The following is a 57,671-nucleotide window of genomic DNA, read 5'->3' as shown; positions in this document are numbered from 1 at the left end:
CTCATTCGGTCACGGCTCGTAGATGCGTCCCTTTTCGCCAAAGCGGCGGCGCACTGACGCGGGAGACGCGTTTAAAACAATAACCTGGAGCGGCTTTTCGTTTCAATGAAACTGGCGACGCTCCGAGGTTGCGGCGAAGGCTGCGGCAGGCGGCGCTTCGTCCTGGGCGATATGACAGTTTCAGGGATAAACGGCAATGGCGGGAGGCGCGCCCGAATGGCGCCTTCCCGCCTTCTGTCGCCAAGCGCGCTAAGGTTTATGGTCAGCGTCCCCGTGGGCAACTGGGCAGAGATTATTCCTCGTCATCCTGCGCCGCCTCGAGAATGCGCTCGGCGATCAGTCCGGCGTTTTCGCGGATCGCCTGCTCGATGCGCTGAGCCGCCTCTGGATGCTGCTTCAAATATGTCTTGGCGTTCTCGCGGCCCTGGCCGAGCCTCTGGCTGTCATAGGAGAACCAGGCGCCGGACTTCTCGACGACGCCGGCCTTGACGCCAAGATCGATCAATTCGCCCATCTTTGAGACGCCCTCGCCATACATGATGTCGAATTCGACCTGTTTGAACGGCGGCGCGACCTTGTTCTTGACCACTTTGACGCGGGTCTGGTTGCCGATCGTCTCGTCGCGCTCCTTGATCGCGCCGATGCGGCGGATGTCGAGCCGCACCGAGGCGTAGAATTTCAGCGCATTGCCGCCGGTCGTCGTCTCGGGCGAACCGTACATCACGCCAATCTTCATGCGGATCTGATTGATGAAGATGACGAGCGTGTTGGAGCGCGCGATCGAGGCGGTGAGCTTGCGCAGCGCCTGGCTCATCAGCCGCGCCTGCAGGCCCGGCTGCACCTCGCCCATTTCGCCTTCGATCTCGGCGCGCGGCGTCAGCGCCGCGACCGAATCGACGACGAGCACGTCGACGGCGCCGGAGCGCACCAGCGTGTCGGTGATTTCGAGCGCCTGCTCGCCGGTGTCGGGCTGAGAGATCAGCAATTCATCGAGATTGACGCCGAGCTTGCGGGCGTAGACCGGATCGAGCGCATGTTCGGCGTCGACGAAGGCGCAGACGCCGCCGGCTTTCTGCGCCTCGGCGATGACATGCAGCGTCAGGGTGGTCTTGCCGGACGATTCCGGCCCGTAGATTTCAACCACCCGGCCGCGCGGCAGGCCGCCGACGCCAAGGGCGATGTCGAGCCCGAGCGAGCCTGTGGAGATCGTCTCGATCTCGACGGCTTTCTGGTTCTTGCCGAGCCGCATGATCGAGCCCTTGCCAAACGCGCGCTCGATCTGGGAAAGCGCGGCGTCGAGCGCCTTGGTCTTGTCCACGGAAGTCCCTTCCACGAGGCGGAGGTTGGCTTGGCTCACGGCTGAAAATTCCTTCTGACATGGTTAGCTAGGCGCAGGCAACGGCGGCTGCGAGGGGCGCAGGGCCAAGCGCGCCAAGGCGAGAAGGGGGGACGGCGCGCTTGACCCTGAACTCCAGTGTGCACGATTTGTTCTTTTTGCCAAGTTCTTTTTTTGTTCGTCGGGGGGATATAGCTATCACTGACATCAGCCACACTTTAGGCACCCCCCGTCGTTTTCGATCGTCAGTTTGAGTCAGCCTCTCGGCACACGCTTGTCCGGCGAAACAAATTACATTTTGGGGGATGCAATAAGAGGCGTAGCTTTTTGATGGGCGGGTTTGCAGCGGAGTAGGCGCGTCTGCTTTTCACCGGTCTGCGAACGAACTGCCGACAGCAGGGAATGTCGGAGAAGCGCCAGACGGGACTGGACCAATTTCGCCCCTAGGATTCTATACGACCCTAAATACTATTCCGGATAAATTGGTTGTTCCGTGGTCGCGTCCACCGCCGTCCAATGCGCAGGCTGACCATCTTCGCCTACGGTGTAATCCCCGTCGTCGTCCTGACCAGCAACACCCAAAAACCTTGCTGCCTGCTGCGGTTTCAGCGTCCAAGCTCGAATGCGGCCGAGCCACTTCAATCTTCCCGCGTCGTCAAATTCATGTGCGGCATCTAGATAATCGATATCTATAGTCCTTTCAGTCCGGCCTTTGATCCGAACGTGGACGGCCTTGCGAAATTCAAGGTGATTATCGACAAACCAAGGAAGCAAGGCAATATTGTCACCATTGGCCCACATGCGAACTGACGGATAGAGGATGCCGGCGAACTGCACGTTTTGATCGGTAATGTAGCCCAAGTGCATTTCACCGATAGCCACGGTAAGTTTGTAGCGAAAGGATTCGTCACAAGTGACACTGTGCATGAAGTGTTCGCTGAACGCTTCCTTGATCTCACGATTCTCGTCCTTGGATAGGGCGACATTCACAACGTCTTGCGGCAATGTCGGCAAACTCACCGACGTTCCTGTGTCTTCCGGAGCTTTTGGCGGCCTCCATGTGGGAACAGGACGCTTTGCGCCGAGCCTCTTAAAGGCGAATTCCGTATAACCAATGTTGTTGACGAACATTTGCTCGGTCGTCTTCCAAAAGGTTAAGATCAGCTCGTCACCCGTCTTTAAGTTAGGAAGCTCGAAGAAAACGGATTCCTTGTGCATTGACGCATAAAAAACAGAGTCTCCCGCGCGGTTCAGCCGGCCGAGTTTCGCTAAGTGCTTGGGCGGGTATATAAGGTCCTTATGCGTGACACCGGCGGATTTGCTAAATTTGGAATCCAACATTCGCGCCCGATAAAGAAACGCGCCCGCATTGAATTTAGGCGACTTAATTTCGTACCCGATCATCAAGGGTCGCAATCTTTGTTTGATCTCATCAATCTCGAGGACGCGAAGATCGGCAACGATTTGATCAAACATTGATGGGTCAAATGGCATTGTCGCGCCTCGATCGGTATCGATGATGATCGTGAGAAGGTGCGCTGCATTCCTAGCGCGATATCTCGCATCATCGACAGGGTATTTCATTCAAGATTTCGCCCTTAAGAATTGCCGCTTCGTGTCAGATTTTGCACTGGAGTGGCGGCGAGGGGCTAATTTACTCCAACCAACGCCTTTGAATCACTCCGAAATGGCTTCGACTGCTCCTTCGAATCTCCGATCCACGGTGCCGGCTGGTCCCTTCGCGCCGTATCCCCACTTTGTGACGAACAGCGGATCAGACGATTTCGGAACAGGGTTCGCTGGCACTACGTTGACGCGGGTGGCGATCGGCATGGCCGCACCGAAGATGACCGCTTCCCCGCGAGCGAGGCCACTGATCTGGCGAGCGACGTTCGAGGCGACGCTCTCGGCCGCGGCAGATACCGCCCGCTGATCACTGTCATTACTAAGCCTGAACACCGCCCAGGTTCCGCATTGCGCCAAGACGGTCGGGGAAACCTCCGAAGGGCGCTGAGTGCTAATCATCATGGATACGCCGAACTTCCGCCCCTCCTTCGCTAGTCTTTCATACGCAAGCGCGTGTTGGCCTATCTCGGCGTCGCCAGGCAGCTGGCGTAGGTAATGGTGCGCCTCTTCGAGCGCTAACAGCGTCGGGTGGGTGGCTCCTGGTCCACGTCGGAAGAGAACGGCAGCATAGAGCTCCAACAGTGAGCCGAGCACGAAGGGCATCAAGTCTTGTGCTAGACGACTGAGGTCGATGACGTGCACGTGCCAATCGTTCGGTCCATGCGCTACAGGGCCGAATATCCTTTCGGTCAGCTCCAGCGACTCGCGTTTCATGGAGAGACTACCGCCCAAGGGCTCACCGCCGTTGACGTCGACCACGGAGCAGAAGTTTGCATCCTCAATCAACCCTCTGATTCGGTTCACCAGCGAGTGGATATGGCCGTAGCTGAAGGCGTTACGGCGGTAAGTAGTATTCCCACCCCGAGTTTCCGAGACGATCGAGTACCAGTCCGCAGCCAAGCACGCCAATCCTCGCATATGGGGCCAGCGGTCGGCCAACCTTGCCTGCTTGGTCCTGATCAGCTCCATCTGCCGATAGGCGATCTCGGCATCTCCCTGACGACAGTCGTCGAAGAAGACATTGTCGGAATGGCCAGCAACACGTGCCCCTCCCGCATCCGCTTCGATAAACCTCATGTGCTCAACCGCGAAGCGTAGCGATGGCATCTGAGTTTTCTCGCTTGGAAGAAGAAGGCGCGAAAGACCATGTCGACCGAGGGCATAGTACGGAATTTTTAGCGATTCCAACCCAGCCCTCTGTTCGTCGGCTGACGCGGGTCCAAGACGCGTCCACTTCAGACGCACGCCAGGAATGCTGAAGGCGGGGGCGTACTCGCCATTGACATCGAACACAACAATTCGCGCGTGCGGTGCCTTGACTAGTCGCTGAAGGATTGCCGCTAGGAAGTGGGTCTTACCTTGCCCTGTCGCTCCGAGGATAGCGAAATGCCGGGTTAGCAGGTCATTGACATTGGCCTGCACCGCGACGAGGGGATTGCGTGCGTCACTCCCAAGCTGAACGCGCTCGTTGGCAGGGCCCTGATCGCCGATGGTCGCGAGCATCTCCTCGTCCGAAAGCGGGAATACTGCGGCTCCTAGGACTGGAAGGTGCCAGTCTTGCGCTGTAAACGTGAGATTCGCGCGGTCGCGCCTAAGAAAGCCAATCACGCATCCGCGCAGTTGCCTCAGAGGTTCCGCAATCCGCCCCGTGACCGACGCGTCCGTCAGAATCGACTTCGGCTCTGCAAACGCGATGGACAAAATGCGCAACACGATAATGTCGGGACCACCTTGCACCCCCACTAAGTCGCCAGGTTGCCCTACGGTGGAAACGCCGTCCGGATGTCCCGCGATGTGCCCGCGGGCATTTTCACGCAGATTGACGAGCAGATTGGACCCGTCGATCTCCACCACATAGCCGATGGGTTGCCGACGAATCATGCCTCCGCCCCATCCTCGAGGGGAGCCTCGCTGGCCTGTGTTATCGTGCCCGTGGGTACAGCCACCGTTTGGTTAGCGGGGCCTCGGAGGAGACGTTCAAGATCCCGCGCGCGTTGAGCCGCGTCGTCAAGTAATGCCGGCTCTGGAAGATCTTTAGTCATCTGGCTAAAAAAGGCGCGAGCACCGAAGCCGCAAACAGTCACCTGCGGTAGTTGGCGCTTAATTAGTCGCGCCAACATCAAATTGGGTGTTAGCGTCTTCTGGGGCCTCGGAATTGTCGGAAACATTTCGAAGCGATCAAGCTCCGGAAGATAGATCACGATCTGAAGGGTCGGATTTTGAAGCGCCGAAAGGATAACCCGATTGATATGATCGTCGTTGAATGCGTACCCGCTAATGATCAGGCAGGTGTTTGGGCGCGACATGAATTCGGTAAGCCGGCGGACTATCTCGCCGTAAATGAATCCCGCCGTCTGCACGAACTTGGCTGCCCCAGGGAAGATCAACAGGCCGGGGCAGGTAACTCCGGCTTCTGCGTTGATGAACTTCTTAAAGTCCGCCCATTGTGCTCGAGAAGGGAGTTCAACAACAGAGCCGTCCTCCGACTCGATCCATGAAAGGGACCCATGCGCCTTGCCCAGGTAGACATTGTAGGTGCCGAAGCGCGCTTCACCACGCGCCTGCGTGTTACGTAGACCCAGGTCGAATGACGCAGGCGAAAATGCCCGCGAATGCAGGCCGGTGAAGCCATTTACCAGATGGAGGCCCAAGGCCTCTGCCGCCCATTCGATCGCAAGGTCATAATTGACCGTGTAAACCCACGGAGCCGCTTGGCCGGGCTGTCTGTTCGATACGAGCCGGGATAGTAGGCGCACATGATCCCCGATGGCCTCGTTGTCCGGGGCCGTGTCCGGGCGCTCCCAAAGGTCTGGCTGGAGTAGAGCTGCCTTCACGATGACACGCCGCAGGTTGGATCGATGTATGTCGAGGTCGGCTATGCCGTCGCGCTCGGCCCGGCTCCATTCGATCGACGCCAGATCGAGCGCATCCATTACCTGTTCAAGGTTTACAACCGCCTCTGCGCAGGCTTGGTTTTTTTTTATGAATTTGTGTTCTACCAGCCAAGCTATGGTTTCGGGGTAGACGTTGAGAAAATCGGCCCAAACTTCGGCGAGGGTCTTTCCACCGGCCGAGACGGAGGCTCCTGCACCAAGAAAAGCCCCTACGTTCTCCAGCCTAACCGTCAGCGCCAAGTGAGCCTTAAATTCTTCTTCGCTAAGCTCACGGCTACCTCGAACCGCAAAGAAATTCATCTAGCGACCAAATTCTTCATAAAGGTCAGCCCTCCAAGGGAGAAGTCAATCTACTATATTCCTCGCCTTACGCTAGCCGGCGTCGATCTGGTCTCCGGATATCCAGTGGAGTCGATTTGTTTAGTGTCTTTGCCTCAGCGTACGCGCTGGCTACTCGGTTTCGCACCTCTCAACGCGCAACTAGTCTACGTCCGGAACGGGTCATGAGCAGCCGTCGCTTCGATGGCTGCTTCGCGCCAGAAGCGGACGCCAAAGCGCCCTTGCCGAAGGCGGCGTGACCCGAATGGCACGAAGCGCTTCAAGGTCGCGAGCTTGAGGGACGAACCACAAGGAGAATGTGGCCGTACCGAGCCAAAACGCCGCGTTCGTCGTGTCGTCATCGGCTCTTGACATGTCGACCGGTCAATAGCAGCATCCTGAACGTTAACTCCAGCTCAGGAGTGAAAATCATGGCAAAAAAGATTGAATTTGGTGACTTGGCAATCGACGACATCCGCCAGATAAACAACTCGCTTCTTCAAGACTTAGTATCGGTGGCGCGCGCCTCTGACGTGGGCTTTGCTGACCTAAAAGCCAGCGATCATATTCAAGGTGGATGGAGTCGTGGGGGAGACCATATCCAAGGGGGGTGGAGTCGAGGGGCCCTTCAGAGAGAGCTTCCGACCATGGTTGACGTTCCCGGGTTGGAAACAAAACAAAAATAAGCAGCACTGACCCTCGATAATTCATGCACCGATCTGTGCCGCTTTGCCAAAGTGACACAGATCGGAACTGTTTTGCGACAACGTGCTTTTTTGATTTTGAACGGGCTGTCAGCGACCAAAGTATTGAACTAGGAGGACCGAGCATGGCTATTACGCATGCCATCGTTAAGGTCACGCAAGGGTGTAATATCGCTTGCAAATATTGCTATGTTGACCATTACGGCTTCGGGTCTAAGAAGCTGATCTTAATGGATATTGATGTGCTTGAATCTCTTTTCTCGAGAATATCTGAATATGTTCAATCACAAGAACTGTCACGATTCACGTTTTATTGGCATGGCGGGGAGCCTCTGTTACAACCACCCAGCTTCTACGAAAGCGTATATGAATTTCAACAGAAGTACCTGCCAAGCACGAAGGTTACGCATCTACTCCAAACGAACGGAGTCAGACTCACTCGACATTACGCCCGACTACTCAAGGACTTAGGGATAGTAACTTCTATTAGCCTGGATGGCCCACCAGAGGTCAACGACGCACTGAGAGTCGACCATGCCGGTCATCCGACGTCAGCTAAGGTAATCCAGGGTATCGAAGCGCTACGGTCAGAGGGACACCCGCTGCAGATACTCTGCGTTCTCGGACCAGCCGCTATGCGTCGCGGAGCTGAAATTTACCGCTATTTTCGTTCCATGGACACTGTGTGGATGGATTTCCTGCTACCCCATGCAAGCTTGCAGCATACCACAATTGATCTCGCTAGTATGCCCTCGCAGAGGGAGTTTGCCCAGTTCTTTATCGACGTTTACGACGAATGGATGGACGAGGCGAACAGCGAAATTTGTGTCCGTCGCCTACGTGATTACACCCAACTGTTGCTCGGTGCAGCACCCGACACGTGCATTTTTAGTGACGACTGTTCGTACATAATTACCGTTCTGCCAGATGGATCAATCTACCCTTGTGATGACCTGCTATCAACATTTCCGGAGCCGCTGGGAACTCTGCAGACGCATCGGCTCGAAACCATTAAGGTTCATCCTACTCTCTGCAAAGTTTGCAAGAATAGCACTTTAATGTTCGCGAAAGAGTGCCTCGAATGTGACTATTTCGATGTGTGCAGGTCTGGATGTACAAATTTCAGGTCTGACAAGAATAAGTCGTTTGCCAACAAGTATTTCTATTGCGAAATGAGTACGCTTATCATTGATCACATACGAAGTGACCTTTTGCGAAGGCTTTCTGAGTCAGGTATCAGGCCACTCCCATCATCTTAGCTGGATTCGCGCCAAGCTTCGACGTTGGCTGGTTGCAACTTAGAACGGTCCGCTATCTGGATCTTGAATGTCCGACTCGACGGAACTGCGCGGCCGGGCCTTGCTGGTGGGGAAGGTGTCAGGGTTCGCGGATCGCTCGTTTTCCTTCGCAGAAAAGCAGAGGCGTGCACTGCGATTTGCCCTAGGGTCGACGGTGAGCAGCATCTGCGATCTTAACGGCGATTGATGCTGATCACTCACGCAACGCGCATCGTTGTTCGGGTTCGCCTACAACTCGAAGGTCTCCAGCGCGATCTCGCCATGTGGCGCGTAGTTTGGGCGCAGGTCCGCTCAGGGTCAAATCCGGTCTTACGGCAATCGTTTCCAATATCCGTTTTGCGAGACAATGCCCCCGTGGCGGCCAGCTCGGACCCGATAGCCGGTCCGGATCCTACTACGCCGCGTCCATGCGCGGATGTTCCAACTAAATCTTAAATTCCTTGAGCCTCTCAACCATCTCCACAGTCATCGGCTTTTTCCCGCTCATCACCCGCCCAAGATACGGCCCGCTGACGCTAAGCAATTTCGCCGATTTATTCCGCCCGCCCACCTGGTCACAAATCTCTCTCAGTTTTTCAAGCCATCGCTCATTTTCTGAAGCAACCGACTCTACCTCTTGCCGCAACTCCTCCGCGGCGCGCACAAGTCGCTGAAGGGAGTCATCCGAGATGCCCTTGCGGCCGCGCAAGGATGCGAGCGTATGGTGTGAAACGTTCGCCCTGCCGATCAGGTCCCGATCGCTGATCTCGAATTGCTTGAGCGTCTCCAAGACGAATGCCGCTAGCTTCCTCTGGCCGCTCGACTCCATTGGATGCTCAATTGGCCCCGCGTCTTCACCGATGAGTTCATTCTCTTCGAGATTGTCGGACTCCTTGCCGATCGGCTGCAGGGACAAGGCGTGGACATGACGGCGGCGCAACGGTCCGCGCTGATCATATTCGCCACCCCAGAATTTTGATTCCTGATGAAGGTGGTAGCGGACGAGGCTGCGGCCATGGGATTTGAGCCAGGACGACGGGATTGGCTCATTGCGCTCGCGATCGAAGGCGTGATTCTTGGCGTCGATTGCATGTTTGAAAAAGGGCGCGGCGGGGCGCGGCTCACGTCTTTGCCAAAGGTCGTCAGAAAGCGCTTCTGGCTCGTCTTTCGCCATTTCTATTCGCGACTTCGACTGAAGCGACAGCAAGAAGCCAAAGGGAAAGACCTTTTCGCCGTCCTTGTGACGGTCGTTGTAGCCGTCGAACCAGCGTAAAAGCTCCGGCGTTGTGGCCGCATACGGACTCGCCGCCAGGACCTCGAAACCGGCCATATCCATGAATCGGGTCTGGTCCGGTGCGTCGCTATCCGCGGCGCGGATGATCTCTTTCCAGATGTCTTCCTGCCAGAGCGGCACCCCAATGCGCTTGATGCGCAAGCGGCGCTCCTTGGCGGGTTCGTCATAGGGCGCAAGCAGATGACCAAGGCCATGCCCAGACGCTTTGCGGATGACCGGTGCTCCGTCGTGTCGGTTGAACAGGACATAACGCTTAGCCGAAATCGCCAGGCAGAAGGGCGGATCGAGGGCTTCGAGGTCGCCGTTTCTTCCCTTGGGGAAGTTCACCTTCTCGAGCTGCAGGATCGATTTATCCTCGCCATAGGGGTTCAAATCCCTGAACCAATCATGGACCTTTAGTGCCTTCGCTTTGAACTCTTCGAGCGGGAGATTTGCGGCGTTGGCGATGGCGATGCTGTCGGTATCGCAAAAAGCCCAATCCAGTCCTTGTTCGATGACCTGTTTTTCGGCGAGCGCCAACATCAGCCGGGCGGCTCCGGTGATCAGCGCCCCGAGCAGTGGGTGAAAATATCGACCCGGCTTTTCGAATTTCTTCGATTTGAATTTGAATGCCTGCGACTTTGCGCCATAGGCAATCATAGGTTTGGCTGTGCGATAATCCTCCACGTTCAACTCGGCGAAGATCCCATAGCTCGTCGCATTGGCGAGAATCTTGACGCCTTGCTGGTCGCTCTCGAGGGGCGGCTTCTCAGCCTCGCTGGCTACGGCGTCAGCTTTGGCCTTGAGAGCGTTGCGATGAATGATCAGGCGTCGATAAAAGTCGTCTTTCGTAGGGTCGATCGTTTCGCCCGCGACAGTGATGGGCTCAAGGCCGTCCTGTTTTTCCATCGGCTCGAAGCGGACGGCACTGAGAATTTTCGGCGTTCGGCCAGTCAATATTTTGGAGACGAGCACGTCCGCCAATGTGAACCATATGGGTTCCTTGCTCGACAGATAGTTGAGGCCGATCGTCGCTGGAGGCGCGACGCCGTCGACAAGCGAATCATATTTGGCGCGGACGGGAAAGACATCGTCCTTGGGTTCAACCTGCACGAGCGCAGCGAGAGACGACCAGGCGTCCTTTTGCTGAAGATTTTCGATCAGCTCCGACGCGGGTCGATCAACAAACTCGCGGGCCGCCTGCGTGTCGTCGAGATGTTTGACCCCCTTTGCGCAAACGAAATCCCACAGCCCCGTTAGCGTGCAGACGGTGGGATACATTGACAGAAAGTCGCAATGAATGACGGGGACGATCTGGCGACGAATATGAACCTCGGCGCGCCCACCGTAATAGCCACTGAGAATTTGCCCGATGAGCTGCGGCGGGAACTCCGGCTGCAGCTTGCGCCAGGGCGTCACCCCCATTGTCTTTAAATAGGCCTTGCCAAGGCTGGCCTCGCTATAGAGGTCATATGCGCCAGTTTCATTCAGTTCAAAGCTTTCGAACCGCTCCGTTAGCTTCTCGAAACATTCCCAGGTGGTTTGCACGTCATTGAGACCATAGCGGATATATTCTTTCGTCAATGGGCCGCCATGCTCCTCCGATTCGACCTTGCGCGTCTCTATGCTCAGCAGTTCGGATAGGGAGGCAAGTGAATGGGAGCCGCTGAGCAGCGCCCCCGCGAGCGTCTTCACGTCAACGAAATACCCACGATCGGGATCCGCCTTTTCCTCGCTCTCGTGCGGCGCGTCGGGATCGATGTCATCCTCTTCGGTTTCGTCGTCTTTCCTCAAGCCGGTGAAGCGAATCATCGCCGCCCGCTGTGAGAGGTGCTTCACGGCAATCGCAGGCCGTCCTGGTGTTTCGCAGAGGGTGAGGCTGAAGCCGCCGCGCATGCTTCGCCGGGCGGAAGCGTATCGGATCGCCAGGCGGGAGAGATCGAAAGGCAAATTGAAGCCGACAATCTGCGCGCCGACGAGATAGCCTGATTTGTAGAAAACCTCCTCGACAAATTCAGCGCGGGTCAACAGGCGAATGCGCTCGGCGTCGGGACCGGGCTCCTCCTTCGCAATGAATTCCTGCAAGAGCGCCGTTTCGGCTGCCGTAAGCGACTTGGGCTCGTAAAACGCCCCGCGTTCCCCGAGCTGACCCTTGTAACGCAGCTGGTAGGCACCGAACCGCAAGCGCTGATCTGGAGTGGTGCGGGTCTCACAGTCGAAGATGAGAGCCCAATCGCTCGGCGGCGTTCGCGGCGCGTCGGGATCGAAGACCGCGTCCCGCCGCTCCTTGGCTTTTGCTTTTGGGGATTTCTTGGCTTTTTCGGGCGCGCGTTCGATATAGGCGCGCAACTGGATGAGAAGATGATCGACCGGAACCGATGCTTCCTCAGAATTCCGGTCGATGATTTTGGGCATCCTATGTCATTCCTTTAGGTCGAGCGTTCGGCTCAATTCGATTTCCATGAGCCGCCCGCTAAAAAGGCGCATAACGGTCGCGAATTCTGAGTCTATATCCGCTCCTGCGTCCAGATCACGCGCGCCAGTCCTTGCTTCCTCGATTAGCTTTTCCCCAATCTGGCGCAAGCCGTCCGCGACGCATTCGGCTATGTCAGCTAGGCCGAGGGCGAGGCGGCCCTTACGTTCGAGCGGATTGCTGGGATCAGGACCTTCAGGCGGATGCTCCTCCATCTGCCGACGGGTCAGCTCTTGATGCATGCCGATCGGCGCTGGGATAAGGCCGTCGCCGTATTTGGCCCGTGCGATATGGTGATCTTCCGTTCCTTCGTTGGCCCAGTTTTCGAAGCGCCACAGCGATGAAAGCTTTTGACCCTTGCGACCGGCGCGCCACAGCGCGCGAGCGCGGCTCCTCATTCGTTCGAACATGTCCATAGCGGCGCTCCTTACTGCTGCGCCGTCTGGCGGTAGATATCGACGAAGGAGAACTCGCCCGCGCTATCGAGCTTGCGCAGCACATTAGGCCGCGCTTCGAAGGGCCAGAGCTTGCCGCGCGTATCGCGCAAGCCAAGTCCGACAAAGGGCGCGAGATGCGAAGGGTCGTTGCTGTCCAGGAACTTGTTGATCGCCACCCAGTGCCGACCAATGTCGCTCGCCGCGTCTCGGCTCACTGTGACGTCGCGCAACTTGCCACGCGTCGCCATGAGCACGGTGACCGGGCGGTCGTCGACAATGACCCAGCGCCCGCCCTCGCGGCGAGACTTGGTGTTCTGCTTCTGATAGCGGCGTAGCGTCTCGGGCGAGATGCCGGCAGATTTGGCGGCGTCCTTTTGAGAGAAGCCTTGCTTCATTAACCGGAGGGCTTTTTCGAGCTTGCTGCGCCTGTCGACGAATTGGGCAGTCTCGCGATCAGGCAGATCGCTCGCCCTTGCGTGGCCGCGCGCTTGCGACCGGCTTTTTCCGTTTGCCAGCCCGCGCGCGATTCTGGCTTTATACTCAGCCTGAAAGTCTCGTTTTCTCTTGGATTTCGTCGCCATGATTCGGCTCCCAACGTTTGAGGGAGCGCGAAAATGAGGCGCGCGATTCCTGGAAAATGGCATTCTGCGGGGAGCTGATCCGGGCGATGACTGATGGTTGGGAGACGATCGAAGACATCCAGCAAGCGTTCGAAGCGGCTGGCATCACGATCAAGAGGTCCGCGCTAGAGCGGCGATTGGAGCGCCGCCGTGAAGCAGGGCTTTTGCCGCTTCCCGATTGGGATCACCCCAAGGGTATAAGGGGGAGTCAAACGCATCATCCGGTGGGCACGGCGGCACAGGCGCTAGAGATTGAGAGATTGCTTGTCGAAGAAAAGCGGAGATTCACGTACGTCGGGTGGCGTCTATGGTGGCAGGGCTACGAGGTAGACGAATGCCACGGGTTTCGCAGACTCAAGCTTATCGCCAGGTTTGGTGACCGGTTGTTAGGGGGGGGTTCGCAAACAAAATGCCGAACGAGAGGCCCAGAATCTGCCCTCAACTATTTTGGATGAACACATCGTCGAGATATCGAGCGACGCTCGGCTATCGAAAATTAAGAGGAGATTGGGAGCTGATAATCTATTGCCCTTCTTGGGAATTATGCTCAGCAGCGCAACGGGGCAATTCAACCCACGTCTCGATGATCAAGACACGAGCATTCTGGAGGCCGGATTTGGCATCGGTCAATCGAATACAGACCAGGTTTTCGGAAATCGTCTGTTGCTGGACGCAGCGCTCTTGGACTGGTTGGCGGCAGTTTCGTCGGTCGGCGAGACACACACTCTCGTGGAGATCAGCAACTTTCCCGAGGATGAGCTGAAAAGGGCGCGAGACGACGCGCGTACCGCGATGGGCTTCTTGATTGATTTTTACGATGCGACGTCGCCGGTTTTTGAGAAGAAAGCCTTCGGTCTACATCAAGCTGCGCTGCACGCGCGGAAATCAACAGCGAATACCCAAGCTTTGTTTGTCCTCGTGATCGCTGCGCTGAGGCGCTATTCGAATTCGATCGTCGACAGCGAAACCATCGCGGACCTCGGAAAAAAAGCCTCAGAGTGCCTAAAAGCCTCTGAGCAGGTCCAAAAATTGCAGCAAGCTCCCGAATTCCAGTCCGCCCTCTCGGCCAGGAATTTACGTCGAGGCTTCGCTAGCCACGATTCCTACTGGGACCTTCTCAGGAAGATTGAAGCTGCTAAACTCGGAAAAGAAAGCGTCTGAATATTTTGAGGATTGCTATCCTTGGGCAGCTCTAGAAGGAAAACAATTCAGCCCAGATCGCGTTTGCGCTGCGCTGAGCCCGTGCCGTCCGACATCGAATTAGAAGAAGACGATCTGGACTGGGCCGAGCGCTGTAATCTCTGGGCAAAGCGAGCGCAAAAGACTGGCTCCCGGCGCGCCGCTCGCGAAAGGCCGCGGCAGCCTCTAATTCTCTCTGGCCATGGAGTCACATTGCGCGTTGAAAATGGCACGCTGACGATCCGCAACGGCTTCACCCATTACCCGCAAAAGCAGGAGGTCATTCGCTTCTTCAAAGGCGAGCTTTCGATCCCCGAACGAATTATTGTCCTTGATGGATCCGGAACGGTTTCTTTTGACGTCCTCTCATGGCTTGCCGAACAACGGATCGATTTAATTCGTATTGATTGGCGCGGCGATGTCATTTGCGTTGCGTCGAAATCGGGATATTCCGCCAACCCATTTCGTGTGCAATGGCAGCGCGAGATGCGTGCCGATGAAAATAAGCGGATAGAATTTTCGATTTCGAAAATCACACAGAAAATCGAAAATTCAATAACCACGCTCGAAAAATCCGTCAGAAAAAATGACACCTGGAATAGGGCAATGGAAATTGCCTATGCGACGCTCACGAAATTGGACGCGCGACAGCCGAAAAGTGTCGTCGAATTACGCGCCCTGGAGGCGAATGCGGCGGCGGCTTATTTCCGCGCCTGGAAAGGCATGCCGATCAAGTGGCGGGGAATTTCCAGGCGACCAATTCCAGACGCGTGGAAAGAAATCAGCCAGCGCACATCGTTATTTCACAAGGCTGGCAATCGAAACGCGTCGCACCCCGTAAATTCAATTTTGAATTATGCCTACAGCGTGCTGCAATCGCAATTACAGATTGACGCCATCGCGGAAGGCTATGATCCGACGATTGGCGTCATGCATGAAGGCAATAGTGGTTCGGCTGCGTTTGTTTTCGATTTAATGGAGCCGCTCGGCCGTTGGTGGATCGCAAGGTGCTAGATTTCTTAAAAGGCCACGTATTTGATCCGGCGGATTTCGTAATCCGGTCTGATGGCGTGTGCAGGCTTAATCCGGAAATCGCGAGGGTCTTCGTCAATAACTGCTCCTTTTATTGAAGGAGAGTCGCATGGGAAGTTTCGGCGAAAGGGTGTATAGGCTTTTTGAGAACGCCCTCACACAAGTCTTTGATCTAAATCTGACTACTATTTTGGAAGACAGGGAGAGAGAGTTTTGGATCATCGGCATAGACAGCGGCAACCAGCGCTTGACTCCGATTTGCGGGAATTTTAGCCAGACAGAGCTGGAAGAAATTAATAAGGTTTTTCATGACTCGGAAGCCGGCATGTGTGTGGATGCGCAGAATCACTTGTGTCTGCCTGACCGCAAAGTTGACGTTCTACTCGTGAATCTTCGCCTGATATCGGTTACTGATCGTGAAATGTTCCCGCTTTTGAGTCACGAAGCATCACATTACCTTGAGCAGCTACACATTCGAATGAACTACACAGAGATAGATTGCCAAAATGCTGAAATTATTGAGGATTGCTTTGATATCTATAACCGACGGCTTCATTTTCCGGACTGGTGCTTACTGCTAGCTTTTGCAGCGCGAAGGGTGGCGGAAAGAAAAATTTTTGAATATCAGAGCATAAGAACGTTTCTTGAGGACGCCATACCGGAATCGACGCGGCCTGAATGGCGGCCTGGCGAAATCAGTGAGCTCAAATCTGCGCGCGCCTCCGGCGAACCGCGGACCGATGATTGAGTTTTGGAAAAGGCTCGAACGGCCATCGCGTGATGGGTCTCCCGCAACAATCACCATTCGGCGCTCGGCGATCAAGCGGCGGGAAAACCTATGCCACTTACCGCACCTCAATGTGCGATCTGCTCTGCCGTAGTCCCCACCCGGCTCCACGCGGCGCTATTGCGCCAATCTCACTCTGAGGCTCCAACCCCCTAGCGGGATGAACGGAATAGGGTCACAGCACTTCCATTGACTCTCTGTACCGTTTTTGTCTTGGTGTTTGACAGAAACGCTGGTTGAATCCGAAACGGAAGCAGATGGTCACCTACGCCTATGATGTTGCTGTGGTTGGAGGTGGTCCGGCTGGAAGCGCTGCTGCGTTTACACTTGCAAACGCAGGCGTTTCTGTTTGCCTAATCGACAAGAGTAAGTTCCCTCGGAACAAATTATGTGGTGGCTTAATCACGCTTCGCAGCAAGGGAATTTTTGAGCAAGTATTCCATCGTCAATGGGATGAAAATCTGTTTACAAGTTCTAGAGATGTACATTTTATTTCTAATGGACGACCTCTTGCTTCCTTACACAATTATTCGACGCTCTATTTTACCATGCGTTTTGATTTCGACGCCTATCTCCTCGGGCTTGCCGAGTCGGTCGGCTGCAAAATGTATCTCGGCAACGCAGTCTCGGTGATCGAGTTCGAGCGGCGCAGGTTGCAGCTTTCAGATGGATCGACGATCGAATTTGCGCACCTTATTGGTGCGGATGGAGTCAACAGTCTTTGCGCAAAATATCTTTTTGGCCGTTCATTTGATCCTCGCACCATAGGATTTGGTCTCGAGGTTGAGGTGCCACGAAACTCATTGCCGCAGCGCGACAACTCCGTCGATATCGATTTCGGCATTACACGGTGGGGATATGGCTGGGTGTTTCCCAAGCAAAAGACCTTTACAGTTGGCGTAGGCGGCATTCATGATTCCAATACGTCGATGAAGGGATCCTTGGACCAATTCCTATGTCAGCATGGCATATCGGCGGAGTCCCTTCACGTGAAAGGCCAATTCATTCCGTTTGGGGATTTTCGGCAACGACCGGGTCGCGATCGCGACCTTTTGTGCGGAGATGCTGCAGGATTCGTCGATCCCATAACGGGTGAAGGAATCGCTTATGCAATGCAGAGTGGTCACGCCGCAGCTCAGGCCATTTTGGAAGCTCGGAAGTCCGGCAAACCTGAAATCGCGCTGGACGTTTATCTACGTCATCTCGTTCCAATTTTCTCGTCACTTAAAATGGCCAATTATTGGAAGTGGCTGATTTTTCCAACATTCCTGCGGCGCACATTCGACTGGGCGTTCTCGGACGCTTCAACGTTGCAAAGAGGCTATATGGACATTCTCGCGGGTGAGCTTGAGTACCGGGAATTACCCAGATTATTCTTTCAACAAGTAAAAAAAGCCATCCGAAAATATATATATCTTAAGCGATGAGGCTCTTATGGGATCTCTCATACGTTTATTTCTACGTCTGATAGGATTCAATATTCACGTTCGTAACCATTGGTCGGGGGTTACAAAGACAATACAGTCGCTACCCGGCTCACCCGGTACGAAATTGTTTCTGGGAGGTCTAATACACATCCTGCCGGTGGTAGCGCTTCTCCTATTTATATACTTTGTCAGATCGAATCCATGGCGGCTTTCAATAGAAGAGACGGCGGCGCTCCTGGGTGCTTGTTCTTGGATCGTCGCGGGACCACCACAAGTATGGTATTATGAGAGCAAAATCCTGCCAAATTTTGCTCGGGAGTCCAGGCTCTTGATGGAATATCCATCACCCGGAATGGAACGACTAAGACGCTCCTTTTTAGGTGGACCTTACGTAATAAGAGTAAACATTTATTTTACAGTTATTTGGATGCTGCTTGTTGTTGTCGGATACTTCGCTTCGATGGGGTTTATAGAAAACTTAATTGTCAGCGATCATCCTTTCCAAGACTGGTTATTCTATATTTTATTGCTTGGCGTCGTATTGGTTGGGTATTACACATCACTCGGATTCTGTAACTCGTTCAAAGCGATATATCTAACCCACCTACTGGTAAAATGCGACTTAAAGAGCAATATTTATTCATATGATGGCGTTCTTGGCTTATCCTTTGTCGGGAAGCTCGCGCTACAAACATCCATTATGTTTTGTACCGGCTGGCTCTTTGCGCCTCTTATAGTGATAATAGGCCAGAGCAACGGGCCAAGAGCTCTCTTGGTTAGTTATTTGATGCTGGCTCTATATTCTATCTGTCAAATAATCAGCTTCATGACGCCTATTTACTTGGTGCATCGTAAACTGCGCGACTCCAAAAGACTTCTAATAAGAAGGTTTGACCTCACAGCAAACCGAACATATGTAAGCAACATATTAAGGTGGTGTGAGGCAACGCAAAGACGATTTGACTTTTATGAAAAAGTATACTCGCGGATAAGGTCCATTCCTTCATGGCCTCTAAATCTTGATACTGTGGTAAAATTATTTACAACTTCTATCCTTGTACCAGTTCTTGTTACAGTTGTTTCAACATATTTGAAAGGAAATGCTAATCTCCCATAAACACCCCGTTGCGGTGTTCGAAGGTCATCCCCCTATACCCAAAGCCTGAGCGCAAAATCAAAATTGATATTATGCGCAGGAGTTCGAACTGGACGCAGCGAGGAGGGAGTGCCCAAAATGAGGCTGATACCGACGATAGCATTATCCCTTTTTGTTCGTCGGAATGCTATTCGCGTAGAAGGTTAATCTGAATTCACGAGACTGGAATCGTACGGAGCGGAAGCTGTTCATTGAAGACGCGAACGATCAGGGACATGCCTGGGGAACCTTCCAACTCTTCGCCGTCGCCTCCCCCATTTCGTGAGCGGGCGCCGTGGTTCGGCGGCGATCTGCAGACTCTGCGCAACATCATCTGTGGCGGACCGCCGGAGCTTCTCGGCGGCGAGCGGCTGCTGCTCGCCATGCCGGATGGCGACAGGCTCGCGGCGCGACTCGACCGGCCCGCCATGGATACGAACGCGCCGCTCATCGTTCTGGCGCATGGGCTCGCAGGGTCCGAGGCGAGCCGGCACGGGATAGCGACGGCGCGCTATCTCGTCGGCCAGGGCTGGCCGGTGCTGCGCCTTAATCTTCGAGGCTCTCAGCCATCGCGCCCGACCTCAGGCGGCCGCTACCACGCCGGCAAGACCGAGGATCTCGCCGCGGCGCTGCGCGCTTTGCCTGCCGACCTCATGCGCCACGGAATCGTGCTCGTCGGCAATTCGCTCGGCGGCAATCTCGTGCTGAAATTTATCGGCGAGGGCGGCCACGGCTTACCCGTGCGCGCCGCCGTCGCGGTGTCGACGCCGATCGATCTCGCCGCCACCTGCGGCCGTATGATGGCGCCGCGCAACTTCGCCTATCATCGCTACATGCTCGATCAGATGAAACGCGAGGCGCTTGCGCCCGGCGCAGAACTCACCACCGATGAGCGCGCGGCAATCGCTGGCGCCCGCAACGTCTATGAATTCGACGATCGTTTCGTCGCGCCGCATTTCGGCTATCGCGGCGCCGATGACTATTATGAAGCCAACGCCGCCAAGAACTTCCTCGCCGGCGCGACGCTGCCAACGCTGATCCTGCAGGCTCTCGACGACCCCTGGATTCCGGCGGAATGCTATACGACTGTCGATTGGTCACGCCTGCCAGTGATCGAGACGGTTTTGATCCCCGGCGGCGGGCACATGGGCTTCCATGCGGCGGACAGCCTCACGCCATGGCATGATCGCGTTACGGCGCAGTGGCTCCAGCGAAAAGGTCTTGGGCGTCGGCTGTTCGAGACGGAGTGAGGGCTGCAGAATGGACGCACGCCAGATGATGGTGTTCGGCGACAACGCCGACGACTATCGCGCCTTTCGCCCGCATTATCCCGACGCGCTGTTCGCCTGGCTTGCGCGCGCCGCGAAAGAGAATCGTCTCGCCTGGGATTGCGGGTCAGGGAGCGGACAGGCGGCCGTCGGCCTTTCGCGCCACTTCATAAAAGTGCTCGCGACTGATTTTGATGAGCGGCAGCTCGCGCTCGCGCCGAAGGAAGCGAACGTCGATTATCGTATTGCGCGAGCGGAAGATGATCTCGGCCTGCGCAAAGAGGTCGATCTCATCGCCTGCGCCTGTTCGATCCACTGGTTCGACCTGCCGAGATTTTACGAAAACGCGCGGCGCGCTTTGCGCCCCGATGGGATCATAGCGGCATGGACCTATGACTGGCCGCGGACAGAGGTCGAGCCGATCGATTTGATTCTGCGTAAGCTCAAGGAGGATATTCTCGGCCCCTTTTGGGGCCAGAATTCTTCGCTTTATTTCAATCGCTACGAAACCCTGCCGTTTCCATTCAAGGAGATCGAAAGCCCGCCGTTTCATACGCCGATCGCGCGATCGAAGAGCGATCTCATGAGCTTTCTCAAGACCTGGTCCGCGGTCGAGAAATACAGGCTGCGTTATGACAGCGACCCGCTGGCGCTTATCGATCGGGAGCTCGAGGCGGCCTGGCGCGCCGATCCGCCGAATCTGCCATTATCGGCGCCTCTTTACATCCGCTGCGGCGTCAACGCGCCGTAAACTTAAGTATTGGAGCCAGCTCGCTCTTGCTGTTCTATGTGTCGCCTTCAGCTTTCCCTAATTTTGCCCGCTTCGTGGCGACGATGAGGATCGTCGCGTTGAGCCAATGCCGTGTGTCTCCTTAGAGAGATCTTTCCGCAAAGGACTGCAATATGCTTGAGGCCGGCAGAGTATACAAAGTCACGACTCTCGTGAATTACGAAGGGGCCTGGGACGAAGAAAGCGACTTTTGGACCGTTATGGCGGTCGAAGGCACCTGCGCGAGGCTGACCAACGAGGACTGCGAAAGCAGGATCGTCGATACGGCGTCCTGGAACTTCGTTAAAGCCGAAGCGGTCGAATAGCGAGGCATTCCGCGCTTCGCTGCGTTAGCGCGGGCCATGCCGTCGTATCCGAGTCACGCGGCGGGGGTGAGCGTTTCGCCGCCGACCGGCCGGTTGCAGGCGCAGAGGGCGCCGGTCTGCAAGGCGTCGAGCACGCGCAGCGTGTCGTCGGGCGCGCGGCCCACGTCGAGGTTCGTCGCATACACGTGTTGAATGACGTTGTCGGGATCGACGACGAAGGTGGCGCGATAGGCGACGCCTGAGGGCGCCCTAACTCCCAAGCCATCGACGAGATCGCCTTTCGAATCGGCGAACTGCCAGATCGGTAAATTCCTCAGGTCGCTGTGATCGCGTCGCCAAGCAAGCTTGACGAATTCATTATCCGTCGAACCGCCGAGAACGACGGCGTCGCGCTTGGCGAAATCATCCGACAAGCGAGCGAAGCCGGCGATTTCCGTCGGGCAAACGAAGGTGAAATCCTTCGGATAGAAAAAGATCACTTTCCATTTGCCGGGAAAGCTCATCTCACTCACCGTTTCGAACGCGGTCTCGCCGTTCTCCTCGATCTCGTTAAATCCCGGCTTCACGCCGATCGCTGTGAAACTTGGCAGGCGGTCGCCAATTCCTAACATGTGCTTCCTCCAGGAAATGCGTCCGAGCGCTATTGCGGATTGCTTCTTGAGACGGCCGCGTCGAACTCCTCGAGCCGTGAAGCGCAGCGCGGGTCGAGGCTTCCGCGAGGGGCGCCATAAAGTTCGCCGCGCCGCCAGTCGATGAAGCGCTCCTCCGTCTCCCACATCGTCACTGAGAAATAGAGCACATGCGGACCGACCTCTCTTCCCTTATGGAAGCGAAATCCGATCAGGCCTGCCGCGTCGCGCAGTCGGACGCTCGTTTCTCGCCAAGCCGTTTCGAATGTTTCTTCGCAGCCCTTAACGACCTTGAACTGATTCGACGCCATAAACATCGCGCGGTCCTTTTTCTCTGTCCGGAATCTTTCAGGCAGTCTGGAGCAGGCGCTGCTGCGCGCGCCGCGACAGTGCGACGATCGCGGCGAATTCGTCGCATCGCTTGCGCATGCACTCATCAGGACAGGAAAGCGCATAGTGGCTGCGCAGCGCCGCAAGTCCGTAACCGGCGAGCTCTGTTGCATCGATCGACGTTCGAACCGGACCATGGTTCATCGCTTCGGCGAGAATCGAATCAATGCGGTTTTTTTCGAGCGCCAAATCGCACATTGTCCTCTCCTTCGGGATCGCATGCCGCAGCGCTCGCAAACCCGATTTTTTGATTGAAGGCGAGCATTCAGCTCAAAGTCGTGGATTGCAGAGATCGAGAATGTCTTCACGCCAACTGCATTGCCGCAGGATTTAACAAGCAAATCGTAGGGTCAATACCATGCGTCCTTCATCGGAAATCTTTTAGAAATCGTCCTTCTAAATATTCTTATTTGAAAGAACAGCGAGACAAAGTTCTGCGAGTTTGGACCCCTCTTTCTGCGCACATCAAGCTGCCTGCGATGGGCCATCGTTCTGGCGCAAATGTGGGTTCATTCGGCAAAGCTCGGCCTTAGCGCCGATGCGTGACGACCATGAACCAGGGAACGAATATGAACAGCATCGCGACGCCCCGCGGGGTCAAGAAAGCCCTCGTCCTAGTGACGCTTCTGACCGCCTCCGTGCCGCTTTATGGCTGCTATACGCCGGGAGAACGCGCGCTCGGCGGCGGTATCATCGGCGGCCTCGGCGGCGCCGGAATCGGCGCGCTTGCTTCAGGCGGTTTGGCGGGGCCGACGCTCGCCGCGGGGGCGGTCGGCGCTGCCGGCGGCGCGATCATTGGCGCCGCGACGGCGCCGCGCCCATATTACCGACGGCGCTATTACTACTAAAAAGGGACGCGTCGCCCAATGTGCGGGCGCTTCGCGGCATTCCTCTTGGGAAGAGCGACAGCGGCTTGCCGACCTAATCGGCCAGCCGCTCGATCGCATAGGGGTTGGCGTGAACTACCCCAGTTCGAGAGTCGTGACTCCGTAGCAATGATCGATCCGACCCGGCGGCGCTCCTCGCGTATACATGCGCGCCGTGTCGAATACGGGCGTCATTTTTCGCCGTTGCGCAAGTTCGATCGCAGCGGGGTTCGCTTCTGGCGTGTCGAGAAAGACAGGCGCGCCATTTGCTCGTGCGCATAAGCCTTCAAACAGCGCGTCGGCGATCTGCGGATCGTCTGCGAACAGGGGCCCGATCTTGTATCCCTCGAAGCAGGCGCGCAGCGCCCCGTAGCCGGCGACCCGCCCGTGCGTCATAAACGCCAGCGCCGCGCTGCGCGGCTGAGCGATCCAGCGCGAGAGAAATTTCGCGCGCGATGCCGGAAAGACGGTTGCGTCGTAACGCACGATTTCGTCAAAAGGCACAGAGGCCAGTTCCGTTACGTCGGAGGGCGAATCGCCGCCGCCAATGCATTGGTGGCGAATAACGCGATAGGCGAATTTGAACCCGTATCGCCCATAAGTCTCTTGCATGGCGATCACCGCGTCGAGCCCAACATTGCGTCCCTCAACATGGCGTAGCGCAACGTCTAAGAGCTGAAGGCCGACGCCCTGTCCGCGATAAGGCGCGCGAACGATGAAGAGTCCGACGTAGCCAAAAGTCTCGTCATAAGCGACGCCGCAAACGCAGCCCAAGGGTTCGCCCGCGCGCTCCGCAATAAAGAATCCTTCCGGATCGACAGCGTAGAAACTCTCAGCGTCATAGAGGCCGGGATTCCAGCCCTCAGCCGCAGCCCAATCGAACGCCAGACAAAGCTCGGCTTTCGACATTCGGCGAATGAGTACGTCTTCCAAGTTCATCTGAAGCTGGCGGCGTGAGCGGCGGGAGGCGCAACGAGAATGCCCAGCGCCTAAGGTCCTTCGTCGAGAAGCTGGGTAATGGAACCGTTTGCGTGCAGCCGCCGGATCGCCTCAGCGACGAGGCCGGCGACGCTGATCATTGTCAGTCGATCGCCTAGCGCGGTCGCGATTGTGGATTGCAGCGGCGCTGAATCGGTGATGATCAGTTTGTCGAGTGGCGCGTTCGTCAGCGCTGAAGCCGCTTTTTCGGAAAAAACGCCGTGAGTCGCCGCCGCCCAGACGCGCTTCGCGCCATTCGCGCGGCATGCCGCGGCTGTGCGCGCCACCGTGCCGCCACCCGCGATCAGGTCGTCGATGATGATGGCGGTGCGGTCCTTGACGTCGCCGGCAAAAATATCGCCGACGACGCGACCCTCGCTGCGATATTTGTCCATGAAAGCCTTGGCGACGGGGCGCTTCAACATGCGTTCGAGCCGCAGCCGGAAGAGTTCCGCACGCTTCTCGCCCCCAAGATCGGGAGAGACGACGGCGAGAGGCGAGTCTCCGATCTCAGCGACGACATGACGCGCAAAGAGCGCTTGGGCGTCGAGGTGAACCGTCTCGCAGCGAAAAGCGTTCTGGAACGCGGCGATGTTATGCACATCGATGCAGACCAGACGGTCGGTTCCGAGCGCCTCAAAGAGCTGCGCGACGTAACGCGTGGTGACGGGATCGCGCGGCTTGGTGCGTCGATCTTTGCGCGAGAAGCACAGATAAGGCGTGATGGCCGTGACGCGCCCCGCGCCGGCGTCCTTCAGCGCGCCGATGAAGAACAGCAGTTTGCATAGCTTGTCGGCGCTGCTCGCGACGTCATCGCCATGCAGGGTAAAGACGGCATAGCAGTCGCGGCCGCGCACATTTTCGAGCGGCCGGATCTTATATTCGCCGTCTTCGAACTCACGGTCTTCGAGCGGCGTAAGTTCCGCGCCAAGCAATTGCGCGACATCCTCGCCGAATGAGACGCTTGCGCCGAGCGCGAAGAGCGCGAAGCTGCTATCCGCTTCTCGGGGCGCACGCGCGGGCGCGCCATCCAAAACATGCGCCCAAACTGCGATGAGCGCCGAATCAATGGTGCGTCCATCTTCGGAAAGCGGCGCCGCCAGAATTTCGATAATAGCGCGATCGCGACCATGTTCGACGCTCGTGTATTGCGCGAGGACCGGTTGGCCCGTTCCCCGCACCTCCTTCAATAGACGGCGCAGTCGCACCGCGCCCCGCCGCTGCGCCGCTTCGCTCAGTTTCTCCCCGATCTGACAAGAACCAAGCAATATTGCTGCTGCCGACGCGCCTTCAGTCAGCACGGCGTCGTCGTCGGGTCCTTCGAATCGATGGACGAAGATGGTTTCGGCGGCGCCGCGATCTTGCGGCGAGAAGCTAATGGCGTTCCTTCTCGGCGCCACTGCGCCGCCGCGCGCCGCCTCCCAGCGTTCCTGCACGACTTGGAGCTCCATCCGTTTCGGCTGCGGCGCGAAATCCAGTCGGTCGAAGAGCCGCTTCAGCGGCGGTTCGGTCATCGCCATCGTGGTCATCTTTGGGAACCTTCCGCCGTCATGCAAATTTCGGAAGTCGAACTAGTCATCCGTCGCGTCGCGAGTCGCGCCAAGATATTCGATAAACCACTTTGTCGCACGCTCGACGACGCTCTCCAATGTGCCTGGCTCCTCGAAAAGATGAGTGGCGCCCGGCACGATATCGAGACGGTTGCGGCATCTGAGCAGTTGCTGCGCGCTGCGATTGAGTTCGATGACGCCATAATCCAAACCGCCGACGATCAGCAATGTCGGCGCTTGGACGCGCCGCAGGGCGTCGCCCGCAAGATCTGGCCGGCCGCCGCGCGAAACGACGGCCGCGACGCGTGGCTTGTCCGCCGCGGCGACGGGCGCTGCTGCGGCGCCCGTGCTTGCGCCGAAAAGGCCTATCGGCAGCAGGGAAATTTCACTCTCGCCGCCAGCCCAGGCGACCGCTTCGATGACGCGCGCGCCAAGCAGTTCGATGTCGAAGACATTGCGGCGGAACTCGCCTTCCTCAGCGGTCAGCAGATCGAACAGCAAACAGGCGAATCCCTGCGCAGCAAGTCGTTCGGCGACATATCTGTTGCGCGGACTGAAGCGCGAGGAGCCGCTGCCATGCGCAAAAATGATGAGGCCGTGCGACGTTTGAGGCAGAAATAGCGACCCCTCGAGCCGCTGAGGCCCTATCACGACGTCGACCGTCCTAAAGCTCGCCATCTTTGAACCTCGGTCTTTAGAACATTTCAGCCTGGCTGATCCCTACTTGGCGTCCTACATGGCGTGGTTCTATGAATCTTCTATCTGGAGAAGCTGCTCAGTCCTCGCCATATTCCATTGAGGACGTTCGCTGTCCGTCTCAGCCTGGGAGGATTTGCACATGCAAACTCAGCCGAAGATCGATTTTCAAGGGGTTGAGCCTTCGTCCGACCGACAGGAAAAAATAATGCGTCTGATAGAAAAGCTCGAGGACCGCTACGGCCGTGCGACAGCCTGTCGCGTCGTCGTGAAAGGCCCGGGCGCGCATCATCGCACCGGAGGGCTTTATGAGATCAATCTGCATCTCGTCCTCCCTGACAAACGCGAGGTCGCGATCGAGCGCACGCCTCATCAGGATGAGAGATTTCAGGATTTCGATTTTGCGCTGAATGACGCGTTCAAAAGGGCGCGGCGCCGGCTGCAGGATCAGGTCCGGCGCATGCGCGGCAAGGTCAAATATCATGAGGCCGCGCCGACCGGCGTTGTGAAGAAAATGGTGGCCGAGGACGGCTACGGCTTTATCGAAGCGCCCGACGGTCGCGAGATCTACTTCCACCGCAACAGCGTCGAAGGGTCCGGATTTGACGCGTTGAAGCCCGGCGCGCGCGTCCGCTACAGCGAGGAGGAAGGCCGGGAGGGTCCGCAAGCGAGTCGCGTGACGCTACTTGACCGCGACGCCGCCTGATTTTTGGCGATGGCCACAACGGGCGACCAGGTCGCGACCGGACGCTGGGAGCATTTTCCGCATGACGCCGACATCGGCGTGCGCGGCTATGGCGCAAGTCCGGGCGAAGCCTGCGAGCAGGCGGCTCTGGCCATGATGGCCGCGATTGTCGATCCGGCGACTGTTCGGCTGAAGCAAGAGGTAGACGTCGATCTCGAAGCGCCGCGTCTCGATCTGCTGCTCGTCGATTGGCTTAACGCGCTCATATACGAGATGGCGGAGCGCCGAATGCTGTTTGGCGCGTTTGAAGTGAAAATCGACGACAATCACCTCAAAGGCCGCGCTTTCGGCGAAGCGGTTTCGCGGGCGCGACATGCGCCTGCCGTGGAAGCGAAAGGCGCGACCTACACCGAGCTGGCCTTCGTCGAGGATCGCCCTGGACTATGGCGAGCGCAATGCGTGATCGACGTTTAGCCGCGGAGGGTTGCGATGGACCTTTCCCGTTTTGAAAGGCTTTCGGACACGGCTTGGCGGATTGCGCCCTTCGGCGGAATGCGCGTGCCGGCCATCGTTTACGCAACCGAAGACCTCATGAGGGAAATGGACGACAAGGTCTTCGATCAGGTGACCAATGTCGCGAAACTTCCTGGCATCGTGCGCGCTTCCTACGCGATGCCCGACGCGCATTGGGGCTATGGCTTTCCGATCGGCGGCGTCGCGGCTTTTGACGCGGACGAAGGCGGCGTCGTGTCCGCCGGCGGCGTCGGCTTCGACGTCTCCTGCGGCGTACGCACGCATCTCACTCATCTCACGCGCGAGCAGGTCGTTTCGGTTCAGCAGGAACTTGCCGACGCGCTTTTTGAGCACGTTCCGGCGGGCGTCGGATCGGAGGGCGAAATCGCGCTCGACGAGCAAGCTATGAACGCCATGCTGCTCGGCGGCGCGCAATGGGCGATCGAGCGTGGCTTCGGCCGCGCGGAGGATCTTGAGCGCATAGAGGAGAGAGGATGCGCATCGGGCGCCGATCCCGCCGCAGTATCGGAACATGCGCGCAAAAGACAGCGCCGCGAAATGGGCACGCTCGGCTCGGGCAATCACTACCTCGAGGTTCAGGAAGTCGCCGAAATCTTCGATGCGAAAACCGCCGCTGCATATGGCCTCGTCAAGGGCGAGTGCGTCGTGACGATCCATTGCGGCTCGCGCGGCCTCGGCCATCAGATCGGCACTGAATATTTGCGCGATATGGTGATTTCGGCGCAAGAATACGGGATTGAATTGCCCGATCGTGAGTTGGCCTGCGCGCCGATCAAATCGGAACTTGGGCAGAAATATCTCGGGGCGATGCGATCGGCGATCAATTGCGCGCTCGCCAATCGCGAGATTATCGGACATCTAACGCGACAGGTCTTCGCCAGATTTTTTGAGCATGGAGAATTGCCGCTCATGTTTGACGTTTCACACAACACTTGCAAGGTGGAGCGCCATGCGATCGACGGTGAAACCCGCCAGCTTTTCGTTCATCGCAAGGGCGCGACGCGCGCATTCGGACCTGACCATGAGGGTTTGCCCGAGGCGCTACGGCCTTACGGGCAGCCGGTGATCATCGGCGGGAGCATGGGCGCGGGCTCTTATGTGCTGGCCGGCATGGAGGCGAGCGAGCGTCAGGCGTTTTCTTCGGCCTGTCATGGCGCGGGGCGCCGCATGAGCCGTCACGCGGCGACTCGCGCGTGGGGCGGGCGAAAGGTTGTGGACGACCTTCGCGCTCAGGGGATCATCATCAAGAGCCCTTCGTTGCGCGGAGTCGCTGAAGAGGCGCCGGGCGCATATAAGGACGTTCGCGCGGTTGTCGATTCTGCCGAGGCGGCAGGATTGGCGAGAAAGGTCGCCTTTCTGAAGCCGCTCATCTGCGTCAAGGGTTGAGAAGCGACGCGACGATGGACTCGCATAATCGAGCAAGCGCTGTTTGCGAGACGGAGTGTCCGTCAACCGCCGAGAAGGTTCGCTTTCTCAGCGCAACCGACGCCTATCCGCACGCTCCTACGTCGGTGGTCGTCCTCGAAACGCATATGTCCTATGTTTTTCTCGCAGGCGACAGGGTCTACAAGCTCAAGAAACCCGTCCGCTATCCTTTTCTCGACTTCTCGACGATCAAAGCTCGTGAAAATAATTGTCGCGAGGAGGTGCGCCTCAACCGCCGCCTAGCGGCCGATGTGTATTTGGGCATCGTCCCACTGACCTATCGCGTGTCGCGTGGCTTGTCGCTTGACGGCGACGGCGCCGTCGTCGACTGGCTCGTGGCGATGCGTCGTCTACCGCGCGAAGCGATGCTTGACCGGCTGATAAGCGAGGATCGCCTGACCGGCGCGCATATTGACGCGCTCTCCGACACGCTGGCGGATTTCTATCGCCGCGTGGAGCGCTCTTCGATCACCGCCGAAGACTATGTGCAGCGCTTCTTTCGCGAGCAGGAAAAGAATCGGGACATTCTGACGCGGCGTGATTTCGCGCTCGATCATGGCCGCACGCCCAACCTGCTTGATCTTCTCGACGCAAGACTCACAGCGAGTCGGTCGCTGTTGCAAGAGCGTGTCGTTCAGGGGCGCGTGGTCGACGGCCATGGCGATCTGCGCCCCGAGCACATCTGCTTTCAGGACCCCATCGCCATCTTCGACTGTCTGGAGTTTAACGTTGAGCTGCGCCAGGTCGATCCTTTCGACGAACTCGCTTATCTCGGCGTCGAATGCGCGCTGATTGGCGCGAAGATCCTTGGCCCCCAACTCGTCGACAAAGTGGCGCAGCGCCTCTCAAGCGATCCGCCGCGCGGGCTCGTCTCGCTTTACGCCGCCTGGCGCGCAACGCTGCGCGCGCGCCAATCCGTGGCGCATCTTCTCGATGACGCGCCCCGAGAACCGGCGAAATGGGAGCCGCTGGCGACGCGCTATCTCAATCTTGCGCAAGCGGCGCTCGCCGCCGACGCTTAGCTTAGGAAGGTGAGGCGACGCCATGTCCTTTTATGACCGCACCGACGCTGGACGCCGCCTTGCCGCCGAACTCGATAAATTCAAAGGCGAGGATGTTGTTGTCTTCGCTCTGCCGCGCGGCGGCGCGCCCGTCGCCGAGCCGATCGCGACTTCGCTGAACGCGCCGCTCGATCTCGTGCTCGTCAGAAAGATCGGCGTTCCCTTTCAGCCGGAGCTTGCAATGGGCGCCGTGGCGGATGGCGGCGATCCGGTCGTCGTGCGCAATGACGATGTGATCGCCATGGCCGATGTCAGCGAACAGGAATTTGAGGACGTGTGCGCGCGCGAGCTTCAAGAGATCGAACGTCGCCGCAGGCTCTATCTCGGAAACCGCGAACGGCCGGAAGTGGAAGGACATGTCGCCATCGTCGTCGATGACGGCGTCGCCACCGGCGCGACGACGCGCGCGGCGTTGCGCGCCGTTCGCGCGCGAGGACCGAAGAAGCTGGTGCTCGCCGTTCCGGTCGCGCCGCCCGACACGCTGGAGTCCTTAGCGCCCGAAGTCGATGAGATCGTCTGCCTCGAGATTCACCGCGCCTTCGGCGCGATCGGCTTCTTTTATCGGGATTTTCGACAGATCAGCGATGACGAAGTGATCGAGATCCTCGATCGATGCGCCAGAAATTTAGGTAGCGCGCCGAAGCCTGCCGCCTGAGCGCATCGAATGAAGTGTTGACGCCCTCATGCGCGCGCGGCGCTTGGCGCGCCGCTATGGCAGTGCGCGCTCTCGGCCTCTCGTGAGCACAAGATGCCGACCGGAAATCGGCCATAATCGCCAAAAAAGCTCTTTGCGCGGCTCTAGGGAGATCAGTCATGCGCAAGACAAGTGGATCAATCATTCTTGCCGCGCTTCTTCTCTCGGCGGCGCCGGCGCAGAGCTTCGATAGCCCTATCAACCGCGGTCCGCTTGCCGACTTTCTCAATGTCTTTCGCGAGCAAGCGATACCGCGGCAGGTCGTCTACTGGCGCCATCCGGAATATGAGCGCGGCACGGTTGTCATTTCGACAAAGAATCGACGGCTCTATTATGTGCTTGGCGGTGGACGAGCGGTCGAATATGGAGTCGGCGTGGGCCGGTTGGGCTTCACGTGGTCCGGCGTAAAGACGATTTCGAGCAAGCGCGAGTGGCCGGACTGGAGTCCGCCGCCGCAGATGCTTAAGCGCAGACCGGACCTCCCGCGCCATATGGCCGGCGGCATGGACAATCCGCTCGGCGCTCGGGCGCTTTATCTTGGTTCCAGCCAATATCGCATTCATGGCTCCAACGAGCCGGACACGATCGGCGCCGCCGTATCTTCGGGCTGCATCCGCATGACCAACAAGGACGTGGTCGATCTTTACAGCCGCGTTAAGGTCGGCACGAAAGTCGTCGTGCTCAACTAAGGGCGGCCGGAGTCCATCTTGCCCGCGGACTCGATTGCTTCGCAGACTGGACGCCGACGCCAGACGCCATAGCGCCAGGGCGTGAGCGGGTTCGCATCGGCGCGCAGCGTCTCGGGAACGGGGTCGAATCCCGCGCCGCCGCCAGGACGGCAACGGCAGAGGCGCGCGAAGCCCATCCAGCCGCCGGCCCATAGGCCATATCTGGCGATCGCCTCGTCGGCATATTCGGAGCAGGTGGGCGCGTAGCGGCAAAAGCGCCCCGCAATCATCGAGAAGGTGACGCGGTAGACGAGGATCAACGCGCGCGCCGCGCGGGCGGGCAAGGACGATAGGGAGGACACGATATCAATCTATGTTGTCGCTGCCCCTATCTGAAGGAAAATCGCTCTGTTCGTCGGAGACGATTCTCAAATGAAAAAGGCCGCCCGTTTCGGGGCGGCCTTTTTCAATTTCAGCGACCTGCTGCGTGAACTCACTCCGCCGGCGGCAGAGCCGGCGCGGGCTCGGCCGCTTCGGCGCGCTGCTCGATGATGAGCTCGTCGCGGCCGCCGGCGATGGAGCGGAACTTGGACATCGCCGCGCCAGTGCCGGCCGGAATGAGACGGCCGACGATGACGTTCTCTTTGAGACCAACAAGCGGGTCGATCTTGCCGTTGACGGCGGCCTCGGTGAGAACGCGCGTCGTCTCCTGGAAGGAGGCGGCAGAGAAGAAGGAGCGCGTCTGCAGCGAGGCCTTGGTGATGCCAAGCAGCACCGGCGTGCCTGTCGCAGGCTTGCCGCCGTTCTCGATCGCCTTGGCGTTCGCCTCTTCGAGCTCCAGCTTGTCGACCTGCTCGCCTTCGAGGAAGCCGGTGTCGCCCGGATCGACGATGTCGATCTTCTGCAGCATCTGACGCACGATCACTTCGATGTGCTTGTCGTTGATGTTGACGCCCTGCAGCCGGTAGACCTCCTGGATCTCATTGACGAGGTAAGCGGCAAGCTCCTCCACGCCCTTGATCGCCAGAATATCGTGCGGCGCCGGATTGCCGTCGACGATGTAATCGCCCTTCTCGACGACGTCGCCGTCCTGAAGGTGAATGTGCTTGCCCTTCGGGATCAGATACTCGACGGGTTCGGCGCCTTCCTCCTGCGGGACGATCGAGAGCCGCTGCTTGTTCTTGTAGTCCTTGCCGAACTGCACGACGCCGGAGATTTCCGCGATGATCGCGTGATCTTTCGGACGCCGGGCTTCGAACAGCTCAGCGACGCGCGGCAGACCGCCGGTGATGTCACGCGTCTTGGCGCTCTCCACCGAGATACGCGCGACAATGTCGCCGGCCTTTACCTTGCCGCCGGGCTCGACTGCGATGATCGAGTCGACCGGCAGCAGATAGCGGGCGTCGCCGCCGCGCGCCAACTTGGCGATTTTGCCATCGGCGCCCTTGATGACGATGGAGGGCTTCAAGCTCGCCGAGCGCAGGTTGAGGCGATAGTCCATGACCATGCGCTTGGCGATGCCTGTCGACTCGTCGACCGTCTCCGACATGGACTGGCCTTCGACGAGATCCTCGAAGCCAATCGCGCCATCGACCTCGCTGATGATAGGCCGCGTGTAGGGATCCCACTCGGCAAGGCGCTGGCCGCGCTTCACCTTGTCGCCCTCGTCGACCTTCATCTTGGCGCCATACTGGATGCGGTTCACCGCGCGCTCCTCGCCATTCGGGCCGAGGATCACGATGGCGACGTTACGCGCCATCACGATGAGGTCGCCGTCCGAGTTGCGGGCGAGATGGCGGTTGCGCACATGCACCTTGCCTTCGAAATTCGACTCGATGAAGGACTGGTCCGCAAGCTGCGCCGCGCCGCCGATGTGGAAAGTGCGCATGGTGAGCTGCGTGCCCGGCTCGCCGATCGACTGCGCCGCGATGACGCCGACGGCCTCGCCCATGTTGACCGGCGTGCCGCGGGCGAGATCGCGTCCATAGCATTTGGCGCAGACTCCGTTCTTGGCCTCGCAGGTCAGAACCGAGCGGATCTTCACCTCCTGAATGCCGGCGGCGTTGATCGCATCGACGTGCTGCTCCTGGATCATCTCGCCGGCGCGCACGATAACGGTCTTGCCGTTCTGCGACATCAGATCCTCCGCCGCGGTGCGGCCGAGAATGCGTGAGGTAAGCGAGGCGACGACCTGTCCCGCATCGATGATCGCGCGCATGCGGATGCCGTTCTCGGAGCCGCAGTCGGTCGACGAGATGATTGAATCCTGCGCGACGTCGACGAGGCGGCGCGTGAGATAGCCCGAGTTCGCGGTCTTCAACGCCGTGTCGGCAAGTCCCTTGCGGGCGCCGTGCGTGGAGTTGAAATATTCAAGAACGGTGAGGCCTTCCTTGAAGTTCGAGATGATCGGGCTCTCGATGATCTCGCCCGAGGGCTTGGCCATCAGTCCGCGCATCGCCGCGAGCTGCTTCATCTGCTGTGGCGAACCACGCGCGCCGGAGTGCGACATCATATAGATCGAGTTGATCGGCAGATCGCGGCCGTGCTCGTCTTTGCGCACCGCGGAGATGCGTTGCATCATCTCCTCGGCGAGCTTGTCGGTGCACTTCATCCAGGCGTCGACGACCTTGTTGTATTTCTCGCCCTGGGTGATGAGGCCATCGTTATACTGCTGCTCATATTCCTTGGCCGCGGCGCGCGTTTCGGAGACGATCTTCTCTTTGTTTTCCGGCACGACCATGTCGTCCTTGCCGAAGGAGATGCCCGCCTTGAAGGCTTCACGGAAGCCCAGCGCCATAATGCGGTCGCAGAAGATCACCGTCTCCTTCTGACCGCAGTTGCGGTAGACGGTGTCGATCATGTTCGAGATTTCTTTCTTGGTCATCAGTTTGTTGACGACGTCGAAGGGAATCTTGTTGTGCTTGGGCAACAACTGGCCAAGCATCATCCGGCCTGGAGTCGTGTCGAAAATCTTCGACACGCGCTTGCCTTTCTCGTCATAGGTCCAGGCGCGGCCCTTGATCTTGCTGTGCAGCGTGATCGCCTTGGCGGCGAGCGCGTGCTCGATCTCGCCCTGGCTCGCGAAAGCCATGCCCTGTCCGGGCTCGCCGTCGCGGTCGAGCGTCAGATAATAGAGGCCGAGAACGATATCCTGCGACGGCACGATGATCGGCTGACCATTGGCCGGATGCAGAATGTTGTTCGTCGACATCATCAAGACGCGCGCTTCAAGCTGCGCTTCGAGCGACAGCGGCACGTGCACAGCCATCTGGTCGCCGTCGAAGTCGGCGTTGAAGGCGGCGCAGACGAGCGGATGGAGCTGAATGGCCTTGCCCTCGATCAGCACCGGCTCGAACGCCTGAATGCCCAACCGGTGCAGAGTCGGCGCGCGGTTTAAGAGCACCGGATGCTCGCGAATGACCTCGTCGAGGATATCCCAAACTTCGGGCTTCTCCTTCTCGACGAGCTTCTTCGCTTGCTTCACGGTCGCCGAATAGCCCTTCGCGTCGAGGCGCGAATAGATGAAGGGCTTGAACAGCTCCAGCGCCATCTTCTTCGGCAAGCCGCACTGATGCAGCTTCAGCTCGGGACCGACGACGATCACCGAGCGGCCGGAATAGTCGACGCGCTTGCCGAGCAGGTTCTGACGGAAGCGGCCCTGCTTGCCCTTCAGCATGTCGGCGAGCGACTTCAGCGGACGCTTGTTGGCGCCCGTGATCACGCGGCCGCGGCGGCCGTTGTCGAACAGAGCGTCGACGGCCTCCTGCAACATGCGCTTCTCGTTACGGATGATGATGTCGGGCGCGCGCAATTCGATCAGCCGCTTCAGACGATTGTTGCGGTTGATGACGCGGCGGTAGAGATCGTTCAAATCCGAGGTCGCGAAGCGGCCGCCGTCGAGCGGCACAAGCGGCCTCAGATCCGGCGGAATGACCGGAACTTCCTTGAGGATCATCCATTCGGGGCGGTTGCCCGACTGAATGAAGGCCTCGATGATCTTCAGGCGCTTGGCGAGTTTTTTCGGCTTGAGCTCCGTCTTCGCCTCGGCGATCTCGATGCGCAAGCTCGCGGCAATGGCTTCGAGGTCCATCGACTCGAGGAGTTTGCGGATCGCCTCAGCGCCGATCATGGCCGTGAACGTGTCCTGGCCATATTCGTCCTGCGCGCGCAGATATTCCTCTTCCGAGAGCAACTGGCGCTCCTTGAGCGGCGTCAAGCCCGGATCGATGACGATGTAAGATTCGAAGTAGAGGATGCGCTCAAGATCCTTGAGCGTCATGTCGAGCAACAGGCCGATGCGCGAGGGCAGCGACTTCAAGAACCAGATGTGCGCGACGGGCGCGGCGAGCGAGATGTGGCCCATGCGGTCGCGCCGCACGCGCGCAAGCGTCACCTCGACGCCGCACTTCTCGCAGATGACGCCCTTGTATTTCATCCGCTTATATTTGCCGCACAGGCACTCATAGTCCTTGATCGGACCAAAGATGCGCGCGCAGAACAGACCGTCGCGCTCGGGTTTGAACGTGCGGTAATTGATCGTCTCGGGCTTTTTGATTTCGCCGAATGACCAGGAGAGAATCTTCTCCGGGCTCGCGATCGAAATCTGAATCTGGTCGAAGGCCTGCGTCGCCACGACCGGATTGAAGAGATTCATGACCTCTTGCTGATTCATGGTCTTCTCCTGGACCGGCGCGGCGGATAGGGCTTCTGGCCGTAATCCGCGCGCCGTAAAATCTCTATTCACGCCGTCATTGCGAGATGCGTAGCGACGAGGCAACCCAGAACAATGATCAAATCTCTGGATTGCGTCGCTTCGCTCGCAATGACGTCTTGCAGCTGCATCGGCAGGGATTACTCCGCCGCCTCTGCAGGCGCCGTCGGCGGCGCTTCCTCTTCCGGCGCCGCATTGGTCAGTTCGACGTTGAGCGCCAACGAACGCATTTCCTTGATGAGCACGTTGAAGCTCTCCGGAATGCCCGACTCGAAGGTGTCGTCGCCGCGCACGATCGACTCATAGACCTTGGTGCGGCCGGCGACGTCGTCCGACTTCACGGTCAGCATCTCCTGCAGCGTGTAGGCGGCGCCATAGGCTTCGAGCGCCCAGACCTCCATTTCGCCGAAGCGTTGCCCGCCGAACTGCGCCTTGCCGCCCAGCGGCTGCTGGGTGACGAGCGAGTAGGGGCCGATCGAGCGCGCGTGAATCTTGTCGTCGACGAGGTGATGCAGCTTCAGCATATAGATGTAGCCGACGGTCACCTTGCGGTCGAAGGTCTCGCCGGTGCGCCCGTCGAAGAGCGTCACCTGGCCGGAGGATGAAAGTCCGGCCTTCGCCAGCATGTCGACGATGTCCTTCTCGCGCGCGCCGTCGAAGACCGGCGTCGCGATCGGCACGCCGCGCTTCAAATCCTTGCCGACTTCGACGAGGCTCGTCTCGTCGAGCGAGGCGAGTTCCCGGTCGTCGCCGTAGATCTCAGTCAACGTCTTGCGCAAAGGCTTGACATCCTTGCTGCGATAATAGGCGTCGACCGCCTGCGCGACCTGCTTGCCGAGACCGGCGCAGGCCCAGCCGAGATGCGTCTCGAGAATCTGTCCGACGTTCATGCGGCTCGGCACGCCGAGCGGGTTGAGCACGATGTCGACGGGCGTTCCGTCCTCGAGGAAGGGCATGTCCTCCTGCGGCACAATGCGCGAGACGACGCCCTTGTTGCCGTGACGGCCGGCCATCTTGTCGCCGGGCTGAATCTTGCGCTTCACGGCGACGAAGACCTTGACCATCTTCATCACGCCGGGCGGCAGTTCGTCGCCGCGCTGCAATTTCTCGACCTTGTCGAGGAAGCGGTTTTCAAGCCCCTTCTTCGACTCGTCATATTGCTTGCGCACGGCTTCGATCGAGGCCATCAGCGCGTCGTCTTCGACGACGAAGGTCCACCACTGCGAGCGGGGATATTCGTCGAGGGTCGCCTGCGTCAGCTTATCGCCCTTCTTGAAGGACTTGGGGCCGGCGACGGCGACCTTGCCGATGAGCGTCTCGGAGAGACGCGCATAGACGTTGCGGTCGAGGATCGCGAGCTCGTCGTCGCGGTCCTTGGCAAGACGCTCGATCTCCTCGCGCTCGATCGCCTGAGCGCGCTCGTCCTTCTCAACGCCGTGGCGGTTGAAGACGCGCACTTCGACGATCGTTCCTTGCACGCCCGGCGGCACGCGTAGCGACGTATCGCGCACGTCGGAGGCCTTCTCGCCGAAGATGGCGCGCAGAAGCTTCTCTTCCGGCGTCATCGGGCTTTCGCCCTTAGGCGTGATCTTGCCGACGAGTATGTCGCCCGCCTGCACCTCGGCGCCGATATAGACAATGCCCGCCTCGTCGAGATTCTTTAAGGTCTCTTCGGAGACGTTGGGAATATCGCGGGTGATCTCTTCCGGACCGAGCTTCGTGTCGCGCGCCATCACCTCGAATTCATCGATGTGAATAGAGGTGAATACGTCATCCTTGACGATGCGTTCGTTGAGGAGGATCGAATCCTCGAAGTTGTAGCCGTTCCACGGCATGAAGGCGACGAGCACATTGCGTCCGAGCGCCAGATCGCCAAGGTCCGTCGACGGGCCGTCGGCGATGATGTCGCCCTTCTGCACGAGGTCGCCGACGCGAACGAGCGGCTTCTGGTTGATGCAGGTCGACTGGTTCGAGCGCTGGAACTTCATCAGCCGATAGATGTCGACGCCAGGCTTCGCCGGGTCGAGCTCTTCCGTCGCGCGGATGACGATACGCGTCGCGTCGATCTGATCGACAACGCCGGTGCGGCGCGCCGAGATCGCGGCGCCTGAGTCGCGCGCGACGATCGGCTCCATGCCGGTGCCGACGAGCGGCGCATCGGCCTTCACCAGCGGCACCGCCTGGCGTTGCATGTTCGAGCCCATCAGCGCACGGTTGGCGTCGTCGTTCTCAAGGAACGGAATCAGCGCTGCGGCCACCGAGACGAGCTGCTTGGGCGACACGTCCATCGCGTCGACCTTCTCTCGCGGCACAAGCATCACGTCGCCGGCGTGACGACAGAGCACGAGGTCTTCCGTCAAATTGCCGTTCTTGTCGACAGGCGCATTCGCCTGCGCGACGTGATATTTCGCCTCTTCCATCGCCGAGAGATAGGCGACCTCGCCCGTCACCTTGCCATCGCGCACGCGACGGTAAGGCGCTTCGATGAAGCCGTATTTGTTGACGCGCGCGAAGGTCGCGAGCGAATTGATCAGGCCGATGTTCGGACCTTCCGGCGTCTCGATCGGGCAGATGCGGCCGTAATGCGTCGGGTGCACGTCGCGCACCTCGAAGCCGGCGCGTTCGCGCGTCAGGCCGCCCGGACCAAGCGCCGAGAGACGACGCTTATGCGTGATCTCCGACAGCGGATTGGTCTGGTCCATGAACTGCGACAGCTGCGACGAGCCGAAGAACTCGCGTACGGCGGCCGCCGCCGGCTTGGCGTTGATCAGGTCCTGCGGCATGACCGTGTCGATATCGACGGACGACATACGCTCCTTGATGGCGCGCTCCATGCGCAGCAGGCCGAGGCGATACTGATTCTCCATCAGCTCGCCGACCGAGCGCACGCGACGGTTGCCGAGATGGTCGATGTCGTCGATTTCGCCGCGGCCGTCGCGCAGATCGACGAGCGCCTTGACGACAGCGAGGATGTCTTCGCGACGAAGCGTCCGCGTCGTGTCCGGCGCGTCGAGATCGAGGCGCATGTTCATCTTCACGCGGCCGACGGCCGAGAGATCGTAGCGTTCCGGATCGAAGAACAGCGAATGGAACATGTTCTCCGCCGTGTCCATCGTCGGCGGCTCGCCCGGGCGCATGACGCGATAGATGTCGAACAGCGCTTCCTCGCGGCTCGAATTCTTGTCGACCGCGAGCGTGTTTCGGATGTAGGGGCCGACGTTGATATGATCAATGTCGAGCACAGGCAGTTCGTCGAAGCCTTTTTCGATCAGCGACGGCAGCGTCTTGGCGGTGATCTCGTCGCCGGCTTCCGCGAAGATCTCCCCGGTGGCCGGGTCGAAGAGGTCCTGCGCGAGATATTGTCCGTAGAGGTCCTCGGGCGCGACGCGGATCGCCTTCACGCCCTTTTCGGCGAGCTGACGCGCGGCGCGCACGGCGAGCTTCTTGCCGGCTTCGAGAATGACCTGGCCGGTGTCGGCGTCGATCATATCGGCGACAGCCTTCACGCCCTTCAGACGTTCGGCGTCGAAGGGCATGCGCCAGTTCTCGCCGTCCTGCGTGTAGGGGATCGTCTTGTAGAAGGTCGAAAGAATCTCTTCGCCGTCGAGGCCGAGCGCAAACAGCAGCGACGTCACCGGAATTTTGCGGCGGCGGTCGATGCGCGCGTAGACGATGTCCTTGGCGTCGAACTCAATGTCGAGCCAGGAGCCGCGATAGGGAATGATGCGGGCGGCGAACAGCAGCTTGCCCGAAGAATGGCTCTTGCCCTTGTCGTGGTCGAAGAACACGCCCGGCGAGCGATGCATCTGCGAGACGATGACGCGCTCGGTGCCATTGACGACGAAGGTGCCGTTCGACGTCATGAAGGGCATGTCGCCCATGTAGACGTCCTGCTCCTTGATGTCCTTGACCGACTTCGCCTGCGTGTCGGGATCGACGTCGAACACGATAAGGCGCAGCGTCACTTTGAGCGGCGCAGCGTAGGTCATGCCGCGCTGGCGGCATTCGTCGACGTCATATTTCGGCGCTTCGAATTCGTAGCGCACAAATTCGAGCAGGGAGACCTGCGAAAAGTCGGAGATCGGAAAGACGGACTTGAAGACAGCCTGCAGCCCCTCGTCAGCACGGCCGCCTTTCGGCTCGTCGACAAGGAGGAACTGATCGTAGGAGGCCTTCTGGACCTCGATCAGATTGGGCATTTCCGCGGCTTCGCGGATATGTCCGAAGAATTTGCGGATGCGCTTGCGACCGGTGAACTTCCTCGCCGACGTCTGAGCCATGTCGCCTTTCGAGCCTCTTTCTTCATGAGGGCCGACCGTCCCGCTGCGAGAGGTCCCTTGCCCGTCAGGCGCTCTTCATTGCGGCGTGGGTTCCGCGTTCGTGAGCGCCCTTTTGTTTGTTGGCCGCAGCCCCGGCGCGCCGGGACTGCGGCAATCGCAGCGCCGCCATAAGCGGCGGCGGAAGGAATTACTTGAGTTCGACCTTGGCGCCGACCTTCTCGAGGGCGGCTTTGATCTTCTCGGCCTCTTCCTTGCCCGCGCCTTCCTTGAGGGGCTTGGGCGCGCCTTCGACCAGGTCCTTGGCTTCCTTCAGGCCAAGGCCGGTGATCGCGCGGACCTCCTTAATGACCTCGATCTTCTTCTCGCCGGCCGCAGCCAGGATCACGTTGAACTCGGTCTTCTCCTCGGCTGCCGGAGCGGCGGCTCCGCCACCCGCGCCAGGCGCGGCGGCGACGGCGACAGCGGCGGCGGCGGAAACGCCCCACTTCTCTTCAAGCATCTTGGCGAGCTCAGCCGCTTCGAGAACGGTAAGCGCCGAGAGGTCTTCGACGATCTTTTCCAGATTTGCCATGATAGACGTCCTTTGAATTTGGTTCTGCGTGATGGCCTCTTAGGCCGCGTCTCGGTTGGCGTAGGCTCCGAACACGCGCGCCAGCTTGGCGGCCGGCGCGGTGGAGAGCTGAGCGATCTTGGTCGCAGGCGCCTGGATGAGGCCCACGAGCTTGCCGCGCAGTTCGTCGAGGGACGGCATCGTCGCGAGCGACTTGACGCTGTCCGGATTCAGAGCAGTCTTGCCCATGGCGCCGCCGAGGATGACAAACTTGTTGTGATCCTTAGCGAAAGCCACGGCGACTTTCGGCGCCGCCACCGGATCGTCCGAATAGGCGATCAGGGTCGGCCCCTTGAGCAGGGGCGCGATGGAGGCGACGTCGGCGCCATCGAGAGCGATCTTGGCGAGGCGGTTCTTTGCGACCTGAACCGTCGCGCCAGCATTGCGGGCCTGCTTGCGCAGGTTTTGCAGCTGGGCCACGGTCAGGCCGGAGTAGTGAGCGACGACGACGACGCCAGTCTTCGAAAAGACTTCGCGCAACGCCGCGACCGCTTCCTGTTTCTCCGCTCTGTCCACGGTTGCTCTCTCTACTGGCGGGAAAATCCCGCCGGTTGCGACATGCCGCTCGCTTGAGGCGAGCGGCGCCGTAGATCCTGTCCCCGTCACGGGCGAGCCGCGGCGGTTGAAGGGGCGCGAACCAAATTCGAAGGACGCTTGCGGGGCGAGCCGGTTGCGCCTTTAAAATTCCGGTTTCCCCGTCTATGCAGGCCGCCTTCAAGACCGACGGATCGCTCCGTCTTCGATCGGGCTGATTGAGCCGCTTCAGGGCGTAAAGCCCCTTGCGCGCGCCGGCAGTCTCGGACAGGACATGGCCGGACAAGACACGAGGAAGAACCCCGGGTCCGCCGGCCTATCCACCGCCCTTTCCTAAGTCCTTGAAGCGACTTCGGTTCAGGCGGAAGCTCAAATCTGAAAACGGGGCCGCAGGTCGATTGGCCAGCCCCGGAGGGCCTTATTTAAGGGGGCCTGAGCGGTTTGCCAAGAGGCAAAAATCGTGTTTTTCGCTTTATTCAATGGCATTAACGCCGGCAATCACCGTCGTCCTGGCGTGAATTCCAAACGCATGCGGCCGCCGCGGCCATAGGACAGCTGGGTTCCTCCGAAGCGCGACGCCGCGCGGGAGGCGTGGCCCGAGCCTTTGCCGCCCCCGCCGCCTTCCGAGGCCATGCCGGGATAGGTTGCGCCGTGCTGACCCCGCGTCGGCCCAAAAGAGGCGAGGCAGCGGTTGTAGGCGTCGGCGTCCTGAATCTTCTCGCAGTCGGCGATCGATCGCGGCGCGGCGAGGGCGGGAACGGCGAAGGCGCTGAGCAGCATTGCGAGCGCCAGCGCATCATGGCGGTTGGTCATCCTCTGAGCGTCGCGCCGCATTTCTTTTCCGCCTCAGCTACGATTTTCTGCGCCACCGCCTCGATCTCTGTGTCGGTCAGCGTCTTCTCGCGCGGCTGCAAGGTGACGGCGAGGCCGATCGATTTTTTGCCCTCGGGAACGCCCTTGCCTTCATAGACGTCGAAAACGGCGACGTCAGCGATCAGGGTCCGGTCAGCGCTCTGCGCGGCCTTCACCAAATCGCCAGTCTGGCTGGCCTGATCGACGATGAAGGCGAAATCGCGTGAAACCGGCTGAAGATCTGAAATATCAAGTTTCGGCTTGATCTTTGTCGGCTTCGCCTTTGGGGCGGGGAGCGTGTCGAGAATGATCTCGAAAGCCGCGACCGGTCCCTCGACGTCCATGGTTTTCAGCGCTCGGGGGTGCAATTCGCCGAAATGGCCGACGATCGTCTTCGGCCCGAATTGCAGCGTCGCTGAACGGCCCGGATGAAACCATGGGGGGCCGCCTGAAACGATCTGCAAGCCGCCGGTCGGGACGCCGAGTGCGCCGAGCAGCGCCATCGCGTCTTCCTTGGCGTCGAATGCGCCTGCTTCGCGCCCACGCGCGGACCAGTGACGCCCAGCGCCGGCCAGTCCGCGCCGCACGCCCGCGGCCGCGATGCGCTGGCCGGTCTCGGCGGCGTCGAGAAAGATCTGGCCCACCTCGAAGAGGTTTTGATCGCCGAGCCCGCGTGCGGCGTTACGGCCGGCCGCCGCGACGAGACCAGGCAACAGGCTCGGCCGCATGTCGGAAAGATCGGCGGCGATCGGATTGGCGAGCGCCAGCGCCGACTTGCCGCCGCCAAACGCCTCCGCCTGCTCTTTGGAGACGAACGACCATGTCACCGCCTCGACGAGCCCCTGGCCGGCGAGCGCGCGGCGGGCGTTGCGGGCGCGCTTCTGCATCAACGTCAGCACCGGCGGCGCGACGCCGTCGGCGCGCGGCAGCGGCGTCGAAGGCACATTGTCGACGCCGATCAGGCGCACGACTTCCTCGACGATGTCGGCCTTGCCCTCAATGTCCGGGCGCCATGTGGGAACGGCGATGCGCGCACCCGCGCCAGACTTCTCAACGGTGAAGCCGAGGCGTTCGAGAATCACGATCGCTTGCGCGGGCTCGACGTCGATTCCGGCGAGACGTTTGATCTCGCCCCAAGGGAAATCGATGACGCGCGGCGTGCGAGGCACGGCGCCGGCGAGCGTGAGTTCAGACGGCTCGCCGCCGCAGAATTCGAGCACGAGTTGGGTCGCCAATTCGATGCCCGGCAGCGCAAAGGCGGGATCGACGCCGCGTTCGAAACGATAGCGCGCGTCGGTGACGATGCCGAGTTTGCGGCCGGTGTGCGCGATATTCATCGGGTCCCACAAGGCCGTCTCGATGAGCACGTCGGTGGTTGATTCATCGCAGCCGGACGCTTCACCGCCCATGACCCCCGCAAGCGACTCAGGACCATTGTCGTCGCAGATGACGACCATGCTCTCGTCGAGCTCATAGGTTCGCCCGTCGAGCGCGAGCAGCGTCTCGCCTTTCTTCGCGCGGCGCACGACGAGGTCGCCTTTCACCTTTTTCGCGTCGAAGACGTGAAGCGGGCGGGCGCGGTCGAAGGTCAAGAAATTGGTGATGTCGACAAGCGCATTGATCGGGCGAAGGCCGATCTCGCGTAAGCGCGCCTGCAGCCAGGCGGGGCTCTGAACGTTCTTGACGCCGCGCACGAGACGCAGGCCGAGGAAAGGCGCGAGATGCTTGTCTTCTTCTTTGAAGTCGAGCGTCACGCCGACGGGGCAGGGGAATTTGCCCTCGACCGGCAAAATGTCCTTGTTCTTAAGGACGCCGAGTTCCGCCGCGGCGAGGTCGCGCGCAATGCCGTAGACGCCGGCGGCGTCGGGGCGGTTGGGCGTCAGATTGATCTCGATGATCGGATCGTCGAGCCCGGCCCATTGCGCATAGACGGCGCCGACCGGCGCGTCCTCAGGCAGATCGATGATCCCTTCATGATCGTTGGAAAGTTCGAGTTCGGCCGAAGAGCACAGCATGCCAAGCGACTCGACGCCGCGGATGACGCCTTTGCCGAGCGTGATCTTCTTTCCGGGGATGTAAGTTCCCGGCGTCGAGAAGACGCTCTTCATGCCGGTGCGCGCATTCGGCGCGCCGCAGACGACCTGCACTGGCGCGCCCGTTCCCGTATCGACCATGCAGACGCGCAGACGGTCGGCGTTTGGATGCGGCTTCGCCTCGATCACCTTGGCGATGGTGAAGTCTTTCAGCAGCGCGGCGGGGTCATGCACATATTCGACTTCGAGGCCGATGCGCGTCAGCGTTTCGACGATCTCGCTGAGCGAAGCCGACGTGTCGAGATGTTCCTTGAGCCAGGAGAGGGTGAATTTCATTTGCCGCGAACTTTGAAGTTATCGAGCGCCGGCGCCAAGGGCTCGTCATGCCCGCGCTTGTCGCGGGCATCCACGCCGCGGGGCTGCGCATATGTCAAAGGCGTTGGCGACATGGTTGGTGCGTTCTCTTTGTTTCGCAATGTCTCGGCGTGGATGGCCGGGACAAGCCCGGCCATGACGGGGGGGAGATTGTCGTTAGCTGCTCAACCCGCCGGCGAGCGAGGGGAAGTCGAGCGGTCTGAATCCATAATGCTCCAGCCAGCGGGTGTCGGCGTCAAAGAAGGCGCGCAGATCCGACATGCCATATTTCAGCATGGCGAGACGATCGACGCCGACGCCGAAGGCGAAGCCTTGATAGCGGTCCGGATCGATGCCGCAATTCCTGAGCACATTGGGATGCACCATGCCGCAGCCCAAAATCTCCATCCAGTCCTCGCCCTCACCGAAGCGGATTTCTCCGCCTTGCCTCCGGCACTGAACGTCGACCTCCATCGACGGTTCTGTGAAGGGGAAGAAGGACGGACGAAAGCGCAGCTTCACGCCCTTCACTTCGAAGAAGCTCTTTAAGAACTCCTCGAGAGTCCATTTGAGATGCCCAAGATGCGTCGTCTCGTCGATGACGAGTCCCTCGATCTGATGGAACATCGGCGTGTGGGTCTGGTCGAAGTCGCAGCGATAGACCCGGCCGGGACAGATGACGCGGATCGGCGGCTTTTGCGACAGCATGGTGCGCACCTGCACCGGACTCGTATGGGTGCGCAGCAGCCGTTTCTCGCCGGACTCAGCCGTCAGAAAGAATGTGTCCTGCATCTCCCGCGCAGGATGTCCCTCGGGGAAGTTGAGCTTGGTGAAGTTGTAATCGTCGCTCTCGATATCCGGCCCTTCGGCGACGGCGAAACCCATGTCGGCGAAGATGATCGCAAGTTCGTCCGTCACCTGCGAAATGGGATGAATGCGCCCCCGCTCCAGCGGGCTCGTCGCGGCCGGCAGCGTTACATCGAGCGTCTCGGCCTTAAGGCGCAGTTCCAGCGCCGTTTCGGCGAGCGACTCGCGTCGCGCAGCGATCGCCTCAACCGCCTTGTCTTTGAGCGCGTTGATCTTCGCGCCCTCGGTTTTGCGGTCCTCGGGCGACATTTTGCCGAGCGTCGCGAGCAGCGCCGAAATCGCGCCTTTTTTGCCGAGCGCGGCGAGACGCACGGCTTCGAGCGCCGCCTCGTCGGCGGCCTCGTCAATCTGGCGCAGCGTATCTTCTTCGAGTTTGGCGATATCGGTCATATTGGTTTCTAATGTGGACGTTTCCTCGTCCTTCGAGACGCCCGCTCCGCGGGCTCCTCAGGATGGGGAAACGTAAAGCGCGCCGCTGCCGCCCTCATGCTGGGGAGGCTCCGCAGGAGCCGTCTCGAAGCATGCGGGCGAAGGTCAGCCGCCCTTTTTGGGAAATCTTGTCGGGCGGCGGCGGTTTTGCCACGCGGGGGGCGTTCTGTCGAGAACGCTAAGGCGTGGCGCGCGGCCGGTGAGTGAAAATTTGCGCCAGCGCCGAAGACACGACGCGGGATTGAACGTCATCGGCGCGGCTCGTCAGCACGATCGGCACGCGCGCGCCGAGCACCAGCCCCGCCGTATCGGCGCCGCCGAGAAAGACGAGCTGCTTCGCCAGAATATTGCCGGCCTCAAGGTCAGGCGCGACGAGGATGTCTGCGTCGCCGGCGACCGCAGAGTCTATTTGCTTGGCGTCGGCGGCGTCGCGGGAGATGGCGTTGTCGAAGGCCAGCGGCCCGTCGAGCTCGGCGCCGGCGATCTGGCCGCGGTCAGCCATCTTGCAGAGCGCCGCCGCCTCGATGGTCGAAGGAATTTTGCCTTCGACCGTCTCCACCGCCGAAAGCAGCGCCACCTTCGGCCGCTCGATGCCAATCGCGTGCGCGAGGTCAACCGCATTACGCACGATGTCCCGCTTGATATCGAGAGTCGGCGCGATGTTGATCGCGGCGTCGGTGACGAGCAGCAGCTTGTGATAGGTTGGCGTGTCGATGACGAAGACGTGGCTGATCCGTCGGTCGGTGCGCAGGCCGGCGCCATCCCGGACGACGGCGGTCATCAGCTCATCGGTATGCAGCGCCCCCTTCATCAGCGCGTGGAGCCGGCCGCGGCGCACAAGTTCGACCGCCTGATCCGCCGCCGCATGGCTATGTGGCGCATCGACGATCTCGACGCCTTCAAGCGAGACGCCGCTGGCGCTCGCGGCAGCTTCGATTTTCGCGCGCGGTCCAATAAAGGTCGGCACGATCAGACCTCGGTCGCGCGCGGCGATCGCGCCTTCGATCGAGCGAGCGTCGCAAGGATGGATGACGCCCATGCGAATGGGCGGCAGCGCCTGCGCCCGGCGCACGAGCGCGTCAAGCAGCGCCCCTCGCGCGCGGGCCTGAGCCACCATGGACCAGGGCGGGCGCGACGTCGCTGTCGGGTCACAGCCAGCGCTCTGGCTCATCGGCCACTCCTTTGTTCAAATCGGCGGATCGCGGGGATGCGATTAGCGAAGGATTCGTCGCGCCCGCCTTGGTTTGATCATTATCGCGGCGAATATCGAATTTCTAATGATAGACCGGCTCAGCTGTCGAGACGCGCGCGACGAAAACGCTTGGCTGAGATTATAGCGGCAGGAGCAGGGCGAGTCCGAGCCGGCTTCGTCGCCCGATCACCGCGCCTTGGCTCCATATTTATGGAGATGCGCGCCATGCGCCGAGAGCCAGGCTTCGGCGCGGTCGGTGTCGGCGCAAAGCCGCCGAGTGAGCTTCCAAAATCGCGGCGAGTGGTCGAGATGCGCCAGATGCGCAACCTCATGCGCGGCGAGGTAGTCGAGGACGAAGGGCGGCGCCATGATCAGCCGCCATGAAAAATTTAGCGCGCCTGAAGCGGAGCACGATCCCCATCGGCTGATCGTATCACGGAGGCCGACGCCGCGCGGCGGAAGGCTCAGGGCAGTGGTGTGGCGTGCGACCGCGTCTTCAAGGTCGCGGCGCGCCTCGCGCTTAAAATGATCCTGAACGCGCCGATGCACATGCGCCGCCTGGCCGGCGACGCAAAGCGTGAAGGGAACCTCGAAGTCCTCCCGCGGTTCGATCCAGGTGACGCCGCGGAGCTCAGGATGATGGGCGATCAGATGATCGACGCCGCGAAGAGGCGCGACCGAACCATGTGCGAAAGGTATGGTTTCGGGCAGCCTGTTTAGTCGCGCCGCAATCCAGGCGGCGTGACGCTGAGCAAAATCGCGCGCATCGCGCAAAGCGGCCCGCTGCGGCATGGTCAAGACAGCGTCGCGCTTGGCGAAGCGCACGCGCAATGTAAACCGTCGCGCATTCTGCGAGCGGCGCAGAGCGACGAGAATCGTTTCGCCGGCATGAACCAATATGAGAGTCGACGCGCCGCCCGTCGGGGCCGGTCCTTCGCGCAGGAGTCGAAGCATGCTCACATGCTAGCGCAAAGGCCATATGAGTCGCGAGTTGGAAAATTGCGGCTTAACGAAAATATTTCTCTTGCGCTGCGGCCTTTCGCGCGCTCTCCGAGACCGACCGGACGAGCGCTAAAGATAACGCTGAAGCTCACGCGCGGCTTCCGCCGGCCGACGCGCCACGTTGAACGGCGCTACGAAGCGGCCGTTCTTGTCCATCAGATAAACGACGGTGGTGTGGTCGACGGAATAATCCTCATCCTTGCCGGCGCGCTTCGAGAAGATGCGATATTCGCGCAGCACGGGATCAACCGAAGCGCGCGGCCCCGTGACGCCGATGATGCGCGGATCGAAATTGGAGAGATAGTCCTTGAGCGTTTCGGGCGTGTCTCGCTCGGGATCGACGGTGACGAACAGCGCGCCGACCTTCGCGTCCGGGCCCATCGCCCGCAGGATCTCCGACATCTCAAAGAGCGTTGTGTGGCAAATATCGGGGCAGTGCGTATAGCCGAAGAAGACCAGGAAGGGACGCCCGAGGAAGTCTTGCTCGGTCACCTGCTGCCCGGTGTGAGCGGTAAGCTGAAAAGGTCCGCCGATCGTTTCCGTCGACGTCGTGGACTTGCCGCTGGTGAAAAAGACGAAGGCGGCGAACACGGCTGCGAAGACGGCGCCGACGCCAATCAGCAGCGGCTTGGAGACATTTGGTCCATTCGAAGATTGCGCGCCCTTTGCGCCGCGCTTTAATCCTTTTGCGCCACCCTTCGATCCATTGGCCATCGTGCGTTTCCTGCGATTGTTGTCATTGAGCGGCGCATCGCCGGTGCGGCTCCGCCGCGCGGGCCGCGAGTAGGTCAGTCCGCGAAAACTATATGGGCGTCATTGCACAAGTCCACGTCGCCGGAATCTTTCGCGTCGTCGAACGCCCATCGCGCTTGAAAAAGACAACCCTTGGCGCCGGTGATCGGGAATTGCGCGCGGTCCCCAGCGGCCAGGGGCTTGTCGATCTTGCCGACGACGATTTCTTCGGGCTTATCCTTTGCCGTCATAACGATCTCGAAGCTCTTCAGCGGAACGAGACGCTGGTTCTCCAGATTGACGGCTTGCGCCAGCTTCGCGGGGGCTGGTCGCGGTTTGGTCGCGCCGACCGCCTGCGCGACGCTGGCGACGGCGATGACGCCGATCATCGCGAAGCGAAGCTTCATTGGACTTTCTCCCAGGGCGGGGAACTTATCCCGCCCAATTCCATTCGCCAAGCGCCGCCAGAACGTGAGCTTCGCCGAATGGGCGGATATGCGCCGCGAGCGCCGATGGTGTAGCCTTTAGACATTCCGATTCCTGATTGCGAAAGCGCTTTCACCATGAGCGAGACACCAGGCGCAGTTCCCGGCAAGATCCTCGTCGGCGCGAGCGAGAAGGACGGGAAACCTCGCAGCTACCGCTATCTGACGCTCGCGCTCGGCAATCGCCACGGCTTGATCGCCGGCGCGACGGGCGGAGGCAAGACCGTTTCGCTCCAGTTGCTCGCGGAGGGTTTTTCCAATGCTGGAACCTCCGTCTTTCTCGCCGACGTCAAAGGCGACCTCGCCGGGCTGTCGCAGCCTGGCGACGGCAAACCGCCCTTCGTCGCTCGAGCCAAAGAGATTGGAATTCCTTACGAGCCTGACCGCTTTCCCGTCGCCTTCTGGGATGTCTTCGGCGAAGAGGGACACCCTGTGCGGGCTTCCATATCCGCTGTAGGGCCGTTGCTGCTGTCGCGTCTGCTCGATCTTAACGACACGCAAGAGGGCGTGCTCAACGTCGTTTTCAAGGCGGCGGACGAGCAGGGCATGCTGTTGCTCGATCTAAAGGACCTACGAGCGATGCTCGCGCATGTCGCGGAGAACGCCGCGACATATAAGGCGAAATATGGAAATGTCGCATCCGCGAGCGTCGGCGCCATTCAGCGGCAGCTTCTGGTGCTCGAGTCGCAAGGCGGGGATAAATTCTTCGGCGAGCCCGCGCTCGACATCATGGATTTTCTGCGGGTCGATCGCGACGGACGCGGGGTGATCAATATCCTCGCCGCGGACAAACTCATGCGCGCGCCGCGGCTCTATGCGACCTTCCTTCTTTGGATGCTTTCCGAACTATACGAAACTCTTCCGGAAGTCGGCGATCTCGACAAGCCGAAGCTCGTCTTCTTTTTCGACGAAGCGCATCTTCTCTTCAATGACGCGCCAAAGGCGCTGCTGTCCGCGATCGAGCAGGTGGTGCGGCTCATTCGGTCGAAAGGCGTCGGCGTCTACTTCATTACGCAAAGTCCGCTCGACGTGCCGGATACAGTGCTCGGCCAGCTTGGCAATCGCATCCAACATGTTCTGCGCGCATTTACCCCGCGCGATCAAAAGGCGGTGCGCGCCGCGGCTGAGACCTTTCGCGACAATCCGAAAATCGACGAGGCCGAAGTCATCATGCATCTTGGCGTCGGCGAAGCGCTGGTCTCAATGCTCGACGCCAAGGGGACGCCGGAAGTGGTCGAACGAACGCTGATCGCGCCGCCGTCCGCGCGCGTTGGACCAATATCGCCAAACGAGCGGCAGGCGGTTATGGCGGCGAGTTCCTTCGCTGGAAAATACGATTCCATGGTCGATCGCGAATCCGCCTTCGAAATGCTGCAGGCGCGCGCCGAGAAGGGCGAACCCGCGAGCGCCGGCGCTGGCGGCGGTCTCCTTGGGACGCTCGGCGGCATATTGGGCGGCATTTTCGGCAAGGGCGACAGAAAGCGTATGTCGCCTGCGGAACTCGCGGCGCGCGCCGCGATTCAGTCGGCGGCGCGTTCCGCCGGCACGCAGATCGCTCGGCAGATTTTGCGCGGGGTGCTGGGCGGAATGTCGAAGTGAGTTCGCGCCGGGATCATCTTTCAGATAGGAATAGCTAAAGCGGCGTTGTTGATCTTTGAGGCGCGCCATTCACATTGCTGAAACTTAATCCGCGCTTTAGCCACTCTTCACGCAATCGTCATTTTCGAGCCCTGAGGCGGCGCCCTATAATGTCTCCCTGTCGCGGTCGGCGTTTGGTGACCGCGCTTTGCGGGCCCGCCATCCTTGGGGGTCCGTCAGGAGGGACTTATGGCGAATGCCTTGCCAATCGTCTCAGAAGACGGCCTATCGCGCTATCTCTCTGAAATCAGGCGGTTTCCAATGCTGGAGCCGCAGCAGGAATATATGCTCGCCAAGCGCTGGCGCGAGCACGAGGACCCAAAGGCCGCGCAGGAACTGATCACGTCGCATCTTCGGCTCGTGGCCAAGATCGCCATGGGCTATCGCGGCTACGGCTTGCCGATCGGCGAGATCATTTCGGAAGGCAATGTCGGCTTGATGCAGGCCGTGAAGCGCTTCGAGCCCGAACGCGGCTTTCGCCTTGCGACCTACGCGATGTGGTGGATCCGCGCCTCCATTCAAGAATATATTCTGCGCTCCTGGTCGCTCGTGAAAATGGGCACCACGGCGAGCCAGAAGAAGCTATTCTTCAACCTGCGCAAGGCGAAAAGCCGTATCTCCGCTTTCGAGGAGGGCGACCTCAGGCCTGAGAACGTCGAGAAGATCGCGCACCGGCTTGGCGTTTCTCAGCAGGACGTCATCGAGATGAATCGCCGTATGGGCGGCGACGCTTCGCTCAACACGCCGTTGCGCGAAGAAGGCGAAGGCGAGTGGCAGGACTGGCTCGTCGACGATAGCGTCGATCAGGAGCATCTGCTCGTCGCCCAGGAAGAAAGCGACAATCGCCTGAAGGCGCTGCGCGGCGCCCTTGACGTGCTCAATCCGCGCGAGCGGCGCATCTTCGAGGCGCGGCGTTTATCCGACGATCCGGTCACGCTTGAAACGCTCTCCGAGGAATTCGGCGTTTCGCGCGAGCGCGTGCGCCAGATCGAGGTGCGCGCCTTCGAGAAGGTGCAGGCGGCTGTGCGCGACGGCGTCGCGCGCATTGAATCGGCGCATGCGCCGGCTGAGTAGCGGCTTCGAACTCTACGCTGGATGAGTGAATGAACGATGCGGCGCCGAAAGGCGCCGTTTCGCTGATAGGGTGCGCGCGGTGCGCCCGCCCTGCTCGATGCAATCGCTCGCTCTATAATATGCCGGCCAGGATTTGGGAGCGCGTGAGCGGCGACATGTCTCATTGGCTTATCGCCGGCGCGAGCCGCGGCATCGGACTGGAGGCTGCGCGTCAGCTTGCGGCGCGCGGCGAACGCGTGACCGCGAGCGTTCGCAGCGCGGCGGGGCTCGCGGCGCTGAAAGCGGCTGCGCCGCAGGCAAACACGCTGCAATTCGATGTTCGCGACGAGGCGGCGATACGCGCCGCCGCCGAGCAAGTCTTAGATCCGATTGATGTTCTGATCGCCAACGCCGGCGCCTATGGGCCTCAGCGGCAAACTTCGCTCGACATGGATTTCGAGGGCGCGCTCGATCTTCTTTCGGTCAATACGCTCGGACCGCTGCGCGTCGTTCAGGCCTTCTTGCCGCTTGTGAAACGCAGCGCCCGTCCGCGCATCGTGATGATGACCAGTAGATTGGGCTCGATGTCGCTCGACGGCACGTCCAATGTCGCCTATCGCGTATCAAAGGCTGGACTGAACAAGATCGCGCAATGTCTCGCCGTTGACCTAAAGGACGATGGGGTTGTCGTCGTCGTGATGCATCCCGGTAGAGTGCGGACTGAAATGGGCGGGCCGAACGCCACGCTCGACGTTGGCGACAGCGTTGCCGGCATCATTCAGGTCGCCGAGTCGTTAACGCTCGCCGATACGCGCCGCTATCTCGACTACCGCGGCGAAGATATTCTCTGGTGAGACAACACGGCGCCTATTGTTTGCTTTGTGGCGGCTCAGCGCGCGCTTTCGCCAGCGCTTCTCGCGCCCGCGCCTCAATAATTTCTGCCGCCTCTTTCTCAAGATGTCTTCGCGGCGTTGGCACATCGAGCGTCGCGAGGACATGAGCGGGACGCGCCGACAACAGAAACAGCTTGTCGCCAAGCGCAATGGCTTCGCGCAGATCGTGAGTCACGATAAGCGTCGTGATGCGCCGCTCGTCGATAAGCCGCGCGATCATCTCGCGTAGATCGCGCGCGAGAGCCGCGTCGAGCGAAACGAGCGGTTCGTCAAGCAGCAGGAGATCCGGCTTGACGGCGAGGGCGCGGGCGAGCGCCACACGCCGGGCGAGGCCGAGAGAGAGTTCGCGCGGAAAATGCGTCGCATGCTCGGCGAGCCCCAGTTCATCGAGAAGCGCGGCGATCTCCGCTTCACTCACATGCGGCGCGGCGATGCGAATATTGTCGGAGACGCTGCGCCAGGGCAAAAGCCGCGGTTCCTGAAAGGCCATGCCGAGTCGCCCGTGTTCGGGCAGCGCGATCGTTCCAACAAAATCCTTGTCGAGGCCGGCGATGAGCCGCAGCAGGGTCGTCTTGCCGCAACCGGAAGGGCCGACGACCGCGCCCGCCTTTCCCGCGGGCAGCGTCAGCCGCAAATCCTCGAGCGCGCGAAGCGGCCGTCCGCTTGCGGAATGATAATCCTTAGATGCGATCGAGACGTCGAGAGACGCCGCGCCGCCAGCGCGAGACGTGTCGTTCAAGAGGTTGCACCAAAAAAGTTTCAACGCCGAGCATCAGCGCGACGAAGGGAAGCGCGTAAGCGAGCAGAAGCTTCATGTCGAAGAGCTGAAAGGCCATGTTGATCTCAAAGCCGACGCCGTTCGAGCGCCCGAGCAGTTCGACGACGAGAACGATCTTCCACACGAGCGAAAGGCCGGAGCGCGTCGCTGCCGCAAGATAGGGCGCAAGCTGCGGCAGAACGAGATGCTTCAAGCGTGCGGCAGGCGAAAAGCGGAAGACCCACGCCATGTCTTCAAGGTGCGGATCGAGCGCGCGCGCGCCTTCGCGCACGACGACGATCGCGTTCGGGAGCTTGTTGAGCGCGACGGCGCCGATCGCGGCGACTTCCGTGAGACCAGCCCAAACATAGGCGAGCACGATGACGACGAGCGCGGGGAGATTGAGCAGCGCAACGAGCCACGGATCAAGCAACCTGTCGGCAAGCTTGTTGCGGCCCATGAAATAGCCGATCGCCGCGCCGAAACTCATGGCGAGCGCAAAGGCGGCGACGACGCGCGCAAGCGTGATTGCAAGATTGGAGAACAACGCGCCAGAGAGCGCCTCCTCATAGATTTTCTCGAAGACCGCCACGGGTCCCGGAAGGCGATGCGGATCGGAGAGCCACGCGCCGATCTGCCAAAGGAGGAGCAGAGCCGCGAGCGAGACCAGACGGATCAACGCGGCTTGCCCTCAGCGCCCTTATAGAAGGTTCCGGGATCGAGCGTCTTGCCCGAGCCGACGAGCTTCTCGCCGCCGAGCGCGGCGAGCGCGTCATAGAGCATGCGCGCGTCGGCCTCTTGCTCAGCGATCGAGCCCTTCGGCGTTCCGGCGACATAGCGCTTGCGGTAGATGTCGAGAGTCTTGGCGTCCTTGCCGCCGAGGCGCTGAGCAATGACCGTGCTCCAGGCTTTGTCAGACGTCGCGATCAGCTGTTTCGCTTTCTTGGTCATTGCGAAGAACCGCGCGAGCGCGTCCTTGTTCTTCGCCGCAAAGCCTTCGTCAAAAACATAGCCGGTGACGACGACGTCGCCCTTCGCGCCGAGCGCCTTCTCGACATCGGTAAGCTCGATGGCGCGCGTGAAGCCTTGCGCTTCGAGATCGGCGGCGAAATTCCAGAATTCGAGCGCCGCATCAATCTCGCCCTGCAGCGCCTTTTCAGCGATGAGCGGCGGCGCGCCGTAAAGCACAGTCGCGGTCTTGTCGAGATCGACGCCGTTTTTCAGCGCATAGGCCTTGAGCATGAGCCAGCTCTTGTCGAGCGGCCCTCCCGCGACGCCAAGCTTTTTGCCGGCGAGGTCTTTGACGCTTTTGATCGCGGGGTCCTTTGTCATTACCGCGCCGATCGCCGAAGAATGCGGGTAGAAAGTCAGTTTCTGATCCTCTGCGCGCTGGCGCGCGACCCATAGCCAATCGGAAATGATAATGTCGGCGCCGCCGCCCTGAATGGCGATCTTGCCGGCGTCAGTCGAGGCGAGTTCGGTTGCGTCAATGTCGAGCTTCGCCTCCTTGTCGAGGCCAAAGGCCTTGATCACTGCAAGCTCCCAGCCGAGCGTTCCGGTCTTCTGCAGCGCGAGGCGCAGTTTTTCCGCCTGCGCCGGCGCGGCGACGAGGAAGACGCAGGCGAAACCGGCGGCGAGAGCGAGGAAGAAGCGTTGCATTTTTTCCTTGGATTCCGTCTGAATGTCTTAGCGCAGGATCAATACGGCGTCGATGCGCGCGTTACGCTGCGCATACTCCCCCTTGCGGGGAGGTCGATCGCCGAAGGCCATCGGGTGGGGGTTGCTCCGTAACCCCACCCGGCTCGCTGCGCTTGCCACTCTCCCCGTAAAGGGGAGGGATTTGCGCGGCCGTATTGTCTGTTTGTGTTTTGCGGGTGGGGAGAAGTTTTTTTAAGCGCGATCTCTCCGCGTCATGCCCGCGCTTGTCGGGGCATCCACGCGGCGCCGTTGCGCATGCCTCGCAGAATCGACGCAATGTCTCGGCGTGGATGGCCGGGACATAGGCGAGCGAAGCGATGCCGTCTTTGACGGCTTTGCCCGGCTATGACCCGGTAGGCGCTACCCGTTCACGGCGCGATCATCTTTCCAAATCTCCCAGCGCCAATAGAGATAGAGAAGCAGGAGCAGCCAGAGGGCGACAAAGCCGTCGGAAAAAATCGTCAAAAAATTATAGGGCGCATAGTCGCCCGCCCGAAGCGTCTGCACGACGTGGCCATACGTTGCCCCGAGCATGAACAAAGACCATCCAAGCCCGGTCGCGACCCAGAAGGAGCCGCCGATCCAGATACACAGAAAGCCGAGAACGCCCCAAGCGCCGTCGTGAACGCCGACTTCGAATTGGAATGGGCTGCCGGGCGCCCAGCCGATCATTCGCGCGGCTTGATCGGGGAAGAAGACATGAGGGATGAAGCCGAGCGGCAAGCCGATGACGCCGACGTCGAAAACAAGCGCGTAAAGCAGCAGCAGGCGAACGACGCGCGCGCGAGTCCTCGGGACTTTGCTCAGGGCGAGATGCGCCAGCGGCAGCAGCACGCTTAAAGATACGACGATCAATCCGATCATAGCGACGCGGCGTGGACGGAGTCCTGCGTGGTAGCGGCGGCGATACTGCGCTCGCCGGGTTTCAGCGCCTTGATCTGATATTCTTCACACAGCGCGCTCAAAGCGGACAGACCGCCGTAGAGCTTTTCAGAATCGCCATAGCCGATCGCCGCAAATCGATAAATAAGCTGACGCACGAGGCTCGGCTTCAAGAAGTAGCCGGAATGGACGTCGACCTTGCCCGTGACATAGATCCAAAGCAGATGCAGATGTCCGAGCCAGGACAGATTTGGCGACTTGCTGGTAATCGCATCCGTCACCACCCCAAAGCCATCGGCGTCGATGCTGTCGGTGCAATCGAAATAGGTGAGCCTCTGGGCGAAGGATTCTTCGGACTGCGCGGCGTCGAGTTCGGCATAAAGCTGATACAGCGTGCGAGCGCCGACGCGCAAATTGCCGAGCGTGAGCTGTTCCGAAATTCCCCATCCGGTCAGCACGCCGACATTGCCGAGCCGATAGCCAAACCTGCGGCTCTTCGTCGGCAGCGAAAAGAAATTCGCCGTCGTCGAAATGTCGCGCAAGACTTCATCGCCCTCGTTCGAGAAGAGATGCGCCTCCTGAAAGCGGATCAATGACGAGTGCAGGGCATTGCTTCGGCCCAGAAGCAGCACTTCCGCCGGAATGTCGGGCGAGACCAACACCAGGCGGCGCAACAGAAAACTCTTGCCGATCTTCGATCTCTGCTCGCGCTGCTTCCTCTCGTCATAGCTTCCGGGCATTTCCACGCCGTAGCGCATGGCCGCGATCGCCTCGGGCGAAAACACATCGGACAGAATGCGCACCGCGTTGGTGACGACGAAGCCGCCCATGCTATGGCCGATAAAGGAAAGGTCGACCCTTGCGGAGAGATCGTCGGCGCGCGCCCTGAAGAGCCGTGGTTTCGGCTTCTGCGCCAATCTGTCGTCGATCTCACGGATCAGATTGACGAGGTCCGGCACGCCGTAATTCGTCGCGCGGAAGCCGTCGCGGAAATAGACGATGAGCCGCAGCAGAAACAGCGTAAGCGGGATGACGGCCATCGTCGCGGTAATGGCGGTCACGGCGACGCGCCAAAATTTCCCCCACTCGCATATCTCGAATCGGAAATTCACCAGATACACGGCGGCGAGCGACGCGAGCAAAATACCGAGCAAGAAGAATGGAGCGGCGTTCAAACCGGTTCGCCAAGGCGTTCCCATCGCTTCCGACGGCCAGCGATAGCCGACGCAGACGACGCCGCGCCCTTGGAGCTCATCGTCCTCGTTCACCGCGACGAACGACTTACGATAGGTCTCGAGGACTCTGTCGCGCGGCGTATTGAAGCCGTGCACGGTGATCAAGAGTTTAGGCTTTTGCTGCTTGGCCAATGTTTCGACGATTTGGTCGATCGTTGAAGGCTTGCAGTAGTCCGGCGTCGGTAAAGCGCTCTCCTTATCGTCAATATTTTCCGGCGCGGTGCTTTCGACAAAGAAAGCTGGCGTGAAGGCTTTGCCGGTTGGCGGCGCGACGTCGACCTCGTAGACCGCCAATTCCTGTATCTGCGCCATGGAAGGCTCCAAATTTTTCGATTGAGCGATAATCCTTAGGAGAGTATTCAGTCGGGCCAGAGCAT

At 59.8% G+C, this 57,671-nt stretch carries 49 protein-coding genes (1 of these 49 only partly in view); 18 read left to right on the top strand and 31 right to left on the bottom strand.

What is annotated here, in order from left to right:
- The 5 genes from alaS to FEV16_RS06175 all read right to left on the bottom strand — a co-directional run.
- Nucleotides 1–5 carry the beginning of an alanine--tRNA ligase gene (alaS, locus tag FEV16_RS06195; RefSeq protein WP_138166766.1) on the bottom strand. Its footprint begins 2,668 nt before the window's first position, so the window shows 5 of its 2,673 coding nt (coding positions 1–5); its start codon is at nucleotides 3–5; the stop codon falls past the left edge of the window.
- A 287-nt stretch (nucleotides 6–292) separates the two neighbouring features.
- Nucleotides 293–1,357, bottom strand: a complete 1,065-nt coding sequence (gene recA / locus FEV16_RS06190; protein ID WP_138166765.1) for a recombinase RecA — start codon at nucleotides 1,355–1,357, stop codon at nucleotides 293–295.
- A 447-nt stretch (nucleotides 1,358–1,804) separates the two neighbouring features.
- A complete protein-coding gene (locus tag FEV16_RS06185) occupies nucleotides 1,805–2,920 on the bottom strand; it encodes an RES domain-containing protein (RefSeq protein ID WP_138166764.1) in 1,116 nt (371 codons plus the stop codon).
- Between the two features lie 93 nt (nucleotides 2,921–3,013).
- Nucleotides 3,014–4,843, bottom strand: a complete 1,830-nt coding sequence (locus tag FEV16_RS06180; protein WP_138166763.1) for an ATP-binding protein — start codon at nucleotides 4,841–4,843, stop codon at nucleotides 3,014–3,016.
- Nucleotides 4,840–6,156 (bottom strand): SIR2 family anti-phage-associated protein, encoded by a 1,317-nt coding sequence (locus FEV16_RS06175; RefSeq protein ID WP_138166762.1) that lies wholly within the window; start codon nucleotides 6,154–6,156, stop codon nucleotides 4,840–4,842. The genes FEV16_RS06180 and FEV16_RS06175 overlap by 4 nt, the downstream gene beginning before the upstream one ends.
- Before the next feature lie 449 nt (nucleotides 6,157–6,605).
- Here FEV16_RS06175 and FEV16_RS06170 point away from each other — a divergent pair, with 449 nt between their 5' ends.
- Nucleotides 6,606–6,860, top strand: coding sequence for a hypothetical protein (locus FEV16_RS06170; RefSeq protein ID WP_138166761.1), 255 nt, complete (start codon nucleotides 6,606–6,608; stop codon nucleotides 6,858–6,860).
- Between the two features lie 1,740 nt (nucleotides 6,861–8,600).
- On the opposite strand, the gene FEV16_RS06160 is transcribed toward FEV16_RS06170, so the two are convergent.
- The 3 genes from FEV16_RS06160 to FEV16_RS06150 are packed head-to-tail and all read right to left on the bottom strand — an operon-like array spanning nucleotide 8,601 to nucleotide 12,919.
- On the bottom strand, nucleotides 8,601–11,843 hold the full coding sequence (locus tag FEV16_RS06160) for a hypothetical protein (RefSeq protein ID WP_138166759.1): 3,243 nt from the start codon (nucleotides 11,841–11,843) through the stop codon (nucleotides 8,601–8,603).
- A gap of 6 nt (nucleotides 11,844–11,849) precedes the next feature.
- Nucleotides 11,850–12,317 carry a hypothetical protein gene (locus FEV16_RS06155; protein WP_138166758.1) on the bottom strand — a complete coding sequence of 156 codons (468 nt, stop codon included), beginning with the start codon at nucleotides 12,315–12,317 and terminating at the stop codon, nucleotides 11,850–11,852.
- Nucleotides 12,318–12,328: 11 nt separating this feature from the next.
- Nucleotides 12,329–12,919, bottom strand: a complete 591-nt coding sequence (locus tag FEV16_RS06150) for a helix-turn-helix transcriptional regulator (protein WP_348639969.1) — start codon at nucleotides 12,917–12,919, stop codon at nucleotides 12,329–12,331.
- A gap of 582 nt (nucleotides 12,920–13,501) precedes the next feature.
- Between FEV16_RS06150 and FEV16_RS06145 the strand changes: the two genes are divergently transcribed.
- The 7 genes from FEV16_RS06145 (at nucleotide 13,502) to FEV16_RS06115 (ending at nucleotide 20,881) form a co-directional block, all read left to right on the top strand.
- Nucleotides 13,502–14,119, top strand: a complete 618-nt coding sequence (locus FEV16_RS06145) for a hypothetical protein (RefSeq protein WP_138166756.1) — start codon at nucleotides 13,502–13,504, stop codon at nucleotides 14,117–14,119.
- A gap of 81 nt (nucleotides 14,120–14,200) precedes the next feature.
- Nucleotides 14,201–15,151 (top strand): CRISPR-associated endonuclease Cas1, encoded by a 951-nt coding sequence (gene cas1, locus FEV16_RS06140; protein ID WP_171015143.1) that lies wholly within the window; start codon nucleotides 14,201–14,203, stop codon nucleotides 15,149–15,151.
- Nucleotides 15,152–15,278: 127 nt separating this feature from the next.
- Nucleotides 15,279–15,917 (top strand): hypothetical protein, encoded by a 639-nt coding sequence (locus FEV16_RS06135; protein WP_138166754.1) that lies wholly within the window; start codon nucleotides 15,279–15,281, stop codon nucleotides 15,915–15,917.
- Between the two features lie 296 nt (nucleotides 15,918–16,213).
- Nucleotides 16,214–17,383 (top strand): geranylgeranyl reductase family protein, encoded by a 1,170-nt coding sequence (locus FEV16_RS06130; RefSeq protein ID WP_138166753.1) that lies wholly within the window; start codon nucleotides 16,214–16,216, stop codon nucleotides 17,381–17,383.
- 1,371 nt (nucleotides 17,384–18,754) lie between these two features.
- Entirely contained in the window at nucleotides 18,755–19,768 is a 1,014-nt protein-coding gene (locus FEV16_RS06125) for an alpha/beta fold hydrolase (protein WP_138166752.1), read from the top strand.
- Nucleotides 19,769–19,778: 10 nt separating this feature from the next.
- On the top strand, nucleotides 19,779–20,537 hold the full coding sequence (locus tag FEV16_RS06120; protein ID WP_138166751.1) for a class I SAM-dependent methyltransferase: 759 nt from the start codon (nucleotides 19,779–19,781) through the stop codon (nucleotides 20,535–20,537).
- 152 nt (nucleotides 20,538–20,689) lie between these two features.
- Nucleotides 20,690–20,881, top strand: coding sequence for a hypothetical protein (locus FEV16_RS06115; RefSeq protein WP_138166750.1), 192 nt, complete (start codon nucleotides 20,690–20,692; stop codon nucleotides 20,879–20,881).
- 53 nt (nucleotides 20,882–20,934) lie between these two features.
- Here the strand turns inward: FEV16_RS06115 and FEV16_RS06110 are convergent, their stop codons facing one another.
- The 3 genes from FEV16_RS06110 to FEV16_RS06100 are packed head-to-tail and all read right to left on the bottom strand — an operon-like array spanning nucleotide 20,935 to nucleotide 22,098.
- Nucleotides 20,935–21,492 (bottom strand): peroxiredoxin, encoded by a 558-nt coding sequence (locus tag FEV16_RS06110; RefSeq protein WP_138166749.1) that lies wholly within the window; start codon nucleotides 21,490–21,492, stop codon nucleotides 20,935–20,937.
- A gap of 29 nt (nucleotides 21,493–21,521) precedes the next feature.
- Nucleotides 21,522–21,821, bottom strand: a complete 300-nt coding sequence (locus FEV16_RS06105) for an antibiotic biosynthesis monooxygenase (RefSeq protein WP_246657199.1) — start codon at nucleotides 21,819–21,821, stop codon at nucleotides 21,522–21,524.
- 37 nt (nucleotides 21,822–21,858) lie between these two features.
- A complete protein-coding gene (locus FEV16_RS06100; protein WP_138166747.1) occupies nucleotides 21,859–22,098 on the bottom strand; it encodes a hypothetical protein in 240 nt (79 codons plus the stop codon).
- A gap of 371 nt (nucleotides 22,099–22,469) precedes the next feature.
- Here FEV16_RS06100 and FEV16_RS06095 point away from each other — a divergent pair, with 371 nt between their 5' ends.
- Complete coding sequence (locus FEV16_RS06095; protein ID WP_138166746.1) at nucleotides 22,470–22,748, top strand: hypothetical protein; 279 nt, start codon at nucleotides 22,470–22,472, stop codon at nucleotides 22,746–22,748.
- 114 nt (nucleotides 22,749–22,862) lie between these two features.
- Here FEV16_RS06095 and FEV16_RS06090 read toward each other — a convergent pair whose 3' ends face one another.
- The 3 genes from FEV16_RS06090 to FEV16_RS06080 are packed head-to-tail and all read right to left on the bottom strand — an operon-like array spanning nucleotide 22,863 to nucleotide 25,972.
- Nucleotides 22,863–23,705, bottom strand: a complete 843-nt coding sequence (locus tag FEV16_RS06090) for a GNAT family N-acetyltransferase (RefSeq protein WP_138166745.1) — start codon at nucleotides 23,703–23,705, stop codon at nucleotides 22,863–22,865.
- A 50-nt stretch (nucleotides 23,706–23,755) separates the two neighbouring features.
- A complete protein-coding gene (gene prs, locus FEV16_RS06085) occupies nucleotides 23,756–25,273 on the bottom strand; it encodes a ribose-phosphate diphosphokinase (RefSeq protein ID WP_138166744.1) in 1,518 nt (505 codons plus the stop codon).
- A 42-nt stretch (nucleotides 25,274–25,315) separates the two neighbouring features.
- On the bottom strand, nucleotides 25,316–25,972 hold the full coding sequence (locus FEV16_RS06080) for an alpha/beta family hydrolase (RefSeq protein WP_138166743.1): 657 nt from the start codon (nucleotides 25,970–25,972) through the stop codon (nucleotides 25,316–25,318).
- A 160-nt stretch (nucleotides 25,973–26,132) separates the two neighbouring features.
- On the opposite strand from FEV16_RS06080, the gene FEV16_RS06075 reads away from it, so the two are divergent.
- From FEV16_RS06075 to FEV16_RS06050, 6 genes are all read left to right on the top strand, one after another.
- Complete coding sequence (locus FEV16_RS06075; RefSeq protein WP_138166742.1) at nucleotides 26,133–26,696, top strand: HPF/RaiA family ribosome-associated protein; 564 nt, start codon at nucleotides 26,133–26,135, stop codon at nucleotides 26,694–26,696.
- 9 nt (nucleotides 26,697–26,705) lie between these two features.
- Nucleotides 26,706–27,149, top strand: a complete 444-nt coding sequence (locus FEV16_RS06070; protein WP_138166741.1) for an archease — start codon at nucleotides 26,706–26,708, stop codon at nucleotides 27,147–27,149.
- A gap of 15 nt (nucleotides 27,150–27,164) precedes the next feature.
- The gene (locus tag FEV16_RS06065) at nucleotides 27,165–28,595 is read left to right on the top strand and encodes an RtcB family protein (protein WP_138166740.1); all 1,431 of its coding nucleotides are present in this window, start codon (nucleotides 27,165–27,167) and stop codon (nucleotides 28,593–28,595) included.
- Between the two features lie 14 nt (nucleotides 28,596–28,609).
- A complete protein-coding gene (locus tag FEV16_RS06060) occupies nucleotides 28,610–29,656 on the top strand; it encodes a phosphotransferase (protein ID WP_246657197.1) in 1,047 nt (348 codons plus the stop codon).
- 22 nt (nucleotides 29,657–29,678) lie between these two features.
- Nucleotides 29,679–30,350, top strand: a complete 672-nt coding sequence (locus FEV16_RS06055) for a phosphoribosyltransferase family protein (RefSeq protein ID WP_138166739.1) — start codon at nucleotides 29,679–29,681, stop codon at nucleotides 30,348–30,350.
- A gap of 158 nt (nucleotides 30,351–30,508) precedes the next feature.
- Entirely contained in the window at nucleotides 30,509–31,078 is a 570-nt protein-coding gene (locus FEV16_RS06050) for a L,D-transpeptidase (RefSeq protein ID WP_138166738.1), read from the top strand.
- On the opposite strand, the gene yidD is transcribed toward FEV16_RS06050, so the two are convergent.
- The 12 genes from yidD to FEV16_RS05990 form a co-directional block, all read right to left on the bottom strand.
- The gene (gene yidD / locus FEV16_RS06045) at nucleotides 31,075–31,422 is read right to left on the bottom strand and encodes a membrane protein insertion efficiency factor YidD (RefSeq protein WP_281404844.1); all 348 of its coding nucleotides are present in this window, start codon (nucleotides 31,420–31,422) and stop codon (nucleotides 31,075–31,077) included. The genes FEV16_RS06050 and yidD overlap by 4 nt on opposite strands.
- A gap of 128 nt (nucleotides 31,423–31,550) precedes the next feature.
- Nucleotides 31,551–35,729: a DNA-directed RNA polymerase subunit beta' gene (gene rpoC, locus FEV16_RS06040; protein WP_138166736.1), complete on the bottom strand. Its 4,179-nt coding sequence runs from the start codon at nucleotides 35,727–35,729 to the stop codon at nucleotides 31,551–31,553.
- 179 nt (nucleotides 35,730–35,908) lie between these two features.
- Entirely contained in the window at nucleotides 35,909–40,048 is a 4,140-nt protein-coding gene (gene rpoB / locus FEV16_RS06035) for a DNA-directed RNA polymerase subunit beta (protein ID WP_138166735.1), read from the bottom strand.
- A 187-nt stretch (nucleotides 40,049–40,235) separates the two neighbouring features.
- Nucleotides 40,236–40,619 carry a 50S ribosomal protein L7/L12 gene (gene rplL / locus FEV16_RS06030; RefSeq protein ID WP_138166734.1) on the bottom strand — a complete coding sequence of 128 codons (384 nt, stop codon included), beginning with the start codon at nucleotides 40,617–40,619 and terminating at the stop codon, nucleotides 40,236–40,238.
- 39 nt (nucleotides 40,620–40,658) lie between these two features.
- Entirely contained in the window at nucleotides 40,659–41,174 is a 516-nt protein-coding gene (rplJ, locus tag FEV16_RS06025) for a 50S ribosomal protein L10 (RefSeq protein ID WP_138166733.1), read from the bottom strand.
- 516 nt (nucleotides 41,175–41,690) lie between these two features.
- Nucleotides 41,691–42,005: a hypothetical protein gene (locus FEV16_RS06020; RefSeq protein WP_138166732.1), complete on the bottom strand. Its 315-nt coding sequence runs from the start codon at nucleotides 42,003–42,005 to the stop codon at nucleotides 41,691–41,693.
- Nucleotides 42,002–44,413: a phenylalanine--tRNA ligase subunit beta gene (gene pheT / locus FEV16_RS06015; protein WP_138166731.1), complete on the bottom strand. Its 2,412-nt coding sequence runs from the start codon at nucleotides 44,411–44,413 to the stop codon at nucleotides 42,002–42,004. The genes FEV16_RS06020 and pheT overlap by 4 nt, the downstream gene beginning before the upstream one ends.
- A gap of 195 nt (nucleotides 44,414–44,608) precedes the next feature.
- Entirely contained in the window at nucleotides 44,609–45,688 is a 1,080-nt protein-coding gene (gene pheS / locus FEV16_RS06010; protein WP_138166730.1) for a phenylalanine--tRNA ligase subunit alpha, read from the bottom strand.
- 217 nt (nucleotides 45,689–45,905) lie between these two features.
- The gene (locus tag FEV16_RS06005; protein ID WP_246657195.1) at nucleotides 45,906–46,898 is read right to left on the bottom strand and encodes a bifunctional enoyl-CoA hydratase/phosphate acetyltransferase; all 993 of its coding nucleotides are present in this window, start codon (nucleotides 46,896–46,898) and stop codon (nucleotides 45,906–45,908) included.
- A gap of 207 nt (nucleotides 46,899–47,105) precedes the next feature.
- Complete coding sequence (locus FEV16_RS06000) at nucleotides 47,106–47,873, bottom strand: SprT family zinc-dependent metalloprotease (RefSeq protein ID WP_138166729.1); 768 nt, start codon at nucleotides 47,871–47,873, stop codon at nucleotides 47,106–47,108.
- Between the two features lie 117 nt (nucleotides 47,874–47,990).
- The gene (locus tag FEV16_RS05995) at nucleotides 47,991–48,635 is read right to left on the bottom strand and encodes an SCO family protein (protein ID WP_138166728.1); all 645 of its coding nucleotides are present in this window, start codon (nucleotides 48,633–48,635) and stop codon (nucleotides 47,991–47,993) included.
- Nucleotides 48,636–48,709: 74 nt separating this feature from the next.
- Complete coding sequence (locus tag FEV16_RS05990) at nucleotides 48,710–49,060, bottom strand: hypothetical protein (RefSeq protein ID WP_138166727.1); 351 nt, start codon at nucleotides 49,058–49,060, stop codon at nucleotides 48,710–48,712.
- Between the two features lie 156 nt (nucleotides 49,061–49,216).
- On the opposite strand from FEV16_RS05990, the gene FEV16_RS05985 reads away from it, so the two are divergent.
- The 3 genes from FEV16_RS05985 to FEV16_RS05975 all read left to right on the top strand — a co-directional run bounded on the left by FEV16_RS05985 (nucleotide 49,217) and on the right by FEV16_RS05975 (nucleotide 52,683).
- A complete protein-coding gene (locus tag FEV16_RS05985) occupies nucleotides 49,217–50,737 on the top strand; it encodes a helicase HerA-like domain-containing protein (RefSeq protein WP_138166726.1) in 1,521 nt (506 codons plus the stop codon).
- Nucleotides 50,738–50,965: 228 nt separating this feature from the next.
- Complete coding sequence (gene rpoH, locus FEV16_RS05980) at nucleotides 50,966–51,850, top strand: RNA polymerase sigma factor RpoH (protein WP_138166725.1); 885 nt, start codon at nucleotides 50,966–50,968, stop codon at nucleotides 51,848–51,850.
- A gap of 155 nt (nucleotides 51,851–52,005) precedes the next feature.
- Nucleotides 52,006–52,683 (top strand): SDR family oxidoreductase, encoded by a 678-nt coding sequence (locus FEV16_RS05975; protein WP_138166724.1) that lies wholly within the window; start codon nucleotides 52,006–52,008, stop codon nucleotides 52,681–52,683.
- Nucleotides 52,684–52,696: 13 nt separating this feature from the next.
- On the opposite strand, the gene FEV16_RS05970 is transcribed toward FEV16_RS05975, so the two are convergent.
- From FEV16_RS05970 to FEV16_RS05950, 5 genes are all read right to left on the bottom strand, one after another.
- Nucleotides 52,697–53,461, bottom strand: coding sequence for an ATP-binding cassette domain-containing protein (locus FEV16_RS05970; protein WP_138166723.1), 765 nt, complete (start codon nucleotides 53,459–53,461; stop codon nucleotides 52,697–52,699).
- Nucleotides 53,403–54,158 (bottom strand): ABC transporter permease, encoded by a 756-nt coding sequence (locus FEV16_RS05965; RefSeq protein WP_138166722.1) that lies wholly within the window; start codon nucleotides 54,156–54,158, stop codon nucleotides 53,403–53,405. Before FEV16_RS05965 ends, FEV16_RS05970 begins: the two co-directional genes overlap by 59 nt.
- A complete protein-coding gene (locus FEV16_RS05960; RefSeq protein ID WP_138166721.1) occupies nucleotides 54,155–55,138 on the bottom strand; it encodes an ABC transporter substrate-binding protein in 984 nt (327 codons plus the stop codon). Before FEV16_RS05960 ends, FEV16_RS05965 begins: the two co-directional genes overlap by 4 nt.
- Nucleotides 55,139–55,537: 399 nt before the next feature.
- Nucleotides 55,538–56,041, bottom strand: a complete 504-nt coding sequence (locus tag FEV16_RS05955) for a DUF6790 family protein (RefSeq protein ID WP_138166720.1) — start codon at nucleotides 56,039–56,041, stop codon at nucleotides 55,538–55,540.
- Entirely contained in the window at nucleotides 56,038–57,606 is a 1,569-nt protein-coding gene (locus FEV16_RS05950; RefSeq protein WP_138166719.1) for an alpha/beta hydrolase, read from the bottom strand. The genes FEV16_RS05955 and FEV16_RS05950 overlap by 4 nt, the downstream gene beginning before the upstream one ends.
- Nucleotides 57,607–57,671: the final 65 nt, after the last annotated feature.

It is taken from the genome of Methylocystis sp. B8 (assembly GCF_005771425.1).
Classification (GTDB): Bacteria; Pseudomonadota; Alphaproteobacteria; order Rhizobiales; family Beijerinckiaceae; genus Methylocystis.
This window is presented reverse-complemented; position numbering and strand designations above follow the sequence as displayed.

Bases quoted from the DNA above. Each gene is read 5' to 3' on its own strand.
- FEV16_RS05950 (WP_138166719.1), bottom strand. From the start codon at position 57,606: ATGGCGCAGATACAGGAATTGGCGGTCTACGAGGTCGACGTCGCGCCG.
- FEV16_RS06180 (WP_138166763.1), bottom strand. From the start codon at position 4,843: ATGATTCGTCGGCAACCCATCGGCTATGTGGTGGAGATCGACGGGTCC.
- FEV16_RS06175 (WP_138166762.1), bottom strand. From the start codon at position 6,156: ATGAATTTCTTTGCGGTTCGAGGTAGCCGTGAGCTTAGCGAAGAAGAA.
- FEV16_RS06170 (WP_138166761.1), top strand. From the start codon at position 6,606: ATGGCAAAAAAGATTGAATTTGGTGACTTGGCAATCGACGACATCCGC.
- FEV16_RS06060 (WP_246657197.1), top strand. From the start codon at position 28,610: ATGGACTCGCATAATCGAGCAAGCGCTGTTTGCGAGACGGAGTGTCCG.
- FEV16_RS06150 (WP_348639969.1), bottom strand. From the start codon at position 12,919: ATGGCGACGAAATCCAAGAGAAAACGAGACTTTCAGGCTGAGTATAAA.
- rpoC (WP_138166736.1), bottom strand. From the start codon at position 35,729: ATGAATCAGCAAGAGGTCATGAATCTCTTCAATCCGGTCGTGGCGACG.
- pheT (WP_138166731.1), bottom strand. From the start codon at position 44,413: ATGAAATTCACCCTCTCCTGGCTCAAGGAACATCTCGACACGTCGGCT.
- FEV16_RS06115 (WP_138166750.1), top strand. From the start codon at position 20,690: ATGCTTGAGGCCGGCAGAGTATACAAAGTCACGACTCTCGTGAATTAC.
- FEV16_RS06155 (WP_138166758.1), bottom strand. From the start codon at position 12,317: ATGGACATGTTCGAACGAATGAGGAGCCGCGCTCGCGCGCTGTGGCGC.
- FEV16_RS06145 (WP_138166756.1), top strand. From the start codon at position 13,502: ATGCTCAGCAGCGCAACGGGGCAATTCAACCCACGTCTCGATGATCAA.
- FEV16_RS06075 (WP_138166742.1), top strand. From the start codon at position 26,133: ATGCAAACTCAGCCGAAGATCGATTTTCAAGGGGTTGAGCCTTCGTCC.
- FEV16_RS06185 (WP_138166764.1), bottom strand. From the start codon at position 2,920: ATGAAATACCCTGTCGATGATGCGAGATATCGCGCTAGGAATGCAGCG.
- rpoH (WP_138166725.1), top strand. From the start codon at position 50,966: ATGGCGAATGCCTTGCCAATCGTCTCAGAAGACGGCCTATCGCGCTAT.
- rplL (WP_138166734.1), bottom strand. From the start codon at position 40,619: ATGGCAAATCTGGAAAAGATCGTCGAAGACCTCTCGGCGCTTACCGTT.
- FEV16_RS05985 (WP_138166726.1), top strand. From the start codon at position 49,217: ATGAGCGAGACACCAGGCGCAGTTCCCGGCAAGATCCTCGTCGGCGCG.
- FEV16_RS06120 (WP_138166751.1), top strand. From the start codon at position 19,779: ATGGACGCACGCCAGATGATGGTGTTCGGCGACAACGCCGACGACTAT.
- FEV16_RS06000 (WP_138166729.1), bottom strand. From the start codon at position 47,873: ATGCTTCGACTCCTGCGCGAAGGACCGGCCCCGACGGGCGGCGCGTCG.
- FEV16_RS06005 (WP_246657195.1), bottom strand. From the start codon at position 46,898: ATGAGCCAGAGCGCTGGCTGTGACCCGACAGCGACGTCGCGCCCGCCC.
- pheS (WP_138166730.1), bottom strand. From the start codon at position 45,688: ATGACCGATATCGCCAAACTCGAAGAAGATACGCTGCGCCAGATTGAC.
- FEV16_RS06100 (WP_138166747.1), bottom strand. From the start codon at position 22,098: ATGTGCGATTTGGCGCTCGAAAAAAACCGCATTGATTCGATTCTCGCC.
- FEV16_RS06125 (WP_138166752.1), top strand. From the start codon at position 18,755: ATGCCTGGGGAACCTTCCAACTCTTCGCCGTCGCCTCCCCCATTTCGT.
- FEV16_RS06090 (WP_138166745.1), bottom strand. From the start codon at position 23,705: ATGAACTTGGAAGACGTACTCATTCGCCGAATGTCGAAAGCCGAGCTT.
- FEV16_RS06065 (WP_138166740.1), top strand. From the start codon at position 27,165: ATGGACCTTTCCCGTTTTGAAAGGCTTTCGGACACGGCTTGGCGGATT.
- FEV16_RS05995 (WP_138166728.1), bottom strand. From the start codon at position 48,635: ATGGCCAATGGATCGAAGGGTGGCGCAAAAGGATTAAAGCGCGGCGCA.
- prs (WP_138166744.1), bottom strand. From the start codon at position 25,273: ATGACCACGATGGCGATGACCGAACCGCCGCTGAAGCGGCTCTTCGAC.
- FEV16_RS06050 (WP_138166738.1), top strand. From the start codon at position 30,509: ATGCGCAAGACAAGTGGATCAATCATTCTTGCCGCGCTTCTTCTCTCG.
- FEV16_RS06135 (WP_138166754.1), top strand. From the start codon at position 15,279: ATGGGAAGTTTCGGCGAAAGGGTGTATAGGCTTTTTGAGAACGCCCTC.
- FEV16_RS05990 (WP_138166727.1), bottom strand. From the start codon at position 49,060: ATGAAGCTTCGCTTCGCGATGATCGGCGTCATCGCCGTCGCCAGCGTC.
- FEV16_RS06105 (WP_246657199.1), bottom strand. From the start codon at position 21,821: ATGGCGTCGAATCAGTTCAAGGTCGTTAAGGGCTGCGAAGAAACATTC.
- FEV16_RS06070 (WP_138166741.1), top strand. From the start codon at position 26,706: ATGGCCACAACGGGCGACCAGGTCGCGACCGGACGCTGGGAGCATTTT.
- FEV16_RS05955 (WP_138166720.1), bottom strand. From the start codon at position 56,041: ATGATCGGATTGATCGTCGTATCTTTAAGCGTGCTGCTGCCGCTGGCG.
- FEV16_RS05975 (WP_138166724.1), top strand. From the start codon at position 52,006: ATGTCTCATTGGCTTATCGCCGGCGCGAGCCGCGGCATCGGACTGGAG.
- FEV16_RS06110 (WP_138166749.1), bottom strand. From the start codon at position 21,492: ATGTTAGGAATTGGCGACCGCCTGCCAAGTTTCACAGCGATCGGCGTG.
- FEV16_RS06055 (WP_138166739.1), top strand. From the start codon at position 29,679: ATGTCCTTTTATGACCGCACCGACGCTGGACGCCGCCTTGCCGCCGAA.
- FEV16_RS06160 (WP_138166759.1), bottom strand. From the start codon at position 11,843: ATGCCCAAAATCATCGACCGGAATTCTGAGGAAGCATCGGTTCCGGTC.
- rpoB (WP_138166735.1), bottom strand. From the start codon at position 40,048: ATGGCTCAGACGTCGGCGAGGAAGTTCACCGGTCGCAAGCGCATCCGC.
- FEV16_RS06095 (WP_138166746.1), top strand. From the start codon at position 22,470: ATGAACAGCATCGCGACGCCCCGCGGGGTCAAGAAAGCCCTCGTCCTA.
- FEV16_RS06080 (WP_138166743.1), bottom strand. From the start codon at position 25,972: ATGGCGAGCTTTAGGACGGTCGACGTCGTGATAGGGCCTCAGCGGCTC.
- FEV16_RS06130 (WP_138166753.1), top strand. From the start codon at position 16,214: ATGGTCACCTACGCCTATGATGTTGCTGTGGTTGGAGGTGGTCCGGCT.
- FEV16_RS05960 (WP_138166721.1), bottom strand. From the start codon at position 55,138: ATGCAACGCTTCTTCCTCGCTCTCGCCGCCGGTTTCGCCTGCGTCTTC.
- FEV16_RS06020 (WP_138166732.1), bottom strand. From the start codon at position 42,005: ATGACCAACCGCCATGATGCGCTGGCGCTCGCAATGCTGCTCAGCGCC.